The sequence below is a fragment of the Paracidovorax konjaci genome (assembly GCF_900112675.1).
GTDB classification, from domain to species: domain Bacteria; phylum Pseudomonadota; class Gammaproteobacteria; order Burkholderiales; family Burkholderiaceae_C; genus Paracidovorax; species Paracidovorax konjaci.
On record NZ_FOMQ01000008.1, the window covers coordinates 55229 to 111056 of the forward strand.

Annotated in this window: 53 protein-coding genes (2 of these 53 cut by a window edge); 24 read left to right on the forward strand and 29 right to left on the reverse strand. The window is 70.9% G+C overall.

The features are described from left to right. Both BM144_RS13575 and BM144_RS13580 read right to left on the reverse strand, forming a co-directional pair. Positions 1-405, reverse strand: the 5' portion of a protein-coding gene (locus BM144_RS13575; RefSeq protein ID WP_092953133.1) for a tripartite tricarboxylate transporter substrate-binding protein. 588 nt of this gene lie to the left of the window's left edge; only the first 405 of its 993 coding nucleotides appear in the window; it begins with the start codon at positions 403-405; the stop codon falls past the left edge of the window. A 5-nt stretch (positions 406-410) separates the two neighbouring features. Then, positions 411-1586: a M20 aminoacylase family protein gene (locus BM144_RS13580; RefSeq protein WP_092953135.1), complete on the reverse strand. Its 1176-nt coding sequence runs from the start codon at positions 1584-1586 to the stop codon at positions 411-413. Positions 1587-1941: 355 nt separating this feature from the next. Between BM144_RS13580 and BM144_RS13585 the strand changes: the two genes are divergently transcribed. The 5 genes from BM144_RS13585 (at position 1942) to BM144_RS13605 (ending at position 6413) form a co-directional block, all read left to right on the forward strand. Further along, positions 1942-2400 (forward strand): DUF4398 domain-containing protein, encoded by a 459-nt coding sequence (locus tag BM144_RS13585; RefSeq protein ID WP_245783659.1) that lies wholly within the window; start codon positions 1942-1944, stop codon positions 2398-2400. Positions 2401-2462: 62 nt separating this feature from the next. Beyond that, a complete protein-coding gene (locus BM144_RS13590) occupies positions 2463-3353 on the forward strand; it encodes an OmpA family protein (RefSeq protein WP_092953137.1) in 891 nt (296 codons plus the stop codon). An 85-nt stretch (positions 3354-3438) separates the two neighbouring features. Beyond that, positions 3439-3984: a DUF924 family protein gene (locus tag BM144_RS13595; protein ID WP_092953139.1), complete on the forward strand. Its 546-nt coding sequence runs from the start codon at positions 3439-3441 to the stop codon at positions 3982-3984. 156 nt (positions 3985-4140) lie between these two features. Beyond that, entirely contained in the window at positions 4141-5472 is a 1332-nt protein-coding gene (locus tag BM144_RS13600; RefSeq protein WP_092953141.1) for a putative DNA modification/repair radical SAM protein, read from the forward strand. Then, a complete protein-coding gene (locus BM144_RS13605; protein ID WP_092953143.1) occupies positions 5469-6413 on the forward strand; it encodes a TIGR03915 family putative DNA repair protein in 945 nt (314 codons plus the stop codon). The genes BM144_RS13600 and BM144_RS13605 overlap by 4 nt, the downstream gene beginning before the upstream one ends. A gap of 63 nt (positions 6414-6476) precedes the next feature. On the opposite strand, the gene BM144_RS13610 is transcribed toward BM144_RS13605, so the two are convergent. Next, complete coding sequence (locus BM144_RS13610; protein ID WP_092953145.1) at positions 6477-6824, reverse strand: HPF/RaiA family ribosome-associated protein; 348 nt, start codon at positions 6822-6824, stop codon at positions 6477-6479. A 305-nt stretch (positions 6825-7129) separates the two neighbouring features. Here BM144_RS13610 and BM144_RS13615 point away from each other — a divergent pair, with 305 nt between their 5' ends. The 6 genes from BM144_RS13615 (at position 7130) to BM144_RS13640 (ending at position 13791) form a co-directional block, all read left to right on the forward strand. After that, the gene (locus BM144_RS13615) at positions 7130-8005 is read left to right on the forward strand and encodes a gamma-glutamyl-gamma-aminobutyrate hydrolase family protein (protein ID WP_092953147.1); all 876 of its coding nucleotides are present in this window, start codon (positions 7130-7132) and stop codon (positions 8003-8005) included. Positions 8006-8268: 263 nt separating this feature from the next. Beyond that, positions 8269-8904, forward strand: a complete 636-nt coding sequence (locus BM144_RS13620) for a Csu type fimbrial protein (RefSeq protein WP_245783660.1) — start codon at positions 8269-8271, stop codon at positions 8902-8904. 100 nt (positions 8905-9004) lie between these two features. Beyond that, the gene (locus BM144_RS13625) at positions 9005-9553 is read left to right on the forward strand and encodes a spore coat protein U domain-containing protein (RefSeq protein ID WP_245783661.1); all 549 of its coding nucleotides are present in this window, start codon (positions 9005-9007) and stop codon (positions 9551-9553) included. Continuing rightward, a complete protein-coding gene (locus BM144_RS13630) occupies positions 9547-10413 on the forward strand; it encodes a fimbrial biogenesis chaperone (protein WP_092953151.1) in 867 nt (288 codons plus the stop codon). Before BM144_RS13625 ends, BM144_RS13630 begins: the two co-directional genes overlap by 7 nt. Continuing rightward, positions 10400-12841 carry a fimbria/pilus outer membrane usher protein gene (locus BM144_RS13635; protein WP_092953153.1) on the forward strand — a complete coding sequence of 814 codons (2442 nt, stop codon included), beginning with the start codon at positions 10400-10402 and terminating at the stop codon, positions 12839-12841. The genes BM144_RS13630 and BM144_RS13635 overlap by 14 nt, the downstream gene beginning before the upstream one ends. Then, entirely contained in the window at positions 12838-13791 is a 954-nt protein-coding gene (locus BM144_RS13640; RefSeq protein WP_092953372.1) for a Csu type fimbrial protein, read from the forward strand. The genes BM144_RS13635 and BM144_RS13640 overlap by 4 nt, the downstream gene beginning before the upstream one ends. 36 nt (positions 13792-13827) lie before the next feature. Here BM144_RS13640 and BM144_RS13645 read toward each other — a convergent pair whose 3' ends face one another. From BM144_RS13645 to BM144_RS13700, 12 genes are all read right to left on the reverse strand, one after another. Next, positions 13828-14298 carry an FKBP-type peptidyl-prolyl cis-trans isomerase gene (locus tag BM144_RS13645; RefSeq protein ID WP_092953155.1) on the reverse strand — a complete coding sequence of 157 codons (471 nt, stop codon included), beginning with the start codon at positions 14296-14298 and terminating at the stop codon, positions 13828-13830. A 143-nt stretch (positions 14299-14441) separates the two neighbouring features. Then, the gene (locus BM144_RS13650) at positions 14442-15506 is read right to left on the reverse strand and encodes a pirin family protein (protein WP_092953157.1); all 1065 of its coding nucleotides are present in this window, start codon (positions 15504-15506) and stop codon (positions 14442-14444) included. Between the two features lie 137 nt (positions 15507-15643). Further along, positions 15644-17278, reverse strand: coding sequence for a gamma-glutamylcyclotransferase (locus tag BM144_RS13655; RefSeq protein ID WP_245783662.1), 1635 nt, complete (start codon positions 17276-17278; stop codon positions 15644-15646). A 329-nt stretch (positions 17279-17607) separates the two neighbouring features. Beyond that, complete coding sequence (locus BM144_RS13660) at positions 17608-18078, reverse strand: GyrI-like domain-containing protein (RefSeq protein ID WP_092953159.1); 471 nt, start codon at positions 18076-18078, stop codon at positions 17608-17610. Then, positions 18075-19247, reverse strand: a complete 1173-nt coding sequence (locus tag BM144_RS13665) for a mechanosensitive ion channel family protein (RefSeq protein ID WP_092953161.1) — start codon at positions 19245-19247, stop codon at positions 18075-18077. The genes BM144_RS13660 and BM144_RS13665 overlap by 4 nt, the downstream gene beginning before the upstream one ends. Before the next feature lie 248 nt (positions 19248-19495). Further along, positions 19496-19882, reverse strand: coding sequence for a hypothetical protein (locus tag BM144_RS13670; RefSeq protein WP_092953163.1), 387 nt, complete (start codon positions 19880-19882; stop codon positions 19496-19498). 240 nt (positions 19883-20122) lie between these two features. Further along, entirely contained in the window at positions 20123-21859 is a 1737-nt protein-coding gene (locus tag BM144_RS13675) for a sulfatase-like hydrolase/transferase (RefSeq protein ID WP_092953165.1), read from the reverse strand. Between the two features lie 209 nt (positions 21860-22068). Beyond that, positions 22069-23175: an SDR family oxidoreductase gene (locus BM144_RS13680; protein ID WP_092953167.1), complete on the reverse strand. Its 1107-nt coding sequence runs from the start codon at positions 23173-23175 to the stop codon at positions 22069-22071. A gap of 122 nt (positions 23176-23297) precedes the next feature. Continuing rightward, positions 23298-24545 carry a hypothetical protein gene (locus BM144_RS13685; protein WP_092953169.1) on the reverse strand — a complete coding sequence of 416 codons (1248 nt, stop codon included), beginning with the start codon at positions 24543-24545 and terminating at the stop codon, positions 23298-23300. 171 nt (positions 24546-24716) lie between these two features. Next, on the reverse strand, positions 24717-25406 hold the full coding sequence (locus BM144_RS13690; protein WP_175526019.1) for an exopolysaccharide biosynthesis protein: 690 nt from the start codon (positions 25404-25406) through the stop codon (positions 24717-24719). A 149-nt stretch (positions 25407-25555) separates the two neighbouring features. Continuing rightward, positions 25556-26059 (reverse strand): DUF1579 domain-containing protein, encoded by a 504-nt coding sequence (locus tag BM144_RS13695; protein ID WP_092953376.1) that lies wholly within the window; start codon positions 26057-26059, stop codon positions 25556-25558. A 43-nt stretch (positions 26060-26102) separates the two neighbouring features. Then, positions 26103-26537, reverse strand: coding sequence for a VOC family protein (locus BM144_RS13700; RefSeq protein WP_092953173.1), 435 nt, complete (start codon positions 26535-26537; stop codon positions 26103-26105). Between the two features lie 96 nt (positions 26538-26633). On the opposite strand from BM144_RS13700, the gene BM144_RS13705 reads away from it, so the two are divergent. Continuing rightward, positions 26634-27323 carry a TetR/AcrR family transcriptional regulator gene (locus BM144_RS13705; protein ID WP_434802667.1) on the forward strand — a complete coding sequence of 230 codons (690 nt, stop codon included), beginning with the start codon at positions 26634-26636 and terminating at the stop codon, positions 27321-27323. Between the two features lie 10 nt (positions 27324-27333). On the opposite strand, the gene BM144_RS13710 is transcribed toward BM144_RS13705, so the two are convergent. The 5 genes from BM144_RS13710 to BM144_RS13730 all read right to left on the reverse strand — a co-directional run bounded on the left by BM144_RS13710 (position 27334) and on the right by BM144_RS13730 (position 32023). Beyond that, positions 27334-27639, reverse strand: coding sequence for a hypothetical protein (locus BM144_RS13710; protein ID WP_092953175.1), 306 nt, complete (start codon positions 27637-27639; stop codon positions 27334-27336). After that, a complete protein-coding gene (locus tag BM144_RS13715) occupies positions 27636-28496 on the reverse strand; it encodes a hypothetical protein (RefSeq protein WP_092953177.1) in 861 nt (286 codons plus the stop codon). The genes BM144_RS13710 and BM144_RS13715 overlap by 4 nt, the downstream gene beginning before the upstream one ends. 70 nt (positions 28497-28566) lie before the next feature. Further along, entirely contained in the window at positions 28567-29190 is a 624-nt protein-coding gene (locus BM144_RS13720) for a DUF1439 domain-containing protein (RefSeq protein ID WP_092953179.1), read from the reverse strand. An 82-nt stretch (positions 29191-29272) separates the two neighbouring features. Further along, positions 29273-30118, reverse strand: coding sequence for a DUF6216 family protein (locus BM144_RS13725; RefSeq protein WP_092953181.1), 846 nt, complete (start codon positions 30116-30118; stop codon positions 29273-29275). Positions 30119-30193: 75 nt separating this feature from the next. Next, complete coding sequence (locus BM144_RS13730) at positions 30194-32023, reverse strand: 3'-5' exonuclease (protein ID WP_092953183.1); 1830 nt, start codon at positions 32021-32023, stop codon at positions 30194-30196. A 208-nt stretch (positions 32024-32231) separates the two neighbouring features. On the opposite strand from BM144_RS13730, the gene BM144_RS13735 reads away from it, so the two are divergent. After that, a complete protein-coding gene (locus BM144_RS13735; protein ID WP_092953185.1) occupies positions 32232-32657 on the forward strand; it encodes an HD domain-containing protein in 426 nt (141 codons plus the stop codon). A gap of 27 nt (positions 32658-32684) precedes the next feature. Here BM144_RS13735 and BM144_RS13740 read toward each other — a convergent pair whose 3' ends face one another. Then, on the reverse strand, positions 32685-33290 hold the full coding sequence (locus BM144_RS13740; protein ID WP_092953187.1) for a class I SAM-dependent methyltransferase: 606 nt from the start codon (positions 33288-33290) through the stop codon (positions 32685-32687). A 170-nt stretch (positions 33291-33460) separates the two neighbouring features. On the opposite strand from BM144_RS13740, the gene BM144_RS13745 reads away from it, so the two are divergent. Then, entirely contained in the window at positions 33461-34342 is an 882-nt protein-coding gene (locus tag BM144_RS13745; protein ID WP_092953189.1) for an alpha/beta fold hydrolase, read from the forward strand. An 11-nt stretch (positions 34343-34353) separates the two neighbouring features. Here BM144_RS13745 and BM144_RS13750 read toward each other — a convergent pair whose 3' ends face one another. Further along, entirely contained in the window at positions 34354-34737 is a 384-nt protein-coding gene (locus tag BM144_RS13750; protein ID WP_092953191.1) for a VOC family protein, read from the reverse strand. A 280-nt stretch (positions 34738-35017) separates the two neighbouring features. Here BM144_RS13750 and BM144_RS22795 point away from each other — a divergent pair, with 280 nt between their 5' ends. Further along, positions 35018-36232 carry a DUF6161 domain-containing protein gene (locus BM144_RS22795; RefSeq protein ID WP_139225716.1) on the forward strand — a complete coding sequence of 405 codons (1215 nt, stop codon included), beginning with the start codon at positions 35018-35020 and terminating at the stop codon, positions 36230-36232. 18 nt (positions 36233-36250) lie between these two features. On the opposite strand, the gene BM144_RS13760 is transcribed toward BM144_RS22795, so the two are convergent. After that, entirely contained in the window at positions 36251-36730 is a 480-nt protein-coding gene (locus BM144_RS13760; RefSeq protein WP_092953195.1) for an RDD family protein, read from the reverse strand. A gap of 374 nt (positions 36731-37104) precedes the next feature. Here BM144_RS13760 and sbcD point away from each other — a divergent pair, with 374 nt between their 5' ends. From sbcD to BM144_RS13790, 6 genes are all read left to right on the forward strand, one after another. Next, positions 37105-38346 (forward strand): exonuclease subunit SbcD, encoded by a 1242-nt coding sequence (sbcD, locus tag BM144_RS13765; RefSeq protein ID WP_092953197.1) that lies wholly within the window; start codon positions 37105-37107, stop codon positions 38344-38346. Beyond that, positions 38343-41846 carry an AAA family ATPase gene (locus BM144_RS13770; protein ID WP_092953199.1) on the forward strand — a complete coding sequence of 1168 codons (3504 nt, stop codon included), beginning with the start codon at positions 38343-38345 and terminating at the stop codon, positions 41844-41846. Before sbcD ends, BM144_RS13770 begins: the two co-directional genes overlap by 4 nt. A 516-nt stretch (positions 41847-42362) precedes the next feature. Continuing rightward, positions 42363-43268: a hypothetical protein gene (locus tag BM144_RS13775; RefSeq protein WP_092953201.1), complete on the forward strand. Its 906-nt coding sequence runs from the start codon at positions 42363-42365 to the stop codon at positions 43266-43268. A 29-nt stretch (positions 43269-43297) separates the two neighbouring features. Next, a complete protein-coding gene (locus BM144_RS22800) occupies positions 43298-43804 on the forward strand; it encodes a DUF1240 domain-containing protein (RefSeq protein ID WP_139225717.1) in 507 nt (168 codons plus the stop codon). A gap of 8 nt (positions 43805-43812) precedes the next feature. Then, positions 43813-44307, forward strand: coding sequence for a DUF1240 domain-containing protein (locus tag BM144_RS22805; protein WP_139225718.1), 495 nt, complete (start codon positions 43813-43815; stop codon positions 44305-44307). Next, positions 44304-44828 carry a hypothetical protein gene (locus tag BM144_RS13790; RefSeq protein ID WP_139225719.1) on the forward strand — a complete coding sequence of 175 codons (525 nt, stop codon included), beginning with the start codon at positions 44304-44306 and terminating at the stop codon, positions 44826-44828. The genes BM144_RS22805 and BM144_RS13790 overlap by 4 nt, the downstream gene beginning before the upstream one ends. A gap of 284 nt (positions 44829-45112) precedes the next feature. Here BM144_RS13790 and BM144_RS13795 read toward each other — a convergent pair whose 3' ends face one another. Then, positions 45113-45316, reverse strand: a complete 204-nt coding sequence (locus BM144_RS13795) for a hypothetical protein (protein ID WP_092953209.1) — start codon at positions 45314-45316, stop codon at positions 45113-45115. Continuing rightward, the gene (locus BM144_RS13800) at positions 45317-48283 is read right to left on the reverse strand and encodes a DNA topoisomerase III (protein ID WP_092953211.1); all 2967 of its coding nucleotides are present in this window, start codon (positions 48281-48283) and stop codon (positions 45317-45319) included. A 113-nt stretch (positions 48284-48396) separates the two neighbouring features. Between BM144_RS13800 and BM144_RS13805 the strand changes: the two genes are divergently transcribed. Genes BM144_RS13805 through BM144_RS13815 form a run of 3 tightly spaced genes read left to right on the forward strand, consistent with a single transcriptional unit; the run spans position 48397 to position 50653 of the window. Continuing rightward, positions 48397-49044 (forward strand): SET domain-containing protein, encoded by a 648-nt coding sequence (locus BM144_RS13805; protein ID WP_092953213.1) that lies wholly within the window; start codon positions 48397-48399, stop codon positions 49042-49044. Beyond that, positions 49041-49889 carry a biotin--[acetyl-CoA-carboxylase] ligase gene (locus BM144_RS13810; RefSeq protein WP_092953215.1) on the forward strand — a complete coding sequence of 283 codons (849 nt, stop codon included), beginning with the start codon at positions 49041-49043 and terminating at the stop codon, positions 49887-49889. The genes BM144_RS13805 and BM144_RS13810 overlap by 4 nt, the downstream gene beginning before the upstream one ends. 14 nt (positions 49890-49903) lie before the next feature. Beyond that, the gene (locus tag BM144_RS13815; RefSeq protein WP_092953217.1) at positions 49904-50653 is read left to right on the forward strand and encodes an SPOR domain-containing protein; all 750 of its coding nucleotides are present in this window, start codon (positions 49904-49906) and stop codon (positions 50651-50653) included. 76 nt (positions 50654-50729) lie between these two features. On the opposite strand, the gene xopAC (BM144_RS13820) is transcribed toward BM144_RS13815, so the two are convergent. The 4 genes from xopAC (BM144_RS13820) to BM144_RS13835 form a co-directional block, all read right to left on the reverse strand. After that, entirely contained in the window at positions 50730-52193 is a 1464-nt protein-coding gene (gene xopAC, locus BM144_RS13820) for a leucine-rich repeat domain-containing protein (protein ID WP_245783663.1), read from the reverse strand. A gap of 50 nt (positions 52194-52243) precedes the next feature. After that, positions 52244-53971, reverse strand: a complete 1728-nt coding sequence (gene xopAC / locus BM144_RS13825; RefSeq protein ID WP_092953219.1) for a XopAC/AvrAC family type III secretion system effector — start codon at positions 53969-53971, stop codon at positions 52244-52246. A 203-nt stretch (positions 53972-54174) separates the two neighbouring features. Further along, a complete protein-coding gene (locus tag BM144_RS13830; RefSeq protein WP_092953221.1) occupies positions 54175-55077 on the reverse strand; it encodes an N-formylglutamate amidohydrolase in 903 nt (300 codons plus the stop codon). Positions 55078-55098: 21 nt separating this feature from the next. Continuing rightward, positions 55099-55828 carry the 3' portion of a Bug family tripartite tricarboxylate transporter substrate binding protein gene (locus BM144_RS13835; RefSeq protein WP_092953223.1) on the reverse strand. It continues 239 nt past the right edge of the window, so the window shows 730 of its 969 coding nt (coding positions 240-969); the start codon falls outside the window, past its right edge; it ends in the stop codon at positions 55099-55101.

Below are 55828 nucleotides of genomic sequence, written 5' to 3' on the forward strand. Positions count from 1 at the left end.
CACCACGTAGCCCGTGCGGCCCAGGAATGCCACGCCCACGAAGTCCTTCACCGGGTCATAGGGCAGCCTGGCGTAGAGGTGGCTGGCGAGGTGGTGGCTGGCCGCGGCCAGCACCAGGGTGTTGCCGTCGGGCGCGGCCTTGGCGACCTGGCCCGTGCCCACGGTGCCGCCCGCGCCGGCCCGGTTGTCCACGACCACGGTGGCGCCCAGCGCCTGGCCGAGTTCGTTGCTGAAGGTGCGGGCCACGGTGTCCTGCGTGGCACCGGCACCGAAGGGCACGACGATGCGGATCACGCGGTCGGCGTGCGCGGCGCCGGACAGCGCCAGCAGCGCGGCGGAGGCGGCGGCAGCGGCCCACAGGCGGTGGCGCGGGAGGAAAGAAAACAGAAGCGGCGAAGAGGCCATGGCTTTCAGGTCCGGTCGGGATGGAGCCACCGTTCGGCCAGCCGCACGAAGTAGCGGGCTCCGGTGGCGAGGATGCCGTCGTTGAAATCGAACGAACGGTTGTGGATGAGGCACGGCCCGTCGCCGTGCCCCGGCAGGCGGTGGTCGCCCGGCCCGTTGCCGATGAAGGCGTAGCAGCCGGGCCGCGCGCGCAGCATGTGGGCGAAGTCCTCGGCGGCGAGCACGGCGGGGAAGGCCTCGTCCACGGCCTCCGGGCCCGCGACCTCGCGCATCACCTGGGCGGCGAAGGCGGCTTCGGCCGGGTGGTTCACGAGCGGCGGAGACGACCGCGTGAAGCGCACTTCGGCCATGCAGCCGTGCGCCAGCGCCGTGTGCTCGGCCTGCCGGCGCAACGCGGCCTCGATGCGGTCGAGCGCATCGATCGAGAAGGTGCGCACCGTGCCGCCCACCCAGGCCGTGTCCGGGATCACGTTGGGCGCATCGGAGCCCTGGATCTGCGTGACCGCGAGCAGCGCCCGGTCGCGCCCGTCCACGTGCCGCGCCACCAGCGTCTGCAGCTGCTGGGCGAGGTCGATGGTGGCGGCCACCGGATCGATGCCGGCGTGCGGCTGCGAAGCGTGCGCGCCGCGCCCCGTGAGCACGATGCGCCAGGTGTTGCTGGACGCCATGAGCGCGCCAGGGTTGAGCGCGAATGCGCCCACGCGGTCCAGGGCGAAGTTGTGCAGCGCGAAGACGGCATCGCACGGAAAGCGCTCGAACAGGCCTTCCTCGATCATGCGGCGCGCGCCCGCCTTGCCCATCTCTTCGGCGGGCTGGAAGATGAAGTGCACGGTGCCGGTGAAGTCGCGCGTGCGCGCCAGTTGCCATGCCGCCGCCAGCAGCATGGTGGTGTGGCCGTCGTGCCCGCAGGCATGCATGCGCCCGGCGTGCCGCGAGCGGTGGGCGAAGCGGTTTTCTTCGTCGAGCGGCAGCGCGTCCATGTCGGCACGCAGGCCGATGGTCCGGCGGCCCGGGCGGCCGTGCAGCACGCCCACCACGCCGGTGCCGGCGATGCCGGTGTGCACTTCGTCGATGCCCCATTCGCGCAGCCGCCCGGCCACGAGGGCCGCGGTGCGGTGTTCTTCGAACCCCAGCTCGGGGTGGGCATGCAGGTCGCGCCGCAGGGCCACGAACGGGGCCATGTCGGCAAAGCAGTCATCGGGAAGGGAAGGCACGGTGCGGATCTCCTGGACTCGGAAGGCACCCGCCTGGCGCGGCTCCGGGCCAACCGTCCATTCTCTGGAGAACCCTTGCCTGCCTCCAAACGCGAAAGCCGCATAAGGAAACGCGTTTCGCGGGAGACCTGCCGCGCGCCGGACGTGCCCGCGCTTCCCTGCGGTCTGGCACAGACGGAACGTAACCGTAAGAAACCGCCCACGGCGGCTGCTGCGCTGCACCTACGCACCGGCCGGGGGCGCTTACCAACAATCACCTACCTTACCGCCGCGTTCCTTGCAGTGGCTCGCGGCCCGCCCACCAGCACAGGAGTTGTTCACCATGCAGACCGCCACCTTCCTCCGCACCACCACGGCCGTCCTGGCACTGGGCGCGCTCGCGGCATGTTCCTCGACCCCGCCGCCCACCGACCAATTGGCCGTGACGCGCACCACGGTCAACCGTGTCTCCGGCGAGCCCCAGGTGGCCGCCAACGCGCCGGTGGAACTGCAGCGTGCCCGCGACAAGCTGGTGGCCGCCGAGAAGGCGATGACCGACAAGCACTACGACATGGCCCGCCGCTACGCCGCCGAAGCCGAAGCCGACGCCCGCGTGGCCGAAACCAAGGCGGAGGCCACCAACAACGCGGCCACGCTGCAGCAGGTGCAGTCGAGCATCCAGTCGCTGCAATCCGAGATCACCCGCCGCGCACCGCCGCCGCCCGCTCCGGTGCCCGGCGTCGCACCAGCCCCCGGCATGGCCGTGCCGCCCGCCGTGCCACCCGTAGCCCCCGCCCGGTAAACGCTGATCGCCCCGCCGCCGATCGCCCGCCCCGAACGAACCTTCCGACAGGCAGACACACCATGCATCCCATCATTCGCCGCACCACCACCCTGGCCACCGCGCTCGTCGCCGCCGGCCTGCTGGCCGCCTGCGCCACGCGCGCCCCGCTCGACTCGGTCGAGAGCGCCCGCGCTTCCGTCAACCGCGCCGCTGGCGACCCCGCCGTCGTGCAGCACGCCCCGCTGGAACTGAAATCCGCCACCGACACGCTGGCCCGCGCCGACCGCGTCTGGAGCGAAGACAACGACGCCGCCGAAGCCAACCACCTGGCCTACCTGGCCACGCAGCGCGCGGACATCGCCTCCAACACGGCCCGCGCCCGCGTGCTGGATGCCGACATCAAGAAGGCCGGCACCGACGCCGAGCGCCTGCGCCTGACGCGCGAGGCCGACCAGGCCCGCCTGCAGGCCGAGGCCAATGCCCGCAGTGCGCAGACCGCCCAGTTGCAGGCCATGAGCGCCGAGCAGCGCGCCGCGCAGAACGAAGCCCGCGTCCGCGCCCTGGAAGCGCAACTGCGCGACATCGAAGCGCAGCAGACCGAGCGCGGCCTGCTGGTCACGCTGGGCGACGTGCTGTTCGCCTTCAACAAGGCCGAGCTGTCGGCGCAGGCCACGCCGCGCCTGGACAAGCTCGCGAACTTCCTGCGCCAGTTCCCGGACCGCAAGCTCATCATCGAGGGCCACACCGACAGCGTGGGCGGCGACGCCTACAACCAGAGCCTGTCGGAGCGCCGTGCCCAGGCCGTGCAGAGCGCACTGGTGCAGCGCGGCGTGGCGCCCGACCGCATCGTCGCGCGCGGCTATGGCAAGACCTACCCCGTGGCGGAGAACGGCTCGGCCGAGGGCCGCGCGATGAACCGCCGCGTGGAGATCGTGATCGCCGACGACAAGGGCAACCTGCGCGGCCGCTGATCGCTGCCCGGGCAATCCCCTCCCCCCACCCCGCCCGGCCCCGTGCCGGCGCGGGGTTTTTCTTGCGCCCGCGATACTGCGCTCCATGACCGCCACCGCCCACGACGTCCTGCACTTCTGGTTCGACCAGTCCACCCCTGCCCAATGGTTCCAGAAGGACAGCGCCTTCGACGACGCCATCCGCGAGCGCTTCGGCGCGCTGCATGCCCGCGCCGCACAGGGCGAGCTGTGGGACTGGCGCGCGGACGCGCCCGGCCGGCTGGCCGAGGTGATCGTGCTCGACCAGTTCTCGCGCAACCTGCTGCGCGGGCAGGCCGGGGCGTTCGCGCACGATGGCATGGCGCTGGTGCTGGCGCAGGAGGCGATCGCCCAGGGGCTGGACGGTGCGCTGCCGCCCGAGCAGCGCACCTTTCTCTACATGCCGTTCATGCACAGCGAATCGGCGCGCATCCAGGCCGAATCGGTGCGGCTCTTCGCGGCGCTGGGACGCCCCGAGAACCTCGACTTCGCGCAGCGCCACCGCGTGATCGTGGACCGCTTCGGCCGGTTTCCCCACCGCAATGCCGCGCTGGGGCGCGAGAGCACGGCCGAAGAAACGGCCTTCCTGCGCGAGCCCGGCAGCGCCTTCTGACGCGCAAAGCCCCTGCCGGCGCCAAGGGCGGCCCGGCGACTGCCTTGGAGCAAAAACACCTCCATGCCGCCGTATCCATTGAATATTTTGCTATTTATTTAATAGCAAACGGCAAGAAGCTTGCAGAGACCGGCGCAGGCACTGTAAATTAATACAGTGCATCGCCTCTCCTCCAAGCTCGCCATCCTCGCCGACGCGGCCAAGTACGACGCCTCCTGCGCGTCCAGCGGCTCGGCCCCCCGCCACAGCGTGGGCGGGCGCGGCATCGGCTCCACCGAGGGCATGGGCATCTGCCACAGCTATGCGCCGGACGGCCGCTGCATCTCGCTGCTGAAGATCCTGCTCACCAATTTCTGCACCTACGACTGCCTGTACTGCGTGAACCGGGTCAGCAGCAACGTGCCGCGCGCGCGCTTCACCGTGCAGGAGGTGGTGGACCTCACGCTCGATTTCTACCGCCGCAACTGCATCGAAGGGCTCTTCCTCTCCAGCGGCATCATCCAGAGCCCCGACTACACGATGGAGCTGGTGGTGGAGGTGGCCCGCGTGCTGCGCGAGGAGCACGACTTCCGTGGCTACATCCACCTCAAGACCATTCCCGACGCCTCGCCCGAATTGCTCGCGCGCGCCGGCCGCCATGCCGACCGCCTGAGCATCAACGTGGAGCTGCCCACGCCCGAGGGGTTGGCCTCGCTCGCGCCCGAGAAGAACGGCACGGCCATCCGCCGCTCGATGGGGCGCATGGCCGTGCGCATCGCCGAGGCGCGCGAGGCCCGCCGCGAGCAGCAGGGCGCCGCCGCCCAGCCGCGCTCGCTGCCCGGCGCCCCCACCCGCCCGGCGGCGGCACCGGCCTTCGCGCCGGCCGGCCAGAGCACCCAGATGATCGTGGGGGCCGACGGCGCGGACGACCGCACCATCCTGGCGGCGAGCGCCGGGCTCTACGGCGGCTTCGGGCTGCGCCGCGTGTACTACTCGGCCTTCAGCCCCATCCCCGATGCGTCGCGCGCGCTGCCGCCCGCCGCCCCGCCGCTCGTGCGCGAGCACCGGCTCTACCAGGCCGACTGGCTCATGCGCTTCTACGGGTTCTCGCACGACGAGATCGTGCCGCCCGCGCCCGGCCCCGCGCACGCCGGGAACGGCCCCAGCGGCGGCAGTGCCCCCGGCATGCTGTCGCTCGACATGGACCCCAAGCTGGCCTGGGCTGTGGCGCACCCCGAGCGCTTTCCCGTGGACCTGAACCGCGCGCCGCGCGAGCTGCTGCTGCGCGTGCCGGGGCTGGGCGTGACCTCCGTCGACCGCCTGCTGGCCGCCCGGCGCGTGCGGCGGCTGCGCCACGCCGACCTCGCCCGGCTGCGGGTACCGCTCGCCAAGGTACTGCCCTTCGTGGAAGCGGCGGACCACCGCCCGGGCCGGCTGCTCGAATCGCCGCGGCTGGCGGCGTCCTTCGCGCGCCGGCCGCTGCCGGCGCAGGCGGAGCTGTTCGCATGAGCGGCGGCGAAAGCGGGGCTGCGGCGGGCGGGCGCGGCCCCGGCCGCTCCGACCGCACCGTGGAACTGGCCCACCCCACCGACTGGCCGGGCTTCCGGCAGGCCGCGCGCGCACTGCTCCAGCAGGGCTGCCCGCCGGATGCCGTGCACTGGTGCGCCGCCGGAGACAGCGCGGACGGCGATCTGTTCGCCGAAGCCGGCTGCGGCGCGCCCATGCCGGACGCGGCAGATGGCTTTTCTTTGATGCACGGCGGGCCTGCCGAAGCTGCAGCCACCAGCGAAGCCCCGCGCGTGCCCGCCGCGTTCCTGCCGCTGGGCGAGCGGGTGGTGCTGCACCGCGATCCCGCGCGCTTTGCGCTGCTCTACCGGCTGCTGTGGCGGCTGGTGCACGAGCCCGGCCTGCGCGCCGACCCGCTCGACCCCGACCGCCTGCAGGCCGGCCAGATGGCCCGCGCCGTGGCGCGCGACGTGCACAAGATGCGGGCCTTCGTGCGGTTTCGGCCCGTAGCCGGGCCGGGGGACGAGCCGCTGCACGTGGCCTGGTTCGAACCCGACCACCGCATCGCGGTGGCCAATGCCCCGTTCTTCGTGCGCCGTTTCACGCAGATGCGCTGGGCCATCCTCACGCCCGATGCGAGCGTGCATTGGGACGGGGCGCAACTGCACACCGGCCCCGGCGCCAGCCGCGCGGACGCACCCGCCGCGGACGACGGCGAGGCCCTCTGGCTCACCTACTACCGCAACACGTTCAACCCCGCGCGGCTCAAGATGGACATGATGCGGCGCGAGATGCCCACGCGCTACTGGAAGAACCTGCCCGAGGCCGCGCTGATCGGCGAACTCGCGCAGGGCGCGGCCGAGCGCAGCGGGCGCATGGTCGATGCGCCGGGCACCGTGCCGCGCCGCCGTATCGCGGGGCGGCCCGTGGCGGGGCCGGCCTGAGGGCGGCGCACCGGGCAATCGTGCGGGAAGGCACCGGCCTCCAGGGTGCCGGTTTCTGCGCGCCTATTCGGTGGCGGTTCGGATGGTCTCGCGCCCGTTCTTGTCCTTGAGCCGGCCCAGGTCGGTATCGATGGCGCGGCCCAACTTTTCCACGGCGGCGGTGAACGCATCGGCCAGCTTGTCGGCATCGGCGTTGACGGCGATCGGCTGGCGCCCGGCCGGCCGGGTCTGGATCACGCAGCGCTTGTCGGCGCTGCCGGACTTGCCGGCATCCACGTCGGAGAGGTGCACCTCGACGCGCGTCAGGTGGTCGCGGAACCGTGCAAGCCGGGTGGTCGTTTCGCTCTGGATCCATTGAACGAGCGATTCGCCGCCCTGGATGTATTCGTCGTGCTGGACCTGTACTTGCATGCGTGCCTCCTTGGGATTGCAACGGGATGGAAAACCGGAAATGGCGAGAGCGAAAAAAGCTTCGTGCCCCGAGAGTCGCGGCAGTCCGCGGAAAAACAAGCCCCCGTCCGGCCCCATGGTGCACGAAGGTGATGCGAAACGCATCCGGCGCACAGGAGGATCGGACACGCGGCAGGCCGCTGCGGCGGCGGGCTCCTACAGAAGAGCCCGCAACGTCGGTGCTACAACCCCTGCATGCCCCATGTCCCATCCTCCCGGGGTGCGCCGCCCGCGCGGCGCGCCCCTGCCCAGCCCGGTTGACCCGCATGCCGCTGCCCGCCAACAAGCGCCTCAAGATCGGCCTCTCCGCCTGTTTCTCGCACGCAGACCCCGCCCGGTCCCTCTTCACCAACAAGACGCTGCAATACGTCGAGCAGTCGATCGCGCACTGGATCATGTCGGCCGGCGCGATGGTCGTGATGGTGCCCTGCCCGACGGGCGAGACCGCGCGGGGCGACGTGACGCTCGCGCATTACGCCGAGTGGCTGGATGGCGTGGTGATGCACGGTGGCTCCGACGTGTGGCCCGGCACCTACGGCGAAGTGCCGCTCAAGGACGCCTGGCTCGGCGACCGCATCCGCGACCTCTACGACCTGGCCGTGGTGGAAGCCTTCGAACAGGCTGGCAAGCCGATCTTCGGCGTGTGCCGCGGCCTGCAACTCATCAACGTGGCCTTCGGCGGCACGCTCTACCAGGACATCGAGACCCAGCACCCCGGCGCGCAGCAGCACCGCAATGCGGTCACCTACGACCAGCACTTCCACGAAGTGGAGCTGGTGCCGGGCACCCGGCTGTCGCACCTTTATCCCGAGCAGCCGCGCATGGTGGTCAACAGCATCCACCACCAGGGCATCAAGAACCTCGCGCCGGGTTTCGAGATCGAGGCCTGGAGCCACCCCGACGGTGTGCCCGAGGCGATCCGCCGCCGCGCGCAGTCGGGGCGCGGCTACATCGCGGCCACGCAGTGGCATCCGGAGTTCTTCAAGCCCGGTGCCGCGCAGACGATGGACGACGCGCCCATCCTGAACGACTTCCTCGCGGCCTGCATCCGGGCCAAGGCGCGCCCCCTTCCCGGCCACAGCCCCTTCCAGATCCGCGACCGCGCCGCGCGGTTGCTGCGCCAAGCACTGCTGCGGCGTTGAACGGCCCGGCCGCAGGGAAAGACAGCCGAGCAGCTTGCGGTCTTTTCGGCGTTTCACCCTTTCATCGGTTTCCGATCACCTGTAACATCGTTCGCACAGGTTCGACACAGGTGGCACAGACCACTCTTCTTCCCGGGTGAACCAGGCCCGGGGCCTCCGGCGGACCGGAGGCGCATTCGCCCGTTGCGGCGCGCACCATAACGACAACTCGGCTATCCGCTCAAGCGCCCGGCATCGGTTTTTTTCTTGGAGAGGAGAAAGCGATGGAAGCGAGATCCAACCCGCCGGCACGCCCCGTGCCGTCCCCATCCCGGCCCAAAGGCCGCAGGCGCAGCGCGCTGGCGGCTGCGGCGGCCGGCATCCTGGTGCTGGCCGGCAGCGCCACCGCCCCCCTGGAAGCGGCCACCCTGTCGGGCGTGCTCGGCGCACGCATGATGCTCACGTCCGGCTGCGTGATCAACGGCGGGCCCGGCACCGTGTCGGGCGCCGACTTCGGTACGCTGGATTTCGGATCGCGGCCGGCCACGTTCGTGGGCACGGCCACTGCCACGGCCAGCGGCGGCGAAGGCGGCGCGGGCGTCACCCAGATCGTGTGCTCGCCGGAGATCACCGCGTTCAGCATGACCATCGACGGCGGCACCAACCCCGGACAGGGCGCGGGCGTCGGCACCGGCACGCGCGCGATGTCCAATGGCTCCGCCTTCCTGCCCTACGACGTCTACCGCGATCCGGGCCACACGGTGCCGTTCACCGCGGCCACGGCCATCACGGGGATCGCCGTGCCTTCGGCCGGCAACCCGTTCGCGCTGCCGATCTACGGCCTGGTGAACAAGACCAATGCCGTGGCGCTGCCCGCCGGCCTCTACACGGACCAGCTGCAGGTCACCCTGACCTTCTGACCGGCCCGCCGACGCTTTGAAGGCCGCCGGCGACCGGCGGCGAGGGAGGAGTCTCATCCATGCGAAACGCCCTGCGGCGCGGCGTGGGCGCGCCGCTGCATTGCCGGCGACGAAGCCGACCACGCCGGGCCTGCTGCTGTTGACGTTGCTGTCGCTGCTGGCGGCCGCCCCGGCCGTACCGGCCACCATTCCCACCACGGGCAGCTTCTCGGTCAATGCCGCCATCGTGCGCGGCTGCATGGTGGCCGGCGGCAGCGGGCAGACCACGGGCCTGAACTTCGGGACCATCGATTTCGGCACGCACTCCGCCGTGCGCACGGGCAACGAGACACGGCTGGCCGGCTCGGGCATGGGTGGGCAGGCGCTGATCCAGTGCACGCCCGGCACGGCGGTGCAGGTGGCCGCGGACGAAGGCCAGCATGCGCAGGGCGGGCAGCGCCGGCTCTCCAACAGCGCGGGAGGCTACGTGCCCTATGCGCTTGCCCTGATCGCCACCACCACGGCCGCCCTGGTGCCGAACGTTCCGGCGGGCATCACGCTGGGCGCCACGGCCACCGCACTGCCGCTGCAGGGCACGGTCACGTTCCCGGGCTTCGGGCTGGCGGCGGGCACGTACACCGATACCGTGAGGGTCACGCTCTCATGGTGAAACGGTGCCTGCCCACCCGCTCGCCCCCGCGGAGCCGCAGCTTCGCAGCCCTGCTGCCGGTGCTGTTACTGGCCTGGCTGCTGCTGGCCGCGGCCGGGGCCGCGCGCGCCGCCACGCCCCTCATGATCTGGCCGGTGGACCCGGTCATCGCCGGCGACCAGCGGGCCGTCGCGCTCTGGGTCGAGAACCGGGGCACCGAGCCCGTGGCGCTGCAGGCCCGCGTGCTCGGCTGGCAGCAGGAGAACGGCGACGACCGCTTCGTTGCCCAACAGGCCGTGGTCGCCAGCCCCCCCATCAGCCAGATCCCGCCGGGGGCGCGGCAGATGGTGCGGCTCATCGCCACGCTGCCCGTGCCGCCCGGCCAGGAACACGCCTACCGCGTGCTGCTCGACGAGCTGCCCGCACCGACGGCGGCGATGGAAGCCCCGCCCGGCGCGCCCCGGCCCGCGGCGCCCACCACGCAGCTCGGGGTGCGGCTGCAGATCCGCTACGCGATCCCGCTCTTCGTCTATGCGCCGGGCACGCTCGGCCCGCGCATGCCCGCCACCCACGCCAGCCTGCTGGCGAACCTCGGGGTGGGCGACGTGCTGGAGCCCGTGCTGCGCTGGGAGGTGGAACGCGATCCGGCGGGCACGCACCACCTCGTCGTGCGCAACGCGGGGCCGGGGCACGCGCGGCTCACCGCCGTGCGCTGGCAGTCCGCCGGCGGCACGGACACGGTCGTCACCCCCGGCCTGCTGGGCTACGTGCTGCCGCACAGCCACCGGCGCTGGGAGCTGGAGCGCGCGCCTCCGCCGTCGCACGAACTGCAGGCCACCGTGAACGGGCGCGAGGCCCCACTGCCCCGTGCCGCGCAATGACCCCGCACGCCACCGCCGCACCCGTGCCCGGGCGGGCGCCGGCCGCCGCCTGCCGGCCTGCCTGGCGCTGCTGGCCTGCCTGCCGCGGCTGCTGTCCGCCAGCGACCATGCCCTGCCGCCCCCCGCGCCGGGGCAGGCCGCGGCACCGGCCATGCTCTACCTGGAGGTGGACGTGAACGGCCGCGCGAGCGGCGAGCTGGTGCCCGTGCGCCAGCGCGGGCCGCATTTCGAGATCGATGCGCAGGTGCTGCGGCGCCTCCACGTGCGCACCGACCGGCCGGACGGCGCGCTGGTGGCCGTGGACGGGCTGCCGGGCGTCACCGTGGCCTACGACAGCCTGGCGCAGCGCCTGCGCATCGACGTGCCGCCCGCATGGCTGCCCGGACAGGTGCTGGGCGCCGAGCCGCGCGAGGACGTGGTGGTGTCGCAGGGCACGGGGCTGCTGATGAACTACGAGCTGTACGCCACCCGGTCGCGTGGGCGCACGGCCGCCTCGGTGTGGTCGGAGCAGCGCTTCTTCGGCTCGCACGGCGTGGTCTCCAACATGGGCATCCTGCGCCGCACCGATGGCGGCGCGGGCGACGGCTACCTGCGCTACGACACCGCCTGGACCGACACCAACGCCGCCACGGCCACCTCCTGGACGGCGGGCGACCTCATCACCGGCGCACTCGCCTGGACCACGCCGGTGCGCCTGGGCGGCGTGCAGTGGGCACGCAATTTCGCCGCGCGGCCCGACCTCGTCACCTACCCCATGCCCGAGTTCGCCGGCCAGGCGGCCGTGCCTTCGGCAGTGGACGTGTTCATCAACGGCTTCCGGGCCGGCCGGCACAACGTGCAGCCCGGGCCGTTCACGCTAGGCGAGCTGCCGGCCGTGAGCGGCGCCGGCACGGCCTCCGTGGTCACCACCGATGCGCTGGGCCGGCAGGTGGTCACCTCCGTGCCGTTCTACGTGAGCAGCCAGCTGCTGCGGCCCGGGTGGACCGATTATTCGGTCTCGCTCGGCGCCCTGCGGCGCGCCTACGGCCTGCGCAGCTTCGCGTACGGCCGACCGCTGGCCGCGGGCGTGGTGCGGCGCGGGCTCAACGATGCGGTCACCGTCGAAGGGCAGGCCCAGGCGGGCCAGGGGCTGGCGGTGGTGGGCGCGGGCGGCGTGGCGCGCTGGGGCACGCTCGGCGTGTTCAACGGCTCGCTCTCGCACGGCCGCTCCGAAGGGGCGGCCGGCGGGGCCGGCAACCGCCCCGGCGGCTGGCAATGGAGCGCGGGCTACCAATACCACACGACGCGCGGGGGCGTGTCGCTCCTGGAGACACGGCGCACGCCGGGCTTCGGCGACGCGGGCGACTACGGCGGCGATGCGCAGCGCCCCTACCAGCGCACCCGCCAGATCAACGCCAGCCTGGTGCGCGGCATCGGTTCGCTGGGTGCGGGGTGGATCGACCTGCGCGGCGGCCCCGGCACGCCGCGCAGCCGCATCGCCTACGCGAGCTACAGCGTGCCGGTGGGGCGCGAGGCATTCTTCTCGCTCACCGCGGGCCGCACCGTCGAGACGGGCGAAACGCAGCTCCGGTTCCAGCTCACCTACCTGCTCGATGCATTGCTCACCGCGCAGGCCGCCGCCACGCGCACGGGGCGGGCCACGCAGGGCGAGGCGAGCCTGCAGCGCAGCCTGCCCAGCGATGGCGGCCTGGGCTGGCACCTGGGCCATACGCGCAGCGGCTCCACCGGCGGCAGCGCGGGCGGCAATTACCGGCTGGCGAGCGCGCAGTACCAGGGCCGCAACGGCATGGTGCAGGGCGGGCTCTTCGGCACGGCCACGGACACCACGCACTGGGCCGGGGCGTCGGGCTCGCTCGGCCTCATGGACGGCTATGCGTTCGCGGCCAACCGCGTCACGGACGGCTTCGCGCTGGTCTCCACCGAAGGCACGCCCGACGTGCCGATCACCTTCAACCACCAGCCCGCCGGCACCACGGACGCGCAGGGCTACCTGCTCGTGCCCAACGTGCCCGCCTACTACCCGGCGCGCTATGCGATCGACCCGCTCTCGCTGCCCGCCGACGTGCACACGCCCGAGCTGGAACGCCGCGTGGCCGTGGCGCGCGGCACCGGCACGCTGGTGCACCTGCCGGTGCTGCGCATGCGCACCGCCACGATCACGCTGGTTGGCGCCGACGGCACGCCGCTGCCGCCGGGCAGCGCGGTGGTGCACGAGCAGGGCCGCGTGCCCACGGTGGTGGGATGGGACGGCGTGGTCTACCTCACGGCGCTGCACCCGCGCAATACGCTGGTGGCGCGCACGCCCGACGGCCGCGAGTGCCGCGCCGCCTTCGACGAGGCCGACCACGCCGCGCGGCGCGACCTGCGCGTGGTGTGCCGCGCGGGCGCGGAGCCCGGTGCACCGGCCGCGGCAGGGAGCACGCTGTGATCCGGCACCCGCGACGGGCCCTGGCCCTGGCCGCCGCGGGCTTCGCCGCGCTGGGCTGCCGCCCCGCCGCCGCCGATTGCGTGCAGACCGAGACGGGCGGCAACCTCGGCTCCGTGCCGTCGCAGCGCGTGCTGTCGGGGCCGGCCATCACCACCACCGCGCAGTTCACGATGGCGTGCGGCGGCATCGTGCTTTCCGCGCTCGGCACGCCCACCGTGCGGGCCAAGTTCGTGAGCCCCACCAGCGGGCTCACGCTCAAGAACGGCAGCAACCCGCCCATCCCCTACCAGATCACCGACCTGGGCGGCATCAATTACACGCAGGGCCTGCTGGTGATCAATGCGAGCGGCTCGAACGTGCTCTCGCTGCTGAGCAACAACACCGCGGGCGTGCCGCTGCGCATCACCACGTCGCCCGGGGCGAACGTGCCCGCGGGCACCTATACGGACACGCTCAGCGTCAACTGGGAATACGCCAACATCTGCGAAGGCCTGCTGGGTGTGGGCAACCTGTGCGTGGGCACGCCGCGCAACGGCAACGTGAACCGCCTGCTCACGGTGCAGCTCGTGGTCACCAACGACTGCACGTTCGCCGCGCCGGACGTGCAGTTCGGCGCGGCGCCGCTGCCCTCGGCGTTTCCGACGGTGACGGGCAGCGTCTCGGTGGTGTGCACGCGGGGGCTGTCGATCACCGTGGGGCTCGGGCCCGGCACGTACCCGGCCGGGGGGCGGCGTCAGATGGCCAGCGGCGGCAACCGGCTGGCCTACGACCTGTTCCGCGGGGATGGCAGCGTGTGGGGCACGGCGGCCGGCGCGCGCGTGGCGGGAACGGCCCTCACCGACGGCATCACGCCGATCTCGCTGCCCTACACCGGCCGCGTCTATGGGGACCAGAGCCCCCCGCCGCCCGGCGTGTACCAGGACAACGTGGTGGTGGACGTGCAGTTCTGACGCCCAGCGCGCCCGAAGCCGGCGGGCGCGCTCCGGTCAATGGTGGTGGCCGTGGCCGCCGTGCACATGGCGGTGGGCCACTTCCTCGGCCGTGGCGGGGCGCACCTCGGTCACCTTGCACGAGAACCGCAGCGCCTGGCCGGCGAGCGGGTGGTTGCCGTCCAGGTGCACTTCGGGGCCCTTGATCTTGACCACGTTGAACACGTGCGGCTGGCCGTCGTCGGTCACGCCGCGCAATTGGCCGCCCACCTTCACGCCGGGGGGAAATTCGCTCTTGGGGATGCTGCGCACGAGGCTTTCGTCGCGCTCGCCGAAGGCATCCGCCACGGCCAGCTCGACCGTGGTGGTGAAGCCCGCGGCCTGCCCTTCCAGCGCGGCCTCGACCTTCGCGAAGAGGTTGTCGTAGCCCCCGTGCAGGTAGGCCACATGGCCCGAATCCAGCGGCTTGCCCTGCGTGTCGGTGATCTTGTAGGTCAGGGTGACCGCGGTGTCCTTGGTGATGTTCATGGCTGGAGTTCTGGAGAAGAGAGATGGAGCGGGTGGCCGCCACCGCGGAGGTGGCGCCGCACCCGGGCGGCACGGCCGAAGCGCCATTGTCAGGCATGGCGGCTGCCCGGCAGCGGCCCGCGCCCGGGCGCTCCGCGCACTTTTCAGGCGGCGGGAAGCGCGGGCTCCGGGACCTCGTCGGCGGCACCGCCCGGCCGCCGCGCGAAGCGCCGCGCTTCGGGCCCGTGCACCGGCGCGCCGTCGCCCCAGGGCCAGCCGCCGAACTGCGTGCGCCGGTAGTCGGCGAGCGCCTCGTGGATCTGCGCCTGCGTGTTCATCACGAAGGGCCCGTACTGCACCACCGGCTCGCCCAGCGGGCGCCCCTGCAGCAGCAGGAATTCGGCCGCCTCGGTGGCGCTGCCGTTGAACAGCTCCACCGCCTGGCCGGCGCGCAGCTCCAGCGCCGCGTGGCCCACGGACTCGCCGGCCACGCGCACGCCCTCACCCGCGAAGTGGTAGAGCATGCGCCGCGTGCCCTCGCCCGCCGCGGCCGGCAGCACGTGGCGGGCGCCGGGCGCGAGCCGCAGCGTCCAGATCGCGAGGTCGGAGGCCGGCCGCGCGGCCCAGGAGTGCGGCGGCGGCGCCAGCGGCCGGAGCGAGGCGCCGGGCGGGCTGCCCGCGATCACGGTCACCTCGGTGCGGCGGCCTTCGCCGTCGGTGCTCTGCAGGCGGGGAATGTCGCCCGCCCAGAACATCGTGAAATGCGGCGGCACCATCTTGTCCGCCGCGGGCAGGTTGAGCCAGATCTGGAACAGCTCCAGCGGGTTCGGCTGCGCGGCATCCAGCAGCGGGAACATCTCGGAATGGACCACGCCCTGCCCGGCCGTCAGCCACTGCACGTCGCCCTGCCCGAAGCGGGCGGCCGCGCCCAGCGAATCGGCATGGTCGATCAGGCCCTTGCGCACGATGGTCACGGTCTCGAAGCCCCGGTGCGGGTGCGGCGGGAAGCCGGGCACCACGTCGCCGTGGTACATGCTCCAGCCGTCCTTGCGGGAGAAGTCCTGCCCGATCTGCCGGCCCGCGAGCGGCGCATCGGGGCCCAGCCGCGCATTGCCGCGCGGATAGGCATCGTCGTGGTGGGCGCAGAATAGGAACGGGTCCAGCGTGGGCCAGAGCGGGCCCAGGGGCTGGAGGCTGAGCACGGGGGAAGCGGCGGCAAGGGTGGTCATGGGGGCATTCTCCGGGCGGCAGGGGCCGCCATCCTGCCCAGGTGGGGCCGGGGCGGCGGTCTCCAACCACCGCCCCGCGCAACACACCGGTGCATGCATGGAACGCCGGCCCACCGCCCCCATGCCAGCCGCCCCGGTCAGTGCAGCACGCGACCGGGCGCGAAGGGATCGTCGTGCGGCCGCTCCAGGCCGCCGGAGACACCATCGATGCCGCGGTGCAGGAACACCGCCACCGAGACGGGGCCGCCCTGCGCGGCCGTGCCGTCGCCGGCCGGCCGGGGCACCTCGAACACCGCGCAGGCCTCCGGGTGGGGCAGCACCGCCGCGTGCCGCGCGGGGTCGAAGGCCACCACCTGCAGCGCGAACAGCCCCTGCAGGTCGGAGCGGGCATCCGATTCGCTGTGCAGCAGATGCCGGCCGTGGCCCGCCGCGCCGAGGGCGGAGGCCGCATACACGGCCGGGTCGAAACCGCTCTCCTGGAGCAACTGCGGCACGGCCTGCGCCAGCGCGGCGCGGAGATCGCCGCCCTCCGCGCGGGCCGCGTGCGCCGCATCGCCCGACCGCCACGCGGTCAGCACGTTGTCCAGCGCCTGCTGGTGGTGGCGGTGCTGCGCCAGCGCGCCGGCGCCGGCAGGCTGGGCGTAGACCGCCGGCAGCCGGCCCTCGGACAGCGCGAGCCAGCCCTTCTGCCCGTGCCAGGTGCCGCGCGGCACGGCGGCGCCCACCATGGCGTCCAGCGCCAGGCTGCCGTCCGCGGCGCGGCTCTCGGTGGCGATGCGGTAGGCCTGGGCCAGCAGCGGATCGGGTGCATCGCCCGTTTCCGCGAGCCGCTGCATGCCGGCTTTCCAGTAGTCGGCGCTCGGGCCGCCGAGCTTCTTGCCGTCGCGCTCGAAGCCGCCATCGCTCGACGCGATGAAAAAGGCCAGCCGCTCGGCGGTGAGGCCCTCGTCGTCGCCGAAGACCTTGCTCAGCGACTTGGCGCTCTCCGGGTTGGTTTCGAACAGCAGGGCGTGCAGGGTGCTGCCGTCGTCCATCTGTACGGGGCGCACCACGGGCCGGTACATGAGGCTGGAGCGCGGCGCGCCCTCCGCGTCGGGCGGGCTGCGCAGGTCGGCCTCCGCGCCCACTTCCCGGGCCAGCAGCACGGTGAGCAGTTCTTCCGCGCGGTCGAACGGCAGCTTGAGGAGCGTGCCCGGCACCTGTCCGCCTTCCGACGGCGCGATCGACGCCACGGCGCCCGGGTGCTGCGGCCGGCCGCGGTATTCGGTGCTGGCGACGTAATCCATGCGGTAGTCGATGGCGCGCGCGGGCTGGGTGTCGCGGCCTTCGATCACCTCGGCCTGGCTGGCCTTGCCCAGCTCCTGGTGGTTGTTGGTGCGCAGGGACCAGAAGCCGAAGACGGGGACGAAGTCGATACCCGAGGCCTCGACGTGGCGGCGCAGCTCGTTCACCGCGTGGGCGACCGTTTCGCGTTCCTTGGCGTTGAGCCGCTGCCGCTGCTCGGGCGGGAGCGCGGCCATGCGCTTCCAGGCCGCATCGGAGATCGCGGGGCGCGCGGCCTGCGCAGGCGCGCCGCCCCCCGCCGGCAGCCTGGCCGTGCGGGGCCGCCTGGGCTCCGCGCCCAGGGCCGGCGAGGAGCGCCGCGGCACATCCGGCCCTCCGGCGGCCGCGGCGGACGACTGCGGGGCGGCTGGCAGAGGCCCCGCCTCCAGCGCGGGCAGGCGGGGCGAGGTGGGAGACGGCGGCGAGCCGATGCGGTGGGGAAAGACCATGGCGGAAGACTCCAGACAGAAAGGAAATCGAAAGGACGGACGGCGCGGGTGGCACCCTGCCCTTGCCCGCCCGAACCGGAACTGTCGGATTCCTCTGCATGAAAACCCTGCTCCTTCCCGAAGGAGTGGCACGGTCCGCGAAGCCGCGCGCGTGCATTGCACGCCGGAAAGCGGCTGGAAAAACCAAAAACAAATATGCAAATGCGCCGTCCGAATAAGCGCGGCAGGCGGAGCCCGGCGAAGCAGCCCCGGCCGGTCGGGGCGACCGGCTGCAAAGGCCCTGGCGGCCAGCCCCTCGCGTGCGGGGCGGCGCGCCCGCGGCCCGCGCGTCAGCCGCGCAGCGGCTGCACCAGCTCCGTGCGCCAGGTGGCGGGGTCGCCGCCCATCTCGGGGCCGGTCACGTAGCGCTCCCAGGCGTCGTCCGTGGCCTGCAGGCCCTGCGCATCGATCCACGCTCGGAACGCCGCCCAGGCGCCCGGCAGGTCTTCGTAGCGCCCGCGGTACTCGGTGCGCGCGGCCTGCATGGCGGGCCATTCGCCGGGCCGCATGGCGCCGTTGGGCGCCGCGCCCACGGGCGACTCCAGCGGCACGCCGATGTGGAAGTCGAAGGTGTCCGTGGGGCGGCGCAGGTGGTGCGTGAAGAGCGGGCCCGCAGGCTTGGCGCCCTGCGCGGCCAGCGCGTCCATCAGGCTGCGCACGCCCTGGCCCATCGCCTGCTGGATCTCTTCGCGCGTGCAGGCCACGGGCCAGAGTGCCACGGGCTGCGCGGCGAACGTGGCGATGCGGGGGGTGTCGATCATCGGGATTCCTTTGGGGGCAGGGCGGGGGTTGCGGGCACGGCAGCTTCCGTGGGGGCCACCATGTGCACGGTGCGCACGGGCACGCCGAACTGTACGCCCAGCGATTCCAGCTCGCGCATGAGCGCGAGGTTGATGGCCTGCTGCACGTCCATGTAGGCATTGAAGCCCGGGTCCAGCACGATGTAGACCACCTCGTACTCCAGCGCGTTGGCGCCGAAGGCCTTGAGGTGGGCCCGGTCGAAGCGCACCTTCTCCTGCGCCTCGATGATGCGGCGCACGGCCTGCGCCACGGCCTCGGCCTGCGGCGCCGTGGTGGTGTAGCTCACCGTGAAGTTGAAGACGATGCGCCGCTCCTGCAGGTAGCGGTAGTTGTTGATGGTCTGCTTGAGCAGGTCGGTGTTGGACATCACCACCTGCTCGCCGCCGAGGCTACGGATGCGCGTGGTCTTCACGCCGATGCGCTGCACCGTGCCCGCCACGCCGCCCACGACGATGAAGTCGCCCACCTCGAAGGGCTTGTCCACCGCGATGGCGAGCGAGGCGAACAGGTCGCCCAGCACGTTCTGCACGGCCAGTGCGATGGCGATGCCGCCCACGCCCAGGCTGGCCACGAAGGCCGTGATGTTGACCCCGAGGTTGGCCAGCATGGCCAGCACGATGGTGGCCCACAGCAGCGTGCGCAACCCCCACGACATCAGCGTGCCCGAGGCGCTCACCTGCAGCGACGGCGCCCCCAGGTGCCGCGCCTCGTAGCGGCGGATCGCGATGCCGATCGCGCGCGTGCCCCAGAGCGCCATCTGCAGGGCCAGCGCGATGAACCACAGTTGCCCCACGCGCGCCTGCCAGCGCGGCGCCAGGTCCAGCATGCCCACGCCGACCAGCAGCGCCACCAGCAGGATCAGCAGGTGGCTGGTGCCGCCCAGCACGTCGGCCACGATGGCGGCCACGCCACCCGCGCCTTCCTTGCCGCCGGCAGCCGCCGCGCGGCCCTCGGCGATGCGCCGGCTGCGGCGCTGGGCCACGCCCAGCAGCAGCGTGATGGCGAGGTACACGCCCAGCGCCGCGGCCACCGCCAGGGCGATGCTGGAGAGGGACAGCCCCCAGACCGCTTCGTCGCGGAACCAGGACAGCAGGGTCGGGGAAGGGGTGGATGGATCGTCGTGCGGCATGTCGCTCCTTGTCTCGAAAACCCGTGGCGGCGCTCCGCCTGCGGCGGCACCGGAATCGGGAGGGTGGGTGGGTGGTGGGTGAATCGTCGGGCGGTGGCGCGCGGCGCACCGCCCAGGCATCGGATTGCCTCCATGCCGCCGTATCCATTGAATACTTTGCTATTTATTCAATAGCAAACCAAGGAGACAGAAGGAGGCTTGGGCGCTGGAGAAGAGGGGCCCCGCGGCCCGTCCCCGGCCCGCCCGGCTCAGACGTCGGCGGCGATGGCTGGCTCGCTCTTGCCCAGCGCGTCCAGCGTCACGTGGATCTGCGGTGCGTCGATGAGGTCCGGGCGTTCGCCGCCCACGTCGGCCAGCGCGGTGAACTGCCCGTCGAGGAAGAGGAAGGTGATCGCGCCCACCACGCCGGCCAGCGCGTGCTCGGGCGATTCGAAGCCCGACGAAGCGATCTTCTCGTCCGCATCGAGCTGGAAGGCGTAGCCCTTGCCTTCGCGGTCCAGGCGGCCCAGGTCGATGAGCTTGTCCTTCACGTTGCTGGCGTACACGCGGCCGTTGGCGGCGTAGAAGGTGAAGGGCACGGCGGTGGGGGCGGCAGCGGCCGCGCGGACACCGGCGGAGGGGACGGGAGTCGTCATGGCTGTGGTCCTGTGCTGAAGGGCCGCGGCGCCATGCCGCGGCGCGGTGGCAGGGGAGGAAAGCGGAAGGGGGAGAAAGGAACGAACCGAAAGGCGCGGAGCGGGCCACGCGCAGCGGCCGGCTGAGGCCATCGTAGGCAGGCGGGGGGCCGCCCGCTGTAGGAGGAGGCCCCACACGCCCCGGCATCCACCGCGCGCCCGGCGGCGGGCCGGGCCCTCCGCCCCGCCCCCGGCCCGACGTCAGTGCGGTGAGGGCGACGGCGGCGACGGCGGCTGCGCGCGCGGCGTCTCGGCCAGCGCCGCGACCGAGGGCGGCAGCCACCGGTAGCGCGCATCGAGCACGTCGCGGTCGGGCCGGTAGCCCTTCCACTCGATGCGCAGCAGGTTCACCAGCGTGTGCGCCGCCCAGTCCGCGCGCAACGGGCGCTGCGCGAGGCCCAGCGGCGCGAGCGGCGCCCGGCCGTTGTGCCACACGATGGCCGGTATGCGGTAGCCCGCCTCGGTGCCCGGGCTGTGGCCGGCCCAGTTGGCGCCGTGGCCCACCTCCTGCCCGTGGTCCGAGAGGTACATGAACGCGCGGTAGCCGCCGGGCGCGCCGCCCTCGCGCGTGCGCTGCAGGAGGGTGGAGACGATGCCGTCGTGGTAGAGCACGGCCGCGTCGTACTCCTCGCGGCGGTCGCGCAGCCAGCCGGGCCGGCCCGCGCGCGCGAGCGTGGCATCCACCGCGTCGGGGTGGTCGTCGAACGGGTTGGCGCCCGGCGGAAAGCGCAGGTCGTAGTGCGGGTGCGCGCCCAGCAGGTGCAGCACCAGCAGCTTGCGCGGCGCGGGGTCGGCCAGCGCCTCTTCCACGCAGTCGAGCACCTCGCTGTCGAGCGAGGCGCCGGAGCGGCCCGGCGTGCGGTTGTTCATCTCGAATTCATCGGCCAGGCGGCCGTGCAGCTGCTCGATGCCCACGTCGTCGTGGTTGCTCATCCACCAGACCTTGTAGCCCGCCGCGCGCGCCACCGCGATCGCATGGTGCGGGTGCGCCTCGTCGGGCTCGCCGAAGCGGAAGAAGCTGCGCAGCGCGGGCAGCGTGGTCGCATCGGCCGACCAGGCCTGGAAGGCCGTGAACGCCTCGCCCAGCGCCGCCTGCTGCGCCTGCAGGCCCGGCGTGGTGGGGCGGCCATAGCCGTAGAGCGACATGTTGTCGCGGTTCACGCTGTCGGAGATCACCAGCACCACGAGCGCCGGCCCGTCCTCGGCCATCGTGGGCGCATCGGCGCGGGCGCGTTCCAGCAACACCTGCCGCGCCTCCTGCTGGTGGGCCCAGCCGGTGCGCACGTGCTCCACCTTGTGGTTCCACTGCGCCCAGTAGGCCAGCGGATGCAGCCGCCGCCAGGGCTTGCTCGCATAGGCCGCGGCCCCCGTCAGCATCACCGCCCCGCCCAGCCCCAGCAGGGCCGCGCGGCGCGACCGCGAGCGCGGCACCGGCGCCACCGCCGGGGCGGCAGCCCCTGCCGCGCGCTGCGGCGGGCCGCCGCGCCGGCCCCGCAGCACGCACACGGCCAGCACCGCGGCCACGGCGCCCACGAAGCCCGCCGCCAGCAGCGCGCCGCGCCAGTACATGCGCAAGAACTCGGCGCTCTCGCGCGCATTGGTGTTGGCGGCGGCGCCGAGCACCATCGCGCTGTCGGGGGCGGCCTGGTAGGTCTGCAGCAGGTAGGCCCGCGCCACGCCGTCCAGCACGAACACCATCGCCCACGCCCACAGCAGCACGGCGCGCAGCCGGTGCACCCAGCGGCTGCGCACGGGCCAGAACAGCCACGCGAAGGGCGGCGCGGCCAGCACCGCCAGTTGCGCCACGCGCTTGCCGTCGTGGCCCAGCACGATCAATCCCAGCGCCACCAGGCAGGCCAGCACCAGCGGCAGCCAGCCGCCGCGCAGCGACGCCCGGAGCCAGGGGGTGGAGGAAGGGGATCGGGAAGAAAAAGCCATGCGGGGGCGGCCGCGGGGCTGGCATGGCAGCCGCCCACGGCCGGGAAAACAGTGCGGGCGCGGCATTGTGCCGCGCGGGCAATGGCCCCGTGCCACCGTCCAGGATTCGGCCGGCCGGGCGCCCCGCGAGCGGCCTCTTCAAGAAGAAACCGGCTCCATGCCGCCAGTTCCATTGGATAGTTTGCTATTGATTCAATAGCAAACAGGGGTCATGGACGGCGGCGGCCCGCCCACCAGCCGTAGGCGAGGCCCGCCACGCCGAGCGCCGCGACCAGGCCCAGCGTGCCGGCGCGCCGCTTGCGGTGCCCGCCTTCCACGGCCGTGCCGAGCGACGGCGAGAACAGGTTGCCCTCGCTCTCGGCCTCGGGCCTGGCGCGCGCCAGGCCCCAGTCGGAGAGGCAGCGCATCCAGCGGGCCACGGTGCCCGGGGCGACCGCATGGGCCACGCGGCCGGGCAGCGCGCCCATGCCCATCCACGTCACCGCGCGCGGGCGCAGCGCCCGCGACAGCGCCACCACCGCATCCGCAACCCGGTGCGGATCGACCATGGGCAGCGGCGGCCGGATGCGCCGGCCCGTGTAGTTGGCGCCGTGCGAGAGGCCCGGCGAATCGACGAAGGTCGGCGCCACGTCGCAGATGTGGACGTGCGGCAGGTCGGACACCTCGGCGCGCAGGCTCTCCGAGAGGCCGCGCAGGCCGAACTTGCTGGCCGTATAGGCGGCCGCATAGGGCGCCGGCACCCAGCCGCCCACGGAGATGAGGTTGACGAGCCGGCCCGCGCCGCGCTCGCGGAAATGCGGCAGCACGGCGTGCGCGCCATGCAGGTGGCCCAGCAGGTTGGATTCCACCACGCGGCGGTGCGCCTCCACGGGCACCTCGTCGAAGCGGCCGATCGCGCCCACGCCCACGCCGTTCACCCAGACGTCGATGCGCCCGAAATGGCGCAGGGCCTTGTCCGCCAGCGACTGCACGGCCGCGGCGTCGGTGACGTCCGTGGGCACGCCGATCGCATGGCCGCCGGCCTTGCGGCAGGCCAGCGCCACGGGCGCAAGCGTGTCGGCGCTGCGCGAGGCCAGCACCAGGCAGGCACCGCGCCGCGCGAAGGCCAGCGCGATGGCATGGCCGATGCCGCTGGAGGCGCCGGTGATCACCACCACCGGGTGCTCCGGCACATGGCCGGCCGCGGACGCGGCGGAGGAGGAAGGGTCGGAAGCCGCCTCGCCGCCGTCGGCAGGGGCCGGCGGCGTTGCGGAAGCGGAGGAAGGAGCGGAACGCGCGTGGCGATCGGAATCGTCGAAAGCGTCTGAAAGGGGCATGGAGGATGTCCTGCGAGAGCGTGCCCGGCCCTTATGGCCGGGCTCTTGCCCCGGTTGTAGGCCATGCCGTGCCCCGGCCGCGTAGGACGATGCCGGTCACGCCCCGCGCACCGCCGCGCGACTCAGTAGCCGTTGCTCACCGATTCCTGGTGCCTGCGTTGTTCGGCTTCGTCCGCCGCACGACGCTCGGCCGCGGTGGTGGGGATGCTGTCCATCAGGCCCTGGCCGCCCATCCGGCGGATGGCACGGTCGCATTCGGCCACGATCTTTTCGAGCGCGGAATAGTTGGCGAAGCCGCGCAACATGGCCTCCAGCTCCGCGCGTGCGGCCTGCGGCACGTTGTTGCCTTTCAGCGCGGCCTTCAGCGTTTCGGCATTCGCGGCAAGGTCCTTGATGGGGCCGAACTGCTCGCGCGCCCGGCGCAGGGCGGCCGCGTTGCTCTGCAACGCACGCCTTTGGGAGCCCAGGTCCCCGGAGACGACGGGCTCCGGTGTCCGTGAAAAATCCCGGAGCATGCCCATCTGCCGGGCGCCGCCGCGGTCCGCGCCGTTCAGGATGTTGCTCATGAGGATGGTGCCGGTGCGCTGCTCCTTGAGCGCATCGATCGCGTCGTCGGCATCGTCGGCGGCGTCGTAATCCCCGTCCATTTCCGCGTTGTCGCGCAGGTTGATCAGGTCGTAGAGCTGCCTGTCCGAGGCCCTGACCTGCTTCAGCAGCGCCTCCGCGGCCTTCTCCAGCGGCGTCTGCTCCGGCTTGCCCGCCTCCGCCGTGGACACCGCGGGCCGGGGCACCGCGGCCGTGGCGGGGCGCTGGGCATGGACCACGTTCGCGGGCCGCGCGGCCGCAGCGCCGTGCGCCGTGCCCAGCGCATGCTGCAGCCCCACGGGCCGGGGCTTCGCCTGGGCCGGCGGCTGGAACTTCGCCGCGGGGGCAGCGCCTGCGGAAGACTGCGCCGTGGTCGCGGAGTGCGGCCCGGCCGGGCGGCCCGGCGGCGCGGCGAATTTCGACGGCTTGGCGTGCGACTGCTGGAAATGCTGCGCCGCAGTCGGATAGTGCGAAGGGGCCGGACGCGGGGGCGCCGGCCGTGCCGGCGGCTGCGAGGTGCCCTGCGGCCGGGCGGCGGCCGAATGCACGGCGTGCGCCGGGCCCTGCGGGGCCGCGTGCTTCGCCGCCCCCGGCGCCGCGTTGTTGCGCGGCCCGATGGGCGCCTGCTCCTGCCGGCCATACCGTGCGCTCAGCCCCTCGTGCTGTGAAAGCTTGCTGGACTGGGGCAGCTTCGTGTAGCCCTTGGCCAGCGCCGACAGCTGGCCGAAGCCGCTCTGGACCTTCTGGGCCCCCTGTGAAAACAATCGCTTGGCGGATATCGACATCGTTGCGCTCCGAAGCGCGAGGCACGGTGGGCCGGCACGGCGCCGACCGATCCCGGTGGATCGCGGTGAAGAGCCTCCAGCATGGTCCGCGGCCCCCCTCGCACCCACCACCCGCACGAAGCGGTGCGCCGCTGCGCGAAGCAACCCCATGCTCCGCGCACCGGCACGCAGTCAGGCCACCAGCACGAGCAGCAGCGCGGCCAGCCCGGCCAGTGCCATCGCGCCCAGCATCAGCAACCCGTCGCGCGCCATCACCGAGAGGCCGAACATCGCCACCGCCGCCATCGGCGCCGAGCTGGCGAAGGGCACGAGTTCCAGTGGCGGCACCGTGCAGGCCAGCGCGATGCAGCCTGCCGCCGCGATCCGGACGAACGCGCCGCCCGTCAGCGCGCACAGCCGGCCATGGAACCACCGGTCCGCGCGCTCGGCCCACGGCCGCAGCCGGCGAACCGCGCCCGCCAGCCGCGCCGCCCCGAGACTGCGCCGCGCAAGCAGGCCCGGCACCCACACATGGCGGCGGCCGAACAGCATCTGCGCCGCGAACAGCACCACGACGCAGGCCAGCGCCGTGGGCACGCCCGGCACCGCGCCCACGGGCGAAAGCTCCAGCAGGGCCGGCACCACCAGCAGCGGCCCGTAGCTGCGGCTGCCGAAGGCGCTGACCATGTCGCCGACGGTCACCGCGCCGGCCTGCCCGGCCAGCGCCTCCAGTTGGTCGAGGATGTCCGCCAGGCTTTCGGCATGCACCACGCGCACCGCCACCGGTACGGGCGGTGCGACGGCAGGCGCAGCAGGGGCGCAGCGTTCCGGAGTGATCGGAATGGCGGCAAGGGGGGTCGGAGGGTCGGTGCGGCGTTTCATGGGGCAGGCGCGGGGGCACGGCGTCGCGGCCCGCGCGGACAGGGCGTCGCCCGGCAGGCCTTTTCTTTTACTGTGCCGCCCGCGCCGGGCCGGGCGCTGTAGGACGGCTCCGCGCACGCCCCGCCAACCGGTGCGGGGCCGTCACAAACTCAGGGCGCTTCCGGCAGCGGCCGCACGCGCCGGTAGGTGGCCCGCATGAACGATTTCCACTGCCCGTCGGGCTGCAGCGCGGACGAGGTCAACGCACGCTCGTCCGGCCCCAGCAGCGTGATGGTGTCGCGGTAGCGCATCAGGGTGCCGTTGCCCGTGAAGCTCGGCCCCTCGGTCTCCAGCGCGAGCACCGTGCCGCCCGCATCCAGCGTGCCGCGGTAGATCCACTGGTGGGTCATCATCGATCCCACCCAGTGGCCCACGAACGCCTGCTGGTGCGGGTCGTAGCCCAGCGTCATCCGCACGTGGGCGGGGCCGCCACCGGGCATCCCGCCCTCGCCCTCGCACACCACCCAGAGCGCGCCGAGCCGCCGCACGCGCTCGGTGCCAGTGCCGTGGGCGGGCGGCTGCCCGGGGCCCATGTCGGCGCTGGATTCGACGGTCCAGTCGCCCTCCAGCCGGTGGAGCCAGCGGTGCTGCTCCTGCGGTTCGGGAATCTCCATGAATGCCTCCTTGCCGTGTTGCGCCAAAGGAAACGCCGGCCCCTCAGGGCTGCGGCGCCACCACCATCCAGGGCACGCCGAAACGGTCGGCCACCATGCCGAACGCGGGCGAGAAGAAGGTCGGGCCGAGCGGCATCTGCACCTGCCCGCCCTCGCCTAGCGCCGCGAAGACGCGCTCCGCATCGGCCGCATCGGCGGGCGTGAGCGCCAGCGAGATGCCCTCGAAGCGGGGCTGCCCCGCGCACATGCCGTCGGATGCCAGCAGCAGCGTCTCGCCGATGCGGAATTCGGCATGCATGACCTTGTCGGGCGACGGTGCGGGTGCGCCCGGCGCGCTGCCGCAGGTGCCGTCCTGCGGCGGCTCGGGGTTGTCCTGGAAGCGCATCAGCGCGGTGACCTCGGCGCCCAGCGCCTGCCGGTAGAAGGCCAGCGCCTCCTCGCAGCGGCCGTCGAAGAACAGGTACGGTTGGGCTTTCATGCAGGCTCCTCAGTGGGGGAAATCGGGGGTGGAAGGCGGTGTGCGGGGCCGAAGGATGGCTTTATGTGAACACCGTACACAAAGGTAGCAGAGACAATGGACGCTGTCCACATCGCAAACGCCATGACCGTTCCCGCTTCCGTTCCCGCCTCTGCCTCCACCGCCGCCCCGCGCGCCACCTACCGCCACGGCGACCTGCGCCGCGCCCTGCTCGATGCCGGGCTGGAACTGGCGCGCCAGGGCGGCCCGGACGCGGTCGTGCTGCGCGAGGCGACCCGGCGCGCGGGCGTGGCGCCGAATGCGGCCTACCGGCACTTCGCGAGCCGGCAGCACCTGCTGGACGCCGTGCGCGCCGCCGCCGTGGCGGCCATGGCCGTGTTCATGGAAGAAGAACTCGCGCGCGTGCCGGAAGACGCTCCGCCCGCCGAACGCGCCTATGGCCGGGTGCGCGCCGTCGGCCGGGGCTACCTGCGCTTCGCCCAGTCGGAAACCGGGCTGTTCCGCATGGCGTTCGGCCAGCCCTTCACGGTGGACAGCGAACCCGATCCCGACAAGGGCGGCGGCAGCGGCCTCAACCCCTTCGAGCACCTGGGCGCGGCGCTCGACGACCTCGTGGCCGCGGGCGCCCTGCCCGCTGCGCGCCGGCCCGGCGCGGAATACCTGGCCTGGTCCACCGTGCACGGCATGGCCTTCCTCGCCATCGACGGCCCGCTGCGCGGCGCCCCCGAAGCACTGCGCGACGTGCTGGCGCAGCGGCTGCTCGACATGGTGGAACGGGGGCTGTAGGCAGGCCGGCTCAGGTGCGCCAGAACTGCCACCAGCGCCGCGCGGGCGGGGAGGCTGGCCGAGCCGCGGGGGCCTGGCAGGGCTGCGGGTTCTGCGCACGCAGCTGCGCCAGCGCTTCGGCGCAGGGGCGCGATGCCAGGGCCTGCGCCGCCGTGCAGTGCGCCGCGCAGAAATAGGCCAGGCCCTCGGGGTGGCCCAGGCCGGACGCTTCGGCGCCTTCGTGGTCGGCGAACTGCACCCAGGCGCCCTGCGGGCCGCCGCGGTCCGCCTCCTGCGCGGCCGTGGTGCCGCACACCGCACAGACCGCCGGGTTCATCGCCCGGGCTCCGAGGCGATGACGCCCAGGACGGGAATGACGAGCCTCGGCGCCTCGTGGGCCACCGACTTGACGAACACATTGCGGATCAGTGCCGCCTGCACCGGGACGATCGAGGTGGCCGCGTAGAGGCGGCACAGCTCGTCGGGGTGCGACACCACGCCCTTCAAGCCGTTGCCCACGGTCCGGTCCATGTAGCGGAGCTGCCCGTAGACCGTGCGGAAGGCGTAGATGGCATGCCCGCCGATGAGCTTGCTGCCGTTCATCACATGCACGGACAGCATCACCACGCTGCCGTCGAACGGCACCATGCGCTCGGCCTCGCGGAAGGAAGAGATGTTCTTCACCGTACCGACCTGGGCGCCCAGTTGCCGCAGGTACGACATCCCCGTGGCCAGGTTGGGAATGCGCCAGAGCGCGTTCATGTTCATGCCCAGCGCCTTGGCCACGTCCTCGACGTTCGCCAGCAGCTTGCCGTTGAACTTCTGCCCCACCTGGGCGAACGCCTTCGCCGAGGCGATCCAGAAGCAATTGGGCCCGCCCGTGTCGGCCACCACCTTCGCGATGGACAGGCCCTTCGCGGAGCGGTAGAGGCTGGCCGCCTTGCCCACCGGGAACACCGCCACGAACCGCAGCGCGTCCTGCCCGGCGCCGCGCAGCGTGCCCTCCTTCATGCCGTCGCCGAGCCGCAGGATGTCCACGAAACCGGCACCGAACGTCATCAGCGCCTTCGTGGACGCCGCCGTGATCATCGCGCCCTGGCTGTACTGGCTGGACTCCACCCACTGGTCCAGGATCTGCTCGGACTCCCGGCGCTGCCCGTCGAACCAGTCCGCCGCCTGTGTGAATTTCCACATGGGTCCCATTCCTCCCGTTCAAAAAGATGACAACGAAAAAAGCCCGGGCGCGCCTGCGGCGGCGCCCCCCTCAAGGCACCGGCTTCTGCACGAAATCCACGCGCAGCCCGCGCTCCGTCACGGTGATCGGCCCGGGCTGCATGCCCAGCCCGTCGGCCAGGGCCAGGTCCTGCGGGCGCAGCGTGTGCAGCACCACCTCGCCCAGCGACTGCGTGGCCAGCTGCTGCGCGTAGGTATTGAGCAATTCGGACATCGGCGGCTTGAGCCCGTCGATGCGCAGCGTGTTCACATGGACCTGGTGCGCGCGCAGCGTACGGTCGGACGCCTCGTAGCGCAGCGCGAAATCCACGTCGAACGTGCCCGCGTAGCCCCGCTGCCCGCCGGACAGCAGCGGCCCGGAGGCAATCACCGGCAGCACGGCATTCACCCGGTTCTGCGCGGGCAGCATGCGCAACTGCGGCACCTGCAGATCCAGGTCCAGCAGCCCCGCCACGGGATAGCGCCGGGGCATCTTCTCGGCCAGCGCGTCGTGGATCTGCGCGGTGGTGATCGTGTAGCGGGGCTGGGCCCGGGCGGCAGGGGCCGCGAGCCCGAGCGCCAGGGTCAGCGCGGCGATGCGGGCGATGCCGAGGCGGGCAGGCCATCCGCGCGGCGCCGAGGGCGGGCGGGGGGCCGGAAAGGAAGAAAAAGGCATGGGCCGATTTTGGCCCGGGGGACCGCGGATGTGCCCGCGGGGACGTAACACTTGGTCTCGCGCGGAGCGCGGGGCACGGCCGTCAGAAATCGAATTCCATCTGCGTGGCAGGCAGGGCGGGGTCCACGCCGCGGCGCAGGAGCTTGCGTGCGCAGGCGATGCGCACGGCCCACACGGCGGTGCGGTATGCAAAAAAGAGAATCAAGGCCGCAAGGGCCGCCAACGCGCTCCGCTGTTCTCGGAGAGCCTTGGTCTGGTACGCACCGAACTCGCGATCCTTGAGCAGGGAGCACATGATCGCGATGTCGCTTTCCACAAAGCCGATGCGGCGGGCTTCCTCCGCTCGCGATTTATCGCAATCTCCTGCAGTCAACGCGGGCGCCGAAAACGGTGGAAAAGGCCAAGACTTGCGCAGTCTCGTTTCCTCGGCGAAAAAGGCCTGCCCCGTTTTCTTCAGAGTGATCAGGGGAGGCAAAGTCATTGACCAGGCAAACACCAGCCCCGCCACCATGAGCACCATGGCGGCAACCCCCAGCGCATGCCCCATCCACCGCTGCGGCAGCCACCGCTCCCTGATGCGCCGCGCCTCCGGATCGAAGTAGGTGCCGCACATGCGCAACCCCCCCAGATTCACGTTCCGCGCAGCGCACCACGCCATCAGGGCCTGCGCCTCGCCCAGGCTCGCCACGCGCACGCCCGCGAACACGTGGAAGGCGGCCAGGTTGTTCTGCTCTTCCACATAGGCGCGAATGACGGGGTCCGATATCTCCTCCTTGCCGTGCACCAGCAGCCAGACGCGCCGGCGCAGCATGTGCCAGGACTCCGTCTGCCACACCATCCACAAAAAGAGGCCGCCGAGCCCGATGGCGACGCCCAGCGACCCGAGCGCCGCAATGTCCGCAACCTTGATGGCAGCGATGCCGTCCATACCGAAACCTCCCTCTCGTCTCCTGCCTGCCGTATCGCCGGCCAGGCGCCCGTGCGTCGCGCGGCAGCCTGCCCCTCAGGCCGCCGCCAGCGCCCCTTCCAGCCGCTGCGCGAACTCCGCTTCCCCGCTCACCATCACCACCAGCCGGTGCGTGGCGCGCGTGGCCGCCACGTAGAAGAGTCGGGCCTCTTCGCGCTCGTCCTCGCCGTCGGCCGGCATCTGGCCGGCACCCACCAGGGCCACCACCGGGAATTCCAGGCCCTTGCTCGCGTGCATGGTCATGACCTTCACCGTGTCGTCGGCCGGGTGGAAGGTGCCCGCGCCCTTGCGCACGTGGTGCGGAACGCCCTTGTGGCGCAGCGCGGCGGCGCATTCCTCCATCTGCGCATAGTGGCGGCACAGCACGGCCATGTCGCCCCAGGCATGGCCTTCCTGGTGCGCGGCCGCCAGGCGGCGGGCCACCTGCACGGCCTCGGCCTGGAGGGTGGGCAGGCGCACGATCACGGGGGCCTCGCCGTCGCGGCCGCAGCTCACGGGCTGCAGCAGCGGCACGCCGTCGTCGCCGCTGTCTTCGGGCGCGAGCAGGTCGGCCGCGATCAGGTGCGCGGTCTGCAGGATCTGCCGCGTGTTGCGGTAGTTGATCTTGAGGATGCTGGTGCGGCCCTGCGCCTGGATGCCGACGCTGCGGAAGCTGAACTGCTTTTGCCGCGCGCGGGCATAGATGCTCTGCGCGTCGTCGTAGAGCACGAGCAGGCTGTTGGTGGCCGGGTCCACCATCTGCGCCACCAGCTTGAGCCATTCCGGCGCGAAATCGTGGCCTTCGTCGATGAGCACGCCGGCGTACTGTCCGCTCGGGATGTGGCCCTTGTCCACGCCGCGGACCACGCGGTCCACCATGTCGGCGAAGAACGACTCGCGCGGCAGCGAGGGCGCCGGCAGGCCCTGCCCGAAGGCCACGAGCTGCGCGCGCGCCCACTTGTGGAAATGCAGGCAGTGCACGCGGTCGGACAGGCCCTTGGCCTCCATGGTGCTTGCCAGCTTCACGGCCAGCGGCTCGTTGTAGCAAAGCACCAGCACCGGCTTGCTGCCCGGGGCTGCCGTGCCCTGCAGCCGCGCGAGGTGCTCGGCGCGGTAGCCCAGGATCATGGTCTTGCCCGAGCCCGCCACGCCATGGATCACGCGGTGGCCTTCGCCGAGCGAGCGAGCGAGCTGCTCCTGCTGCAGGTCCATCACGCGCAGCAGGTCGGGAACGTCGTCGGCCGCCTCCGCAGCGGCCGGCGCGTGGCCCGGCGCCGGCACGCGCACCTCGGGAAACATGTGCCAGCGCACGCGGTCGATCTGCGGCAGCGACATCGCCCCGCCGAAATGGTGCGGGAACATGCCCCAGAGCCGCTGCTGGAAGGTCTCCGCGTCCACGTCTTCGAGCATCTCGTCCTGGCAGACCACGTAGTGCGGCGCAATGGCATCGCCCAGGCCCGCAGCCTCGAACTGGCGGCGCGTGATGCGCGTGAACACCACCCCGTGCCCCCATGGGAAGGCCAGCTTGCCCTGGTGCGGCCCCGCGGGTTGCACGAGCTGCGGGTCGCGCTCCAGCGCGCAGTGGCGGGCCTGCTCCAGCGGGTTCTTCACGATCTTGGGAGCGCCGCCGTCCGGAGCGATCTCCCAGTATTGCCGCGTGGCCTTGCGCACCGTTTCCAGGCGCCAGTCCTTGGTCTCCAGGATCAGCACGCCGCGCCGCGGGTGCATCACCACGAAGTCCGGGTACGTCTGCTTCGGCCCTACAGGCACGTCGTACCAGAGCCGGTAGTCGCCATCGAGCTTGCGCTCCAGCCGCTCCGCGAGCCGACGCTCGCCCGAAGTCATGCGGGTTGCACACGTGCCGATGGCCGGGATCAGCGTCGCCACGGGGCGCCTCCTTCTCTGGGTTTTATGGGTTTTGTATCAATTTGCAATCTTACGCCAGAAGCGTTTTCTTTCTGCCTGATGGAAACCACAGTGCAGGCTCGGCGGAGTCCCTCGGCGGCCCCATGGATGGGCTCGCGCCCCGCACAATGCAAGGCCCGCGGCCCGGCCAACGTCGGCACCGCATCGACGGAAAAAAAGGAAGTGCCCCATGCCGACCCTGGAACGCGCGATCGCCATCGCGGCCGAAGCCCATGCCGGCCAGACGGACAAGGCCGGCCAGCCCTACATCCTCCATCCGCTGCGCGTGATGCTGCGCCTGCACGGCGTGCACGAGCGCATCGCCGCCGTGCTGCACGACGTGGTGGAAGACACGCCCGTCACGCTGGACCGGCTCGCCCGGGAAGGCTTCGCGCCGGAGGTGCTGGCGGCCGTGGAGGCGCTCACCAAGCGCCCCGGCGAATCGCGCACCGAGGCCGCGCACCGCGCTGCTGCCCACCCGGTGGCGCGGGCCGTGAAACTGGCCGACAACGCGGAAAACTCCGACCTCTCGCGCATTCCCGAGCCCACGGCGCGCGACCGGGAGCGCCTGGAGGAATACCGGCAGGTGCGCGAAATCCTGCTGCGCGCACCCTGACGCGGGCCCCGGCGAAGACCGCCCGGGCTACCCGCCCGCGCACTCCAGCTCGAACAGCGGCACATCGGCCGCCCGGCTGAGCCACAGCCCGCCGCCCACCTCGCGGAAATGGCGCGACAGCCCGCGCCGGTAGGCTTCGGCGCGGTGGCGGAACAGCAGCGGGTCGGTCAGGTCCTCGTCGATGATGTCGCGCTCGTAGTCCTCGCGCGCCACGGCCTCCAGATAGAGCGCGCCGCGGCACAGCCGCCCGAGGTTGTCGAGCGCCGCCTTCAGGTCCGGCGGGCTCAGGTACGGCAGGACGCCCTGGCAGATGACGAAATCGAAGGGCTCACCCGCCGCGTAATCCACCACCGAGCCCTGCTGCCACCCGAAGCGCTCGCACAGGTAGGCGCTGACTTCCACCCCCTGGTAGCGTGCCGCCGGAAAGTGCTGCGCCACGAGGTTGCGCCACAGCCCGATGCCGCAGCCCACATCCACCACCCGCTCCACCGGCACGCGCAGGTACTTCAGGTAGCTGCACACGAAAGCCCCCAGCCGCTCCATGTGCTTCGGGTCCACCACGCTGGTCTTCTTGTCGAAATAGAAGCGCTGGTAGTAGGCCTCGTCGAAGAGGGTCGGGCTGGCGGATTTCAATGGGGCAGTCCTTGGGTGGAGGATGAGACAGACGGAAGGGAACGAAAACACGGAGGGCCCCGACGGAGGGGGCGCGGTGGCGGCGAGTATCCCGTATCGCCCTGCCTGCCCGCGCACCCGTTCGCCTTGGCGACCGGCCGTGCCTCCGGCCCGCGACACAATGGCCCGGCATGAACCCTCCCTCCACTGCCCTGCCCCACCGTGCCGCCGAGTTCCGTGACGACCGGGTGGACACGCCCCGAGGCCGCCTCTTCGTGCGGCGCTGGAGCGCCCCGCCCCCGTCCGGCGCAGGAGCCGCATCGGAAGCGGGAACGCGGGCTGAGCTTCACCCCGCGCCCATCGTGCTCTTCCACGATTCGCTGGGCTGCGTGGCACTGTGGCGCGACTTCCCCGGCGTGCTGTGCCGCGCCACCGGCCGCGACGTGATCGCCTACGACCGCCTCGGCTTCGGCCGGTCCGACGCGCGCACGGGCCCGCTGCCGTTCGATTTCGTGGAAGAAGAAGCGCGCACCAGCCTGCCGGCACTGCGCGCGCACCTGGGCGTGGAGCGCTTCGTGGCGCTGGGGCACAGCGTGGGCGGCGCCATGGCCGTGCACTGCGCGGCGGCAGCGCCGGGGAATTGCATGGCACTGGTCACCATCGCTGCCCAGGCCACGGTGGAAGAGCGCACGCGGCAAGGCATTCGCGAGGCACGCGACCAGTTCCAGGCCAGCCCCGGCACCCTGGACCGCCTGGCCCGCTACCACGGCGAGGCCCAGGCGCACTGGGCCCTGAACGCCTGGGTCGATACCTGGCTGCATCCGAACTTCGCCGATTGGTCGCTCGAAAGCGCCCTGGCACGCGTCGCCTGCCCCGTGCTGGCCCTGCACGGCGACCAGGACGAATACGGCTCCACCGCGCAGCCCGGGCGCATCGCCCAATGGGCCGGCGGCGCCGCGCGCGTGGAGATCCTGCCCGGTGCGGGCCACGTGCCGCACCGCGAGCAGCCTGCCGAACTGGCCGCGCGCATCGCACGCTTCCTGGCCGGCCTGCCCGCTGGCGCCGGGCGCTGACGGCCCGTCCGTCAGGCCTTGGGCGGACGGTGCATCGCGCAGAGCTTGTTGCCGTCCGGATCGCGCACATAGGCCAGGTACAGCCGGCCGGCCGGGCCTTCGCGGTAGCCGGGTGGGTCTTCGCAGGTCGTGCCCCCGTTCGCCACACCGGCGGCATGGAACGCATCGGCCTGCTCCGGCGACTGCATCGCGAAGCCGATGGTGCTGCCGTTGCCGTGCGTGGCCGCCTCGCCATTGATGGGCGTGGTGATGCCGAACAGGCCCTGCGGGCTGCGGTAGAAGTAGCGGTTCTTGTTGGCGACGCCGGGCGGCACGCCGATGGTGCCGAGCAGGGCGTCGTAGAAGCGCTTGGATTTTTCGAGGTCGGTTACGCCGACCATGACGTGGCTGAACATGGGGTGTTGTCTCCTGGAGGTTCGGCCGTCCCGGGAGGGACGGGAAAAGCGAGCCACACGGATCGTAGTGGGCTGAGAGATAGGGACGCAGTCACGCAGGCGCGGCCATGCTGTCCAGCGTCTTATCAGCATGCTGCTTACGCTATGCCCCGCATGTGAAACTCGCGGCTAAATTAGCTTTGACGGTCTTCTTCGACAAGCCACGCTATTTCAGCTGAACCGCGTGCGGACGGAAAAGAAAACTCTTGTTAAATAGAAAATCATTATTAGGAGGGAATAAATGTCAGACCCAAACGATTTTCAGGAAGCCCCTATTATTGAAATAGAGCTCTCTCATGGGGAAAAATTTTCACCGAAATCAATTCACGAATTACATGACTGGGTGCATGCAGAAGTGACTGCCTGGGGTTTTCTTCGAGCGCAATCTTTTGATACCACAGGAAACCTGCTGCCATTATCAAAAACTTTGGCAAGCCTGATCGGCCTCAGAGATTCATTGCAAAGATCCATAACCCAAAGGCAAGATCGTCCTCGAATTGAGGATCTATCAACATTTCAACAGCTATTCGTAGAGCAAAAACTACCTCACAGCAGCACCGCGATTGCAGGGGCGATCCGCGATTTCCATGAGCAATTCGGAGCGCGTGCCGCAGAGATTTATGCGGCAACGATTATTGAGCCACCCAACAGCAGATCGAGAAACAAGGCATCCATCGCAGATTGGCATGCTTTCACTCTCGGCATCATCGATCGATATAACATCCTGCACACTTCCCATGACGGTCCGTTGAAAAACAGGATGGATATCGTTGACAGGCTCTCGACCGACCTAAAGCAACACTACGCAGAATCCTCCGACCGCTTTAATCATTTAGAGACACGGTATGAAGAATCCATACAACTCTCACAGTCTGCTCTGGAAAGTCATGCCAAAAACCACCAAGCCCTGCACGAGAAACACCAGGACGGTATGGAAACGATTCGAAAGACTTTCCGTGAAGAAATTGCCTTGAGAGAACCCAACAAATATTGGCAAGGCAAATGCAGCCGCCATCAGATGTACGCAACGATCTGGGGCATAGCCACCGCCATCCTCCTGGCCATTGCAATGCTTGGCTTGGCGCACTTCGCGCCGGATTACTTTTCCAAGATGGACTCCCTACCCTCCATCGAATCCGGCAAACCCTATCCGGCAGTCGTCGCCCATGACACTTGGCGCATCGGAGTGTTCGCGCTGATGGCGATCTTCGGCTTCTGGGCCGTGCGCCTCGTGGTCAGAATGTTCCTCAGCCATCTGCACCTTCATGCAGATGCCAGCGAGCGGATGGTCATGCTCCAGACGTATCTGGCCCTTATGGAAGGCAACAAGTTGGAAGACAAGGACGACAGGAAACTGATTCTCCAAGCACTTTTTCGCCCCAGTACGGATGGACTGGTAAAGGACGAATCCGCCCCACCATCCATAGGCGAATGGCTCACTAGAAGCGGGAAGTGAAAACGCAGGCGTCTGATTTCACACGCCCCCCGTGAACTTCACCGCCTCCGCGCCGCGCTTCTTCGCCCGCACCACCACGGTCCCCGCCAGCTTGTCGTGCCAGCCCTGCTTGCGGCCGTCGAAGGCCACCCAGAGCAGGCCCAGGCCCAGCGGGACGGAGGAAACGAAGTACCCCAGGTAGCGGCCCACGGACTGGCGCGGCGTGAGCGGCCGGCCGGTGGCGGCGTCCACCACGCGGGCGCCGATGGCCATCTTGCCGGGGGTGGCCTGACGGCTGATCCAGAAGAGCACCACGGCCACGGCCGGCAGCACCCAGGAGATGAGGAAGTCCGCCGGGCCCATGAGCAGGCGTTCGGACTCGAAATATGCCCGCCCGTAGATCGCCAGCAGCAGCGGCACCGTGACGACCAGCAGCAGCACCGTGTCGATCAGCGTCGCGCCCACGCGCGCCCAGAAGCCGACGTATTCGAGATCGGGAAAGCCATCGGGGTCGGTCATGGGAATCGCTTCTTTCTTTCTGCGGGTTGAACAGGAACAAGAAAAGGAAAAGGCCGGGTAGCCGGCGCATTCTGGCGCAGCGGATAGGCGCCCGGGGCCCCCGGTCTTCGGGTGCATGGCATTCGTTTCCGATGGGCGCTGCAGGCAGAGGCCATGGCGCCCCGCCGGCCGGGCCCGACGCTGGAACGCATGCGCAAGGGCCTTGAAGCGTTTTTGGCTCCATGCCGCCGGATCCATTCGATTGTTTGCTACATATTCAATAGCACTCTTCGATGGATACCGTACCGCCGTGCTTTCCGCCCGCGCGGGAGCCCGCACCGTGCCGCCGCAGAATAGGCCCCTGCCCCTCAGCCGCCCCAGAACATTCCAGCCCCATGCGCATCCTCCACACCTCCGACTGGCACCTCGGCCAGCATTTCATGGGCAAGAGCCGCCAGGCCGAGCACGCGGCGCTCATCGACTGGCTGCTGGCGCAGGTCGATGCCCACGCGGTGGATGCGGTGCTGATCGCGGGCGACGTGTTCGACACGGGCACGCCGCCCAGCTACGCACGCGGGCTCTACAACGATCTGGTGCTGAAGCTGCACCGCGCGGGCGTGGCGCTGCTGCTGCTGGGGGGCAACCACGATTCCGTCGCCACGCTGGGCGAGAGCCGCGATCTGCTGGCCGTGCTGCAGACCACCGTGGTGGGCGCGGTGGGCCGACCGGAAGACCACGTGGTCGTGCTGCCGCGCCGGGGCGGCCGCGGCGAGGCGGGCTGCGTGGTGTGCGCGGTGCCGTTCATCCGCCCGCGCGACGTGCTGCAGAGCCAGGCCGGGCAGAGCGCCGAGGACAAGCAGCAGTCGCTGCAGGCGGCCATCCAGGCGTATTACCAGAGCGTCCACGCGGCGGGCCGCGCGCGCCAGGCGCAGTTGCAGGAGGCGCTGGGCCGGCCGGTGCCGCTGATCGCCACCGGGCACCTCACCACGGTGGGCGCGAGCCGCAGCGAATCGGTGCGCGAGATCTACGTGGGCTCGCTCGACGCCTTCCCCACCGCCGCCTTCCCGCCGGCCGACTACATCGCGCTGGGGCACATCCACCAGCCGCAGAAGGTGGGCGGGCTGGAGCACATCCGCTATTCGGGCTCGCCCCTCCCGCTGGGCTTCGACGAGGCGCGGCAGACCAAGGAGGTGCTGCTGGTCGATCTCGGGGGCGGCGGGCTGGCGGGCGTCACGCCGCTGCCCGTGCCGCGCTTCCAGGCGCTGGTGTCGGTGGGCGGCAGCCTCGCTGCGCTGGCCGGGGCGATGGCCGAGGCGGGTGCGCAGGGCACCGCGCAGGCCCCCGCCTGGCTCGAAGTGACCGTGGCCGAGGACGACTACCTCGCCGACCTGCCCGCGCGCATCGCCGCGATGGCGCAGGGCCTGCCGGTGGAGGTGCTGCGCGTGCGCCGCCAGCGCCATGCCGCTTCGGCCGCCCTGGACGGCAGCGCCCGGGAAACGCTGGACGAACTCAGCCCGCACGACGTGTTCGCGCGGCGGCTGGCGCTGGAGACCGCACTGCCGCCGGAGCAGCAGGACGCGCTCGCGCAGCGCTACCGCGGCGTCGTGCGGGACATCACCGAAGGAGCGGCGCCATGAAGGTCCTCAAGCTGCGCCTCAAGAACCTGAATTCGCTCAGGGGCGAGTGGAGCATCGACTTCACCCGGCCGCCCTTCACCGAGAACAGCCTGTTCGCCATCACCGGCCCCACGGGCGCCGGCAAATCCACGCTGCTGGACGCCATCTGCCTGGCGCTCTACCACGAGACGCCGCGGCTCAAGAGCGTCTCCAAGTCGGCCAACGACATCATGACGCGCCACACGGCCGACTGCCTGGCCGAGGTGGAGTTCGAAGTGAAGGGCGCGGTGTACCGCGCGTTCTGGAGCCAGCGCCGCGCGCGCGACAAGGTGGACGGCGCGCTGCAGGACCCCAAGGTGGAACTGGCCCAGGTGGACCCCGCCACGGGCCTGGGCACCATCGTGAGCAGCCACAGCCACGACAAGCTGCGGCGCGTGGCCGAGATCACGGGGCTGGACTTCGCGCGGTTCACGCGCTCCATGCTGCTCGCGCAGGGCGGCTTCGCGGCCTTCCTGAACGCCAGCGCCAACGACCGGGCCGAGCTGCTCGAAGAGCTGACCGGCTCCGAGATCTACGGCGAGATCTCCCGCCGGGTGTTCGAGCGGGCGCGCGAGGAGCGCCAGCAATTGGACCAGCTCCGTGCGCGCGCCGATGGCGTGGAGCTGCTGCCGGACGAGCGCCGCGCCGCCATGGAGGCCGAGATCGGCGAGTGGTCGCTCGCGCTGGCCGACGTCCAGCGGGCGCAGGGCGACGCGCAGGCCCGGCGGCAGTGGCACCGGCAATGGGCGCAGAGCGCGCAGGCGCTGGAGTCCGCGCACGCCGCGCAGCACGCCGCCGAGGCCGCGCAGCAGGCCGCCGCGCCCGATCTGCGGCGCCTGGCCGACAGCGAGCCCGCGCAGGCCCTGCAGGCGCCGCACGCCGCGCTGCAGCAGGCGCGCACCGCACTGGCCGCCACCGACGACCTGCAAACCCGCCTGCAGGCGCAGCGCGCGCAGGAATCGGCCACCCAGCGGCAGCACCACCACCGCGCCCACACGCTGGCCGGCCACATCGCCCGCGCCGCACAGGACCGGCTCGCGCAGACCGAGGCCGCGCACCGGCTCCACGCCGACGACTGCGCGGCCAACGCCCCGCACGCGCTGCTGGGCGAGCGCCTGGGCGCATGGCGCCAGCAGTTCGCGCAGCGCCTGCGGATCGGCAAGCAGGTGGCGGATCTGCACACCGCCCTGGAGGCGCTGCGCACCGAAGCCGCCCAGCGCAGCGGCCACATCGACCGGCAGAGCGCCGCGGTGAACGCCGCGCTGCCAGCGCAGGCGGCCGCGGAGGCCGCGCTGCAAACCGCCGAGGCCGCGCAGCGCGAGCGGCTGGGCGGCCTCGGCCTCGCAGCGCTGCGCACGCGCTGGCAGCAGGCCCAGGACCACGCCACGGCCTGCAAACAGATCGTGCACCTGGGCGAGCAGCGCCGGGCGCTCGCCGCCCAGCAGGCCGCGCTGGCCGACCGGCTGCAGGAGGACGAGACCGCGGTGGCCGACCACGAAGCGAAGCGGCAGGCCCTGCGCGCGCAGCACCCCGTGCTCAAGGAACAGGTGGCGGACAAGCGCCGGCTGCTGGAGCAGGAGCGCCGCATCCAGAGCCTGGAACAGCACCGCCAGGCCCTGCAGCCCGGCGAGGCCTGCCCGCTCTGCGGCGCGCGGGAGCATCCCGCCATCGACGCCTACGCAGCGCTCGATCTCTCCGCCACCGAAGCCGCGCTGCAGCGCAAGCAGGCCGAACTGGACGAACTCGTCGCCACCGGCCAGGCCGTGGCCGCGGCGCTGGAAGGCCGCCGTGCCCAGCGCACCGAGCGCCTGCGCCAGCAGGAGGCCGTCGCCCGGCAGGTGGCCGACTGGCAGGCGCACTGGGACGCCGCCATCGCCGAGGCCGGCGCCCACCGTGGCACCCCGCTGCCTGCCGACGGCTGGCAGGACGCCGGTAGCCTGGCTGCCGCACAGGAGGCCGCCGCCGATGCGCTCACGCAGCAGGGCCAGGCCCTGCAGGCGGCCGAAACGGGCGAGCAGGCCGTGCAGCGCGCGCTGGCCGAAGCCGGCCGGCAGGCCCAGGCAACGCAGGCCGCGCGGCACCAGCTCGAACTGCTGCAGCAGGCCGCGCTCGCCGCGCAGGCGCGCGAAGCCACGCTGGAGCAGGACCTCCACACCGCCCAGGCCGAGGCTGCATCGCTCGAATCGGCGCTGCGGGCCACGCTGCACGAGGCCGGCCACGCACTGCCCGAAGACCCCACGCCCTGGCTGCAGGCGCGCGAGGCCGAATGGAAGCACTGGCAGCGCCTGCAGGAGCAAATGCACGTGCTGGCCCAGGCCATCACCCGCCAACAGGCCGAGCGGGACACCGCGCAGGCGCAGGCCGCGGCCTGGGCCCAGCGATGGGCCGCCGTGCAGGCGGCCGGCGGCGCGGAAGGCCATGCAATCGACCCACCGGCATCGGACACCCCGGAAGACGCTACCGCCACCGCCGAGGCCGACCTGCCGGCCGCCCTGGCCGCCAGCACCGACGCCATCGACCGCCTCGCCCAGGCCCTGGCCGCACTCGATGGCCGCCTGGACCAGACCCGCGCCACGCAGGAGCAGCAGGCCCTGGCACTGGAGGCCGCAGCCCGGGCCTGGCAGGACGCACTGGAGCGCAGCCCCTTCGCCGACCAGGGCGCCTTCGAGGCCGCGCGGCTGCCCGAGGCCGAACGCCAGCGCCTGGCGGACCTGAAAGACCGCCTTGCCGCCGCGCAGCACAGCGCCAGCGCCCTGCTGCAGGCCGCACAGGACCAGCACGCCCGGCTGCTGCAGGCCGGGCAGGCGGATCCCCCCGAGCCGCTGGAAGCGCTGGAAACCCGGCTGCACGACCTGGAGGCGCAGCGCAGCGCCCACAGCGAGCGGATCGGCGCCCACCGCGCCCTGCTGGCGCGCGATGCGCAACTGCGCACCGACCGGCAGGCCCTGTGGGAGCAGATCGGCCGGCAGACCGCCGAATCCGATCTCTGGCAACGGCTGGACGGGCTCATCGGCTCGTCCAAGGGCGACAAGTTCCGCAAGTTCGCGCAGGGCCTCACGCTCGATCACCTGCTGCACCTGGCCAACCGGCACCTCGCCCGCCTGCACGCGCGCTACCTGCTGCGCCGCAAGCCCACCGGCGAGCTGGAGCTGGACATCGTGGACGCCTGGCAGGGCGACGTCGCCCGCGACACGCGCACCCTCTCGGGCGGCGAAGGCTTCCTCGTCAGCCTCGCCCTGGCCCTCGCGCTGTCGGACCTGGTGAGCCACAAGACCTCCATCGACTCGCTCTTCCTCGACGAAGGCTTCGGAACCCTCGACGGCGACACGCTGGAAGTGGCCCTCACCGCGCTCGACTCGCTCAACGCCAGCGGCAAGATGATCGGCATCATCAGCCACGTGGAAGCGCTGAAGGAACGCATCCCCGCGCAGATCCGCGTGGAAAAGGGCGGGGGCATCGGGCATTCGCGGCTGGTGGTGTGAGGGCGGGGTGAAGACCCCCACCCATTCACCGCCAGACGCCGGACGACCTACAGGCATGCCGGCCACGGAGGCGACCTGCCGTCCGCTTCGCCCGAAGGGGTAATGCCGGCCCTTGTCGCCGCACCAGGCAAGGCCTCGTTTATGGGCGGCATGCACGGATGTTTGGGGTCTTTTAGGCTCCATGCCGCCGGATCCATTGAAAAGTTTGCTCACTTTTCAATAGCACATGCTACGGTCGTTCCACCGCCGAAGCAGACGGCTCCCCAATGGCAGGGGGCGAAAACCCTCGCAAGGCACCGACGCAGCCGGCCGTTTTCCGAGCCTGCCAATTGGTCGATTTTCTCCGGGGCTTTTGAAAATAGATCAAGGGCTTGAATTAAATATTTACAACCCGCGCCCTGCCCCGTGAATCGAAAAAGAGGGAAAACCGAATCCCCACCGGAGCCGGCCATTTGAAAACCGCTCTTCCGATGCAAGAATCCGCGCCGCCCAAACAACAACCAACACGGGAGAAGCATGAGCGCGGAACTGGCGGCCACTTTCTACACCATGGGTTATGCGCAGAGCATCGCGCAATCGATGGAAAACAATCAGGCGGATATCCTGGTACTGACGCCGAACCAATACTTCAGCATCCTGCAAGATAAATCCCGCCATAACCCGCGGCTGGAAAACACCCTGCGCACCATTCTCGCCAACACCGCCTTCGGCCAATACTGGGCACAGACCGTCAGCCCCAACACCTCCGAACCCTGGGTGGGCCCCGCAGCCCAGAGCGCCAACGACGCCCTCGCCATCACGAAGACGCTGAACGCCATCGGCATGGCGGGCATCAAGAGCTACGTGAAGTCCACGGCCAGCGGGACGTACATCATCATCAAGGGCTATGCGGCGCACCGCAGCGGGGCGCTGACGGGGACGCGGTATCTGGCGACGAATCCGATCATGATGAAGCTGGGGCTGGGAATGCAAAGCTTGTCCGGGATCGCCAAAGGCGGCTTCCTGCTGGGCGTGACCGTCTCTACTGGGATTGAAACGATGGACTTCATCTTCAACGACGAAAAGACGATGTATGACTTGGTAGGGGGGATTGGCGTGGAAGCGGTGAAAGGTGGGCTCGGGGCACTGATCGGGTATGGAGCTGCCTTATTGATTGGTTCTGCCACATCCATCGCGATACTGCCTTTTGCCGTAATGGCAGTGGTTGCGTTCGGCGCAGGCTATACAGGGAATATCATGGATAGCAAATATCAAATCAAGGCCAAAGTTATTGCGGCGCTGAAGAATTCATCTGAAAAAGTGCCCACCGGACTCTATAGGATCAACGAAAATTCTAGGGCATGGCTCGAAGAGGTCGCACATGCATTCAAGGAATCTACCGAAAGATCAATGAACAACATCCACGAAGAGTTAGTCAACTAGCTTTGCCCGATCTGCAAGAGATAATCAACATGAGCATTTCTCCCGAAGAAATTAACAAAAGCAGAAAGGCTCTGATATGGGGCCTTCCTTACACCATTGCAGTACTCCCTCTATTTTATTTCTTTGGGCTTATCCCTCTCATGGAAAGCATCAGAGACGTCATTGAAGAAGCGCCCTCCGCAAGACTAGGCAGCGCCGCGATTCTAAGTCCTGTGATCATCATTTTGATCAGCCTCGCTGTGCTTTGTATTGCGTTAAAAGCCATTCCAGCAAGAGAGATATTTATTAATCATTCGGTCAGAGCAGTTAATTTCATGGGTTTCCTCTCTTTATTCATGCTAATTATTGGGATGCCTTTGGCGTGGTTTGCCCAAAACCAGTTGATGCCCAAAATTGGATATACCAAATGCAATATCCTGCAAGACCATCCCACTATCTGGTTCAATGATTGGGTTAGAAACCCCGCATGGTGCGTGGCTGGAAAGAGCAGAGAGTGGATTCGCGAGCAAGCCCAGAAACCAAAAAACCATTCCTGACATGTTGCATGTATGCCACTGTAGAAACCAAGAAAATCAGAAAATCGCTGATTTTGGGCGGACCTTTTCTGCTGGCGCTTCTTTGTTTTACATATTGCTTTGCTTTCAAAGAACTGATCACAACCATCCATGATCTCGCGAATATCTCACCACATGTCCGCATCACAGTCGCAAGTCTGGCCACCGTCAGCGCATTGCCCATATTGGCTCTCACATTAGTCATGCTGATGGTAAAAGCGGTTAACCCTGCACATAAGGCAACCCAATGGCTTAACAAAGCATTCAATATGGCTTTGTTCACTGGAATATTTATCATGTCCATCGGCATGCCAGCCGCCACCTTACTGCAATATCTGTACATGCCGCAGATGGGTTACTCACCCTGCAATATTCTTCAAGGCCATCCCAATAAATGGTCCAACGACTGGGTCAGGAACTCTCAGTGGTGTGTTCGTGGAAAAGACCGGGCTTGGGTGAAAGAACAGTCTGAAATGCATCCGTGAAGATGAGCAAAACGACGTCAGGCGTAGAAATCAGGCATATCAGAAGAACCCTGGCCTGGTACGCCCCATTGTCAGTGCTTGTTTCAAGTTTCTGCTATGTCTTTGGTGCCGCGCAACTCATGGCGATGGCCCAGGGCATCCGCGAATCTGCACCGTTTGTACGTATCGGCGTAGCGACCTTGCTCACGCCGATCATTATCTTGTTATCTTTGACTACCATGGCAGGCCTGATAGCAAAGGCGCTACCCGCCAACGACCACGTGATCAGAGTAACCGTTCGGCTGCTGGAGATAATCATCTTCTTCGGGGCAGTCGTTCTAATGAGCCTCCCCGCTGTTTCCTATCTACAGCATCGCCTCATGCCACGATGGGGCTATTTTGAATGCCATGAATTGGAAGGCCAACCCTCTCTCTGGTTCACTGACTGGGTCAGAAATAAGGACTGGTGCGCAAAAGGCAAAGACAGGAACTGGATTCTTGAGCAGGCGAAGAACAGTGCATTCATTGATGCACCAAGGTAATCAACCGGATTGATCCGGCCACCGCCCTGTCCCGATTTCATCAATCCGCAGATTGCGACAAGGCCCGAGCCGCTGCTGCATGCGCTGCACCGTTCCGCCAACATGCAGCGGCGCACTTGCCGAAGGAAGCGGTACGGCGCCTTCAACGCTGTCGCCATGGGCAGCATTGCGAGGAATACCACTCAAATATCGGCGGCAAATACATGCCTGCGGCCCACGGGCCCACTGGGCGCTCGCCGTGCAGAAGCGCCATTCACGGCCGGGCATGCCCCGGCCGCCCTGCCTCAGCGGGAGGACCGCACCGACCCCACGCCCGCGTCGATGGTGCCGAACACCGTGACGCCGCTCTCGCCCTTCTGGCTGTTCAGGTCGTCCGTGTGGGCGGATTTACTCGGCGTGGCGCCGCAGCCGGCCAGGGCGGCGGCGCAGGCCAGGGTGGCGAGCAGGGTGCGTGCGGTCGTTTTATTCAGGGATAGGGATATCGCCATTCATTCACCTCCGAGGTGTTTGCCCAGGATGCCCGCCAGTTCGAACATGCCCACGCTGTCCTTGCCGAAGACCTCGCGCAGCTTGGCGTCGGCGACGATGGTGCGCTTGTCCTTGGGGTCCTGCAGGTTGTGGGCCTTGATGTAGTCCCACATCTTCTTCACGGCCTCGGGCCGGGCGACCGGGTCGGTGCCGATCACGGCGGCCAGGGCGGGGCTGGGGGCCTTGCCGGAGGCGGCGGTGGTCTTGCGGGGGGCCTTCTTGGCGGCAGCGGCGGTGCCCGCGGAGGCGGTCTTGGCGGCCGACTTGGCCGCGGGTTTGGCCGCTTTGGCGCCCGATGCCGTCGATTTCGCTGCGCGAGCTGCTCCTGTTTTAGGAGCGGCCGCGCCCGCAGTCTTGCGCGGCGGGAACTTGCTGTCGCGCTTCTCGAATTCGAAGTTCACCTTGCCGGCCTCTTTGTCCCAGGCCAGGAAGGCCTTGAACGCGCGGCGCGTGCGCATGCTGACGAACTTGTCGAGCAGGTCGGTCTTGCCGGTGGCCAGCAGCTTGGCCATCTGCTCGCGCTCCACGGGCTGCTGCAGGATGACCTTGCCGCTCTTGAAGGTGCAGCTCGGCGTGGGCTGGGCGGCGGTGGGCACGGCCTTGCTGCAGACATAGTTGCTGCCGTGCTCGTGCACGGGCGCGCCGCAGATGGGGCACGGGCCCAGGGATTCGTCGGCGAATTCGACCGGCTCGCCGGATTCCTCGCCCGCGCGGTCGTCGCCGAAGTCGAACTCCAGCTTGAAGTTGCCGGCCTCCTCGTCGCGCACGATGGCGACTTCGGCGGTGAACGGCCAGCCGGCCTTGGAGCGGAAGCCCTCCAGCGGGCCGATGCGCCGGTCGCGCAGCAGCGCCTCGGCCTCGGCGGGCTCGAAGGTGCGGCCCGCGGGCGACTTGGTGAACGAGAAGCCGCAGCCGTCGCCGCGCCCATCGGCGCCCGTGCAGGCGTACCGGCGGTAGTTCTCCTTGACCACGCCGCCGCAGTGGGGGCACGGGGTGGAGAGCGTAGCGTAGTTGCCGGGGATGGTGTCGCGGTCGTATTCCTTGGCCTTCTTCACCATCCGCTCGGTCATGGCGGCGATCTGCTGCATGAAGGCTTCGCGGCTCAGCTGCCCCTTCTCCATCTGGGCGAGCTTGTATTCCCATTCGCCGGTGAGTTCGGCGCGCGAGAGCTCCTCCACGCCCAGGCCGCGCAGCAGCGTCATGAGCTGGAAGGCCTTGGCCGTGGGGATCAGCTCGCGGCCCTCGCGCAGCATGTACTTTTCGGTTAGCAGGCCTTCGATGATGGCCGCGCGCGTGGCCGGGGTGCCCAGGCCCTTTTCCTGCATGGCCGAGCGCAGTTCCTCGTCTTCCACCTGCTTGCCGGCGCTTTCCATGGCGCCCAGCAGCGTGGCTTCGGAGTAGCGCGCGGGCGGCTTGGTCTTCAGGGCCTTGGGCTCCGCGTACTCCGTGTGGGTCATCTCGCCGGGCTTGACGGGCACGAGCGGCTGGCCCTTGTCGCCGGCCTTGCCGTCCTCGACCTCGTTGGCGGCCTCCTTGCCGTAGATGGCGAGCCAGCCGGGCTTGACGAGCACCTTGCCCTCGGTCTTGAAGCTGTGGCCCACCACCTGGCTGATGCGGGTGGTGACCATGTATTCGGCGCTCGGGAAGAACACGGCCATGAAGCGGCGCACGACCAGGTCGTAGAGCTTCTGCTCGGCCTCGGAGAGGCCGCTGGGCGCCTGCGTGGTGGGGATGATGGCGAAGTGATCGCTGACCTTGGCGTTGTCGAAGATGCGCTTGGAGGGGCGCACGTAGTTCTCGTCCAGCGCCTGCCGCGCATAGGGCGCGAGGTGGCGCATGCCGCTGGTGGCGAGCATGCCGAAGGTGTCCTTGGCCACGGGCAGGTAGTCCTCGGGCAGGGCGCGCGAGTCGGTCCGGGGGTAGGTCAGGGCCTTGTGGCGCTCGTAGAGGCTCTGGGCCAGCGCCAGCGTGGTCTTGGCCGAGAAGCCGAACTTGCCGTTGGCCTCGCGCTGCAGGCTGGTCAGGTCGAAGAGCAGCGGCGATGCCTGGGTGGTGGGCTTGCTTTCCTCGGTGACGGTGGCGGCCTTGCCGCGCACGGCGTCGGCGATCTCGCGGGCGCGCTGGAAGTTCCAGACGCGGTCGGAGCGGGCCTCGGGGTCGTCGCTGTTCTTCTTCCATTGCGGATCGAACCACTTGCCGAGGTATTCGCCGGCCTCGGCATGGAAGCCCGCGTGGATCTCCCAGTAGTCGCGGCTCACGAACTGGCGGATCTTTTCCTCGCGCTCGACCACGAGCGAGAGGGTGGGCGTCTGCACCCGGCCGACGGTGGTGAGGAAGAAGCCGCCGTCGCGCGAGTTGAACGCCGTCATGGCGCGCGTGCCGTTGATGCCCACGAGCCAGTCGGCCTCCGAGCGGCTGCGCGCGGCGCTGGCCAGGCCCAGCATCTGCTGGTCGGAGCGCAGGTTGCCGAAGCCGTCGCGGATGGCCTGCGGCGTCATCGACTGCAGCCACAGGCGCCGCACGGGCTTGCCCAGCCCGCCCTTGGCGCCGCCCGCGTACTGCTCGATCAAGCGGAAGATCAGCTCGCCCTCGCGCCCCGCGTCGCAGGCGTTGACGAGGTCGGTGACGTCCTTGCGCTTGGCGAGCCGCACGACCGCGTTCAGCCGGCTCTTGGTCTTGTCGACCGGCTTCAGGTCGAAGTACGGCGGGATGACGGGCAGGTGCGCGAAGCTCCACTTGCCGCGCTTGACGTCGAATTCCTCGGGCGCCTGGATCTCCACGAGGTGGCCCACCGCGCTGGTGACGACATAGCGGTCGTTCTCGAAATGGTCTTCGTGCTTGTCGAACTTGCCCGCCGTGGGGGTGAGCGCGCGCACGATGTCCTGCGCCACCGAGGGCTTTTCTGCGATTACCAGGGTCTTGGTCATTTTTTGTGGGGTTCGCCCCGGAGGGCGCTTCTACAATTCCGGTCTCTTGCGCGCATACGCGCTTACGCACGCGCCTGCGCATGTGTGCCTATTCAAACTAACAGAGTTTTGCCATGCCCCGCACCGCACCGCCCGCCGCCGACCCTTCCGCCGCCAGGGGCGGCCGCCGCATCCAGGTGCGGCGCTCGGGTGTGCACGGCAGGGGCGTGTTCGCGGCGCAGGACATCGCCGAGGGCGAGGTACTGGCCGAATACACGGGCGAGGTCATCAGTTGGCAGGAAGCCCAGGACCGGCACCCGCACGATCCTAAGCAGCCCAACCATACCTTCTATTTCCATGTCGATGAAGACCGTGTCATCGATGCAAAGCATGGCGGCAATTCATCCCGCTGGATCAACCACAGCTGCGCGCCCAACTGCTACGCCGACGAACGCGGCGGCCGGATCTTCATCACCGCGCTGCGCAACATCCGCGCGGGCGAGGAGCTGAACTACGACTACGGCCTGATCATCGACGAGCGCTATACCCCCAAGCTCAAGGCCGAGTACCCCTGCTGGTGCGGCAGCCCGCAGTGCCGCGGCACGCTGCTGGCCCCCAAGCGCGGCTGGGCGCCGCCCGGCCCTTCGGCCCCGCCGCGCAAGGTAGAAACAACGAAGGTGAAGGCACAGGCACAGGCGAAACCCGGCAGGAAAGCCGCCGCACAGCCCGAGGCCCGGGCCGCCGCCGCGCCCCGGCGCAAGGCCCGGAGCCCCCGCCCGTGACCGCCACGGCCACGCCACCGCTGCGCTGGACGGCCGAAGCCGTGTGGGAGGCCGTGGCGCCCGTGCTGCCCGGCTTCACCGTCGAGGTGCTGCCCCGCATCGATTCCACCAACACCGAACTCATGCGCCGCGCGCGCGCCGGCCAGTGCGAGCCCACGCTGCTCGTGGCCGAGGTGCAGACGGCCGGGCGCGGGCGCCTGGGCCGGCCCTGGCACAACGCGGTGGGCGACTCGCTCATGTTCTCGCTGGGGCTGCCGCTCGCGCCGCAGGACTGGTCGGGTCTGTCGCTGGCGGTGGGTGTCTCCATCGCCGAAAGCCTGCAGCCGGTGGCTGCGCCGGGCCGCGCGCGCGTGGGGCTGAAGTGGCCCAACGACCTGTGGCTGGACGGCGACCGCAAGCTCGGCGGCATCCTCGTGGAGACGGCCAGCCTTATCGGTGCGCCCGAGGCGCCGCACGGCACGGGCCGCGCCGCGCGCTACGTGGTGGCCGGCGTGGGCATCAACGTGCGCGCGCCGCAGGCCGAAGGCCTTTCCACCCCACCCGGCAGCCTGCGCGACGTGGACGACCGGCTGGATGCGCCCGCCGCGCTGCTGCGCGTGGTGCCGCCGCTCGTGGCCATGCTGCAGTCCTTCGAGGCCTACGGCTTCGCGCCCATGCAGCCCCGCTTCCAGCAGCGCGACGTGCTGCGCGGCCGTGAGGTCAGCCTGAGCGACGGCGGGGCCGGCACCGCGCACGGCGTGGCCGAGGACGGCGCCCTGCTGGTGCTCACGCCCCAGGGCATGCGCGCCGTGACCAGCGCCGAGATCAGCGTGCGGCCGGCCGGGCAGGCCCTGCCCGGCGCCTGACGGAGAACACCGCCATGCTGCGCGCCGCCGTCCTGGTCCTCGTGCTGGCGAATGCCGGCTATTACGCCTGGGTGCAGGGCCTGCTGCGCGGCTGGGGGCTGGGCCCGGCGGAGCAGTCGGAGCCCCAGCGCCTGGAGCAGCAGATCCGCCCCGAGAGCCTGCGCATCGGCCGGCCCGCGGGCGGCGACGCGGCCACGGGAACGGGCACGATCGCCCCCGCCCCGGCGGCTGTGGCACCGGCCGCCGTTGCCCCCGCGGCAGGTCCCGCCGCCGCCGCCGCCGAGGCCACGGCCTCCGCAACGCCGGCCGCCGAAGCCACCTGCCTGCAGGCCGGCCCGTTCGAGCCCCGCCAGGCCGATGTCCTGCGCACCGCCGCGTCCACGGTGCTGCCCGCCGGCACCTGGAGCCTGGAGGCGCTGTCGGTCACGGGCCGCTGGATGGTCTACATGGGGCGCTTTCCGGACGAGGAGGCGCTGGAGAAGAAGCGCGCCGAGCTGCGCGCGCGCAAGGTGCCCTACGACCGGCCGGGCACGGCGCTGGAGCCGGGGCTGTCGCTCGGGCGGTTCACGACGGAAGAGGCGGCCGAGCGCGCGCTGGCCCTGCTCGGCACGCAGGGGGTGCGCACGGCGCGCGTGGTGCAGGAACGCTTCGACACCACGAGCCACGTGCTGCGCCTGCCGGCCGCCACCCCCGCGCTGCGCGCGCAGGCAGAAACGCAGCTGCGCACGGCACTCGCGGGCAAGCCGCTGCGGACCTGCGGCTGACCGGGCCCCCGCGGCCCGGTAAGGCCCGGTAAGGCCCGGTAAGGCCCGGTACGACCCGGCACTGCAACCGCCCTGTTCAGAATCGACGGCGGACCGCCCCCGCGGCAAGGCCGCGCGCGATCTGCTGCACCAACGCCTTGGCGCCGCAGCCGGGCTGGCCCGCGAACACCTTCGCATCGCAGAGCGCGGTCTCGCCCGGCGGCAACCGCGCGGGCGGCAGGCCGCGCTGCAGCAACGCCCAGTCCATCGCCAGCAGGGCCGCGGGCGCGTTGCCCGCGGACAGCGGGCGCAGGCTCATGAAGGCCTGGTAGAGCAGCGCCGCGCGCTCCACGGCCGCCAGCGGGTCGGTGGGGCCGATGGGGTCGATGGGGCCGGCACCCAGCCGGTCCGCGATGTCGGCCAGATGGCCGGGCAGCGATTCCACGGGCGGGTAGCTTCGGCAGCTGTCCATCGCCGGTCCGGCGCCTGCCGGCACGCGCTGGAACTCGTGCGCGCGCAGGCGGCTTTCGCCCGGCGGGCGGCCGTTGGCGATCCAGCCCAGTTCCAGCAGGCCGTCGGCCGTCAGGGGACGGCCCTCGGCCACCCAGGCGTCCACGGTACGGGCGGCGTCGTCCCACGAGGCGCCGGTGGCCGTGCCGTCCACGCGTTCGGCAAGAAACAGCGCACGGCGCGCGGCATCGGAGGCGCGCGCGCCGGGCGCTGCGCCGATGCCGTGCAGGCCGGCCCGCAGCGCGCTGCGCTCGGCGTCGGTCCATGCGGCGGGGCGCAGCAGTTCGGCCTGCAGCGCGGCCGGGGTGCCCTGCAGTCCCAGCCGGGTATCGCCGGCCGGCCAGCCCGCGGGCAGGCCCCGCAGGCGCGGGTTGTGCGAGAAGTCCGCATGCTGCAGCGCCGGCAGGTGCGCCAGGGCCTGCGGCACGGCCTCGAAGCGGCAGTGGGAGAGCCGCAGCACCCGCAGCCGTGTGGCCTGCCCCAGGGTGGCGGGCAGGCGGCACAGGCCGAAATTGGCCGACAGGTCCAGCGTTTCGAGGTGCGGCAGCAGGAAGAGCCCCGCCGGCACCTCGGTCACGAAGCTGTTGCAGGCGCGGAGGGCGCGCAGCCCCCGGCACTGCGCCAGCACGTCGGGCAGGTGGTAGAGGCCCGTGTTGTTCGACAGGTCGAGGGCCTGCAGGTGCGGCAGCCGCTCCAGGCCGGGCGGCAGCTCCGACAGCGCGAGGAGCCCGAGGTCGAGCGTGGCCGCGCGCCCGGCATGGGCCTGGAGCACACGCTGCACGGCCTCTTCGCGGCGCTCGGAAAAGCCGTGGGCCGCCGCGCCGGGCTGGAAGCGGCGCGCCATGCGGGAGAGCAGGCCACCGCGGCCTTCCGGGGCGCCGCGCTCGGGGTCGGCCTCGCACCAGTCGCGCAACTGCCGCTCCCAGCGGCGCTGACCCAGGTCGGCCGGCACGGAGCGCAGGCGCAGGCCGCGCGCACCTGCGGCGGCGGGGACGGCCAGCGCTTGCGCGGGCGCGGACGGGCGGGGGGTGGCGAGGGCGGAAGAAGGCATGGGCGGTGGCGGAAAAGCGCGCGTGGCAGGAAAGCGGGCGGGCCCGGCGGTCAGGCCGCCAGCGCCAGGGCGCGGGGCGCGAGGCGCACGACGACCGCATCCATGTGCCGCACCACCTCCTGCAGCAACTCCGCGGCGGTGTCTCCGCGGGCCACGCGGCCGGCCGAGAACAGGCCGGTGACCGGCAAGGCCGGGTCGTCGGGCAGCAGGACCGGCGGCAGGCCGTGCTGCTGCAAGGCCCAGTCCATGGCCGCGAGCGCGGCGGGTTCGTTGCCCTTGTCGAGGGGCCGCAGGCTCACCAGGGCCCGGTAGAGCAGCACGGCACGCTCCATGGCGGCCAGTGGATCGAGCGCCACGCGCGACGGGTCGCCCTGGGCCGCCCAGGCCTCCAGTGCGGCCAGGTGGGCGGGCAGCGTGGCGGCGGCCGGGGCTTCGGGGTGCAGCATGGCCGCTGCGGGGCGGGCCAGGGAGTCGCCGGCTCGCGGCCTGCCGTGCGCGGCGGGCGCCGCCGCGGGCGCAGCGGGCGCCGCCGCGGGCGCAGCGGGCGCCGCCGCGGGCGCAGCCTCATGGGTGCGCAGGCGGTCCGCGCCGGCGGGGCGGCAGTTGATGCGCCAGCCCAGCTCCAGCAGGCGCGCGGTGGTGATGGGCTGCGACTCGCGCAGCCAGCCGGCGACGGCGTGCGCGGCGTCCTCGCCGGCTTCCTGCGTGCCCATCCAGTCGGAGCGCACGGCGAGCGAGAGGCTGCCGCGCAGCAGGTCCACCTGCTGGGCGAACATGCGGTCGGCATGCATGCGGTCCTGCAGCGCGGGCCAGCCGCAGACCAGCGCGTCGAGGTGTTCGGCCAGCGTGCCGCGCTGGCGCGGGGTGAGCGGCAGGGGGCGCAGCACGCCGGCCATGAGTTCCAGCGGCGTGCCCTGGACGCGCAGCCGCGCATCGGCCGGGTTCCAGCCCGCCGGCAGTTCCTGGAGCCGGGGGTTGCACGACAGGTCGGCCAGCTCCAGCGTGGCGATGCGGTGCAGGCCTTCGGGCAGGCTGCCGAGCTGGCAATGCGCGGCGTGCAGTTCGCGCAGCGCGGGCGCCTGGGCGGCCTCGGGCGGCAGTGAGCGCAGATCGGCATTGCCCGACAGGTCCAGCACGGCCAGGCCGGGCAGCGCGAAGACTTCCGGGGCCACGGCGGACAGGCCGCACTGGCGGGCGGCGAGCACGCGCAGCGCCTTGCAGCGCTCCAATACCGCGGGCAGTTGCCGCAGGCCGCTGTTGCGCGACAGGTCCAGGTGTTCGAGCGTGCCCAGCAGTTCCAGCCCGGGCGGCAGCGTGGTGAGGCCGAGCGCGCAGAGGTCCAGCGCGTCGGCCTGCGCTTCGTAGGCCAGCAGCAGCCGGCCCACGGCGATTTCGCGGCGCTCGGAGCAGGCATCGTCGGTGCCGCCATCGAAGGCGGTGCCGCGTGCGGCGGCCAGGGCGAATTCCTTGCAGCGGCCGGCAAAGCCTTCCATGAGGTCGTCGCGGGCGCCGGCACCGGGCTTGTTCACACGGGCCGCCAATCGGCCCCAGAGGCCCGCGCTGTCGCCGCCGGATGCCGCCGACGGCGCACGCGCCTGCACACGGCCCGGGTCGGCGTCGCACCAAGCCTGCAGCGCCTCGTACCAGCGGTGCAGCCCGTTCGCCGCGGCGGCCGTGCGGGCCCGCGGGGCGGCGGCGGCCGGTGCACGGCCGGACTCCGGCGGCATGAAGGACAGGATCGGGGCGCCGAAGGGAACGGAGAGCGAGGTAGAGGTCATGGCGGCAGGTCCGGAAGGGGTTGTTCGGAACGGGATGACCCAATCTAGGGGCCGCCGGACCGGGCGCCGCGCACTCGCACGATGGGATGCGCGGGAAAGCGAACCTGCCGCTTCGCATTCCGTCGATTCCGACCGCGGCACGGCGCGGCCGGCCAGCGGGCCGGCGGGCCGGCGGGCCCGGCCTCCCGCCGGTCAGACGCCGTTCACCCGCCCCGCAGGCGCCGTGGATCGACCTCCAGCAGCCACTCCACGAGCGCCCGCAGGTCGCCCTGGAGCCGCGCGAAGCCCTCCGGCTGCAGCGCCAGGGTGCGTTCGTCCATGTAGAGGCGGCGGTTGATCTCCACCTGGATGCTGTGGCGGTGCCGTGCCGGCGCACCGTAGCGGCGCACCAGCTCGACGCCCTTGTACGGGTGGTTGTAGTCCACGCCGTAGCCCCGGGCCCGCAGGAATTCGCACAGCGCCAGCGAGAGCGCCGGGTCGGCGGTGGTGCCGTCGCGGTCGCCGATCACGAAGTCGGCGTGCACGAGGCCGGGGTGCAGCGTGGCGTGGCTGGCGGCCACGGCCGGCATGGAGTGGCAGTTGAGGTGCAGGCTGTAGCCGTGCCGCGCGTGCGCCGCGTCGATGGCCTGCGCCACGGCCGCGTGGTAGGGCCGCCAGCAGCGGTCGATGCGCGCGCGCCCCTCTGCCACGGTGAGCGGCCGGTCGTAGATGGGCAGGCCCTCGTCGGTGCATTTCCAGAGGAGGCCCTTGCCCAGCCGCACCTTCTGCAGCACGGCGGGGTCGGTGGTGACGGGGTCGGGCCAGGGCGCGTCGAACATCGAGGTGTCGATCTCGGTGGTGTCGCGGTTGGCGTCGAGGTAGATGCGCGGGAAGTGCGCCTCCACCCAGGCCGTGCCGAGCCCGGGCGCGAAGGCGTAGAGCTTCTCGACGTGCGTGTCTTCGGCGTGGCGCAGCGTGGCCAGGCCGAGCGCGGGCTGGAAGTCTTGGGGGTAGGCGGTGCCGCTGTGCGGGGAATCCAGCACCAGGGCGGTGCGGCCGGACACCACGGTCACGGCCTGCCCGCCGGGGGCGGAGGGCGGGTCGGTCAGGAGCGGCGTGGCGGACATCGGAGCGCTCCGGGCGGAAGGTCAGTCGAGGTGTATCCGTGCATAGGCGGCAACTTTCTTCATCTTGTCGATTTCCCGCTGGATCTGCCGGGAGAACTCGGCGGGCGCCGTACCGGAGGGGTAGAGCCCCTGCGCGGCGAGCCGGTCGCGCACGGCCGGCTCCTTCAGGGCCGCGGCCACGGCCTGCTGCAGCCGCAGCACCGTGGCGGGCGGCGTGGCCACCGGGGCCACGAGGCCGAACCACGACGGCTCGTTGGCCTGCGGATGCCCCAGCTCGCCGTAGGTGGGAACGTCGGGCAGCACGTCGGCCAGGCGCTGGTGCCAGGATACGGCGAGCGCGCGCAGCTTGCCAGCCTTCACGTGCGGCAGCGTCGAGGCCACCTGGTCGAAGTACACCGGCACCTGCCCGGCGATCACGTCGTTCACCGCCGGGCCGGCGCCGCGGTAGGGGATGTGCACCATCGACGTGCCGGTGCTGATCTTGAACAGCTCGCCCCACATGTGCCCGATCGTGCCGTTGCCCGGGCTGGCGTACGACACCTGCCCCGGGTGCGACTTGAGGTACTGCACGAGGTCGGCGAAGCCCTGCACGGGCAGCACCTTGGGGTTGACCACCAGGATGCCCGGGGCCTTGACCATTTCGGTCACGCCCGCGAAATCGCGCACCGGGTCGTAGGGCAGCTTCGAGAACACGGCGGGGTTCACGCCGTGGGTGGACACCGTGGCCACGCCCAGGGTGAGGCCGTCGCCG

Coding starts and splice junctions, on each gene's coding strand:
- BM144_RS22800 (WP_139225717.1), top strand. CDS start 43,298: ATGAGCATTTCTCCCGAAGAAATTAACAAAAGCAGAAAGGCTCTGATA.
- sbcD (WP_092953197.1), top strand. CDS start 37,105: ATGCGCATCCTCCACACCTCCGACTGGCACCTCGGCCAGCATTTCATG.
- BM144_RS22805 (WP_139225718.1), top strand. CDS start 43,813: ATGTATGCCACTGTAGAAACCAAGAAAATCAGAAAATCGCTGATTTTG.
- BM144_RS13795 (WP_092953209.1), bottom strand. CDS start 45,316: ATGGCGATATCCCTATCCCTGAATAAAACGACCGCACGCACCCTGCTC.
- BM144_RS13735 (WP_092953185.1), top strand. CDS start 32,232: ATGCCGACCCTGGAACGCGCGATCGCCATCGCGGCCGAAGCCCATGCC.
- BM144_RS13690 (WP_175526019.1), bottom strand. CDS start 25,406: ATGAAACGCCGCACCGACCCTCCGACCCCCCTTGCCGCCATTCCGATC.
- BM144_RS13805 (WP_092953213.1), top strand. CDS start 48,397: ATGCCCCGCACCGCACCGCCCGCCGCCGACCCTTCCGCCGCCAGGGGC.
- BM144_RS13815 (WP_092953217.1), top strand. CDS start 49,904: ATGCTGCGCGCCGCCGTCCTGGTCCTCGTGCTGGCGAATGCCGGCTAT.
- BM144_RS13770 (WP_092953199.1), top strand. CDS start 38,343: ATGAAGGTCCTCAAGCTGCGCCTCAAGAACCTGAATTCGCTCAGGGGC.
- BM144_RS13705 (WP_434802667.1), top strand. CDS start 26,634: ATGGACGCTGTCCACATCGCAAACGCCATGACCGTTCCCGCTTCCGTT.
- BM144_RS13620 (WP_245783660.1), top strand. CDS start 8,269: ATGGAAGCGAGATCCAACCCGCCGGCACGCCCCGTGCCGTCCCCATCC.
- BM144_RS13775 (WP_092953201.1), top strand. CDS start 42,363: ATGAGCGCGGAACTGGCGGCCACTTTCTACACCATGGGTTATGCGCAG.
- BM144_RS13630 (WP_092953151.1), top strand. CDS start 9,547: ATGGTGAAACGGTGCCTGCCCACCCGCTCGCCCCCGCGGAGCCGCAGC.
- xopAC (WP_245783663.1), bottom strand. CDS start 52,193: ATGCCTTCTTCCGCCCTCGCCACCCCCCGCCCGTCCGCGCCCGCGCAA.
- BM144_RS13610 (WP_092953145.1), bottom strand. CDS start 6,824: ATGCAAGTACAGGTCCAGCACGACGAATACATCCAGGGCGGCGAATCG.
- BM144_RS13745 (WP_092953189.1), top strand. CDS start 33,461: ATGAACCCTCCCTCCACTGCCCTGCCCCACCGTGCCGCCGAGTTCCGT.
- BM144_RS13645 (WP_092953155.1), bottom strand. CDS start 14,298: ATGAACATCACCAAGGACACCGCGGTCACCCTGACCTACAAGATCACC.
- BM144_RS13580 (WP_092953135.1), bottom strand. CDS start 1,586: ATGGCCCCGTTCGTGGCCCTGCGGCGCGACCTGCATGCCCACCCCGAG.
- BM144_RS13675 (WP_092953165.1), bottom strand. CDS start 21,859: ATGGCTTTTTCTTCCCGATCCCCTTCCTCCACCCCCTGGCTCCGGGCG.
- BM144_RS13750 (WP_092953191.1), bottom strand. CDS start 34,737: ATGTTCAGCCACGTCATGGTCGGCGTAACCGACCTCGAAAAATCCAAG.
- BM144_RS13700 (WP_092953173.1), bottom strand. CDS start 26,537: ATGAAAGCCCAACCGTACCTGTTCTTCGACGGCCGCTGCGAGGAGGCG.
- BM144_RS13665 (WP_092953161.1), bottom strand. CDS start 19,247: ATGCCGCACGACGATCCATCCACCCCTTCCCCGACCCTGCTGTCCTGG.
- BM144_RS13605 (WP_092953143.1), top strand. CDS start 5,469: ATGAGCGGCGGCGAAAGCGGGGCTGCGGCGGGCGGGCGCGGCCCCGGC.
- BM144_RS13710 (WP_092953175.1), bottom strand. CDS start 27,639: ATGAACCCGGCGGTCTGTGCGGTGTGCGGCACCACGGCCGCGCAGGAG.
- BM144_RS13585 (WP_245783659.1), top strand. CDS start 1,942: ATGCAGACCGCCACCTTCCTCCGCACCACCACGGCCGTCCTGGCACTG.
- BM144_RS22795 (WP_139225716.1), top strand. CDS start 35,018: ATGTCAGACCCAAACGATTTTCAGGAAGCCCCTATTATTGAAATAGAG.
- BM144_RS13660 (WP_092953159.1), bottom strand. CDS start 18,078: ATGATCGACACCCCCCGCATCGCCACGTTCGCCGCGCAGCCCGTGGCA.
- BM144_RS13725 (WP_092953181.1), bottom strand. CDS start 30,118: ATGGACGGCATCGCTGCCATCAAGGTTGCGGACATTGCGGCGCTCGGG.
- BM144_RS13760 (WP_092953195.1), bottom strand. CDS start 36,730: ATGACCGACCCCGATGGCTTTCCCGATCTCGAATACGTCGGCTTCTGG.
- BM144_RS13670 (WP_092953163.1), bottom strand. CDS start 19,882: ATGACGACTCCCGTCCCCTCCGCCGGTGTCCGCGCGGCCGCTGCCGCC.
- BM144_RS13595 (WP_092953139.1), top strand. CDS start 3,439: ATGACCGCCACCGCCCACGACGTCCTGCACTTCTGGTTCGACCAGTCC.
- BM144_RS13655 (WP_245783662.1), bottom strand. CDS start 17,278: ATGGTCTTTCCCCACCGCATCGGCTCGCCGCCGTCTCCCACCTCGCCC.
- BM144_RS13590 (WP_092953137.1), top strand. CDS start 2,463: ATGCATCCCATCATTCGCCGCACCACCACCCTGGCCACCGCGCTCGTC.
- BM144_RS13830 (WP_092953221.1), bottom strand. CDS start 55,077: ATGTCCGCCACGCCGCTCCTGACCGACCCGCCCTCCGCCCCCGGCGGG.
- BM144_RS13720 (WP_092953179.1), bottom strand. CDS start 29,190: ATGCCTTTTTCTTCCTTTCCGGCCCCCCGCCCGCCCTCGGCGCCGCGC.
- BM144_RS13685 (WP_092953169.1), bottom strand. CDS start 24,545: ATGTCGATATCCGCCAAGCGATTGTTTTCACAGGGGGCCCAGAAGGTC.
- BM144_RS13715 (WP_092953177.1), bottom strand. CDS start 28,496: ATGTGGAAATTCACACAGGCGGCGGACTGGTTCGACGGGCAGCGCCGG.
- BM144_RS13650 (WP_092953157.1), bottom strand. CDS start 15,506: ATGACCACCCTTGCCGCCGCTTCCCCCGTGCTCAGCCTCCAGCCCCTG.
- xopAC (WP_092953219.1), bottom strand. CDS start 53,971: ATGACCTCTACCTCGCTCTCCGTTCCCTTCGGCGCCCCGATCCTGTCC.
- BM144_RS13615 (WP_092953147.1), top strand. CDS start 7,130: ATGCCGCTGCCCGCCAACAAGCGCCTCAAGATCGGCCTCTCCGCCTGT.
- BM144_RS13695 (WP_092953376.1), bottom strand. CDS start 26,059: ATGGAGATTCCCGAACCGCAGGAGCAGCACCGCTGGCTCCACCGGCTG.
- BM144_RS13800 (WP_092953211.1), bottom strand. CDS start 48,283: ATGACCAAGACCCTGGTAATCGCAGAAAAGCCCTCGGTGGCGCAGGAC.
- BM144_RS13680 (WP_092953167.1), bottom strand. CDS start 23,175: ATGCCCCTTTCAGACGCTTTCGACGATTCCGATCGCCACGCGCGTTCC.